We start from the raw sequence: 55449 nt of genomic DNA, 5'->3' as shown, positions 1-55449 counted from the left end.
TATGCCAGCGATTCATTCCACTGTTAATCACAGCAGCGTCTTTTATTTCCGGCACAAACCAGGCCGCAATATAATTAGAATCCAAATGTTCCTGGAGCCAGCTGAAACCACCACCTTTACCCGGAGAATACACTTCAGTACCTAGACTTCTTAATGCAGGCCATTCATAAGCATGATTAGAAAGCTCCCGAACAGTATTATAAATCTTTACTTTCAAGCCTTTATGGTGTGCCTCATCCACATAAGTTTTCATCTTCTTCCATTCGATAAACGGATAATTAATCCATGGATTTATGGGCGTGGCATGATGAATATTTACAACCGTTGCTCCGGTAGTTTTAATGGAATCTAAACTTCCATATTTATGATAAAAACGGTTATCCCACTGAAAATCAGTGTCCAGCAAATGAAACGGCGTAATGAGCAAATTGAAATTATAGTAAAGTACATCTCCCTTCTTCATGCTCCTTGCTCCTGTAAAACTATCTGCCAACATGGAACTTCCTTTTATATTAATCTGGATGCCGCCTTTATTGTCGTTTCCCCAGGATTTTGGTAACACCAATGGTTTCTGCAGATAGAAATTTGTATTCAGCGGACGGACATAGTTCTCATCTCTCAAATGGTAGTACAGGCCTGCATTTACATTTCCAATCCACACGGCATCTTGATTTTTGTTTGCCACGTCCCATTTCCATTTTACAGTGTCAGGCCTAACCCCACCCTTCTCACCTAACCCCATCAGGTACTTTGTTGCAGATTTATCAAAAGGAATATGAAAATCGACATTGCTAAATAGCACATCGTTTAATGCCTTAACCTTGATCACATAATGTATATAACCATCAAATTCTAAAGTACCTTCCAAATCCATTGCCAGGTTTTGCGAGGTATTATTTGCTTTCCATTTTACCGTTCCTGCCTCTTTACTGGTAATCTGGAAGCTACCCGTAATAAACTTCTCTTGTGTTTTAGGGGTATTGTAAAAATGAAAATGTATCGGTTCGTATAACAAATTATTGGGTTTATCGGTATAACCAGTCATTTCTGTATTGAAAAAAGTCTGGATCTGCTTTGGAAAACCATCGTTATTAATTTCAAACTTTCGCCCGAGCAGTGAGATTACATTTCCATCAACCTTTAGTGGTGTATATGGTGCCACAACGGCATTTGATTGTGCCAGTTTGGAGTTCAACCATGTTAACCGGGTTTGTTTATATGGCATTCCAACGCCGGCATCGGCCAAAACTTCATGGCCAACAGTTAATTTTACATTGATAACTTTTGATTTACCTCTGGATTTCACGGTAAATTTGCCCTTATAAATCCCCGCTGAAGTTGATTTGGGGATATCAACCGTAATCCACATGGGCTGCATTTTTCCTGCTGCAACATTTACCGTTTCTGTTAATGATTTGTTATCATAGCTCGTTCCGTTTGTATTTAAGCAGTTGATATATTTAGCAGAAATTATTTTCCCTGTTGATGTTTTTAAATCATCAAAAGAAACTTTAACATCTTTCAAATCCTTCAAGGCATAAACACCCAATTGAAATGCGTAATTTTCGCCCTTGCTAGCCGTTCCTGTGAAAGAATTTAATGCACCTTTTTGCACCCAGCGGTATGGCAGGTCGTTTTGCATTTTGATGGGGTACATCCTATCCTCCGGAAATACAATAAAAGCTTCGGATGGATATTTAGATTTTACAACAGTAGTTTCCTTAGCTGTTGCAATAACTTCCATCGGATAAAAAGAATTGAAAGCATCGATAGACTGAATCTCTACCACTGAAGCGTTAACCTTAACCTGCTTTGCAGTCGCTAACCAGGCCTGATCTGCTTGTTTAGGTTTGATATACACACCTTTTGGATAATTGCTCCTGCCTTCGTTTTTATAAGCCAGATAGTACAGGTAATACTTGCCTGGACCAGAGGTTTCGAAATAAACATCAGCACTTTCTCTTGTTAGTTTATCTGTACCAACAACCGAAATGGTTTTACCGCTGGCATCCTGAACAATGATTCCCTTTAATTCAGGATGTTCATCTCTTCTGCGCCAATCAATTTTTGCATGGGCAATTTTGCCGCTACCCGCAAACTGGAGCACAACCCGATGGTTCCCCAGCGAATCAGGATTCCAGGCATTGTTACCGTTAATATATTTTAAAATTTGGGCGTTTGATGCAAACGCAGAGCAAATGAAAAGAATCAGAAAAAGCTTAAATTTCATTACGGTTTATTTTAAGCTAATTTATAGATCCATACCCGAAAAACTACTATGTAATAAAAAAATGAGGTAAACGTCTAATAAAATCTTGGCATAAAAAAAAGTCCTGCTCTTTCGAACAGGACTTTTTAATCTTAAGGTGAATAAAATTATTCTCCTTTTGGTTCTTCAGTTGCAGGAGCTTCTTCGCCAGCAGGTGCTTCAGTTGCAGCTTTTTCAGCAGTCTCGGCTTTAGCTTCTTCTGCTTTAGGAGCAGCAGCTTTACTTCTACCACGACGAGTTGTTTTCTTCTCTTCTTTCGCTTCTACATCTTTACCGTAAACTTCGTTATAATCAACCAATTCAATTAAAGCCATTTCAGCATTATCACCGGCACGGTTATTTAATTTAATGATACGAGTGTAACCACCCGGACGGTTTGCCACTTTCTCAGCAATTTCGCGGAATAAAATAGTAACTACTTCTTTATCCTGTAAATAAGCAAAAACTGTACGACGGGAGTGCGTAGTATCATTTTTTGATTTCGTGATAATAGGCTCAACATAAGTACGTAATGCTTTAGCTTTAGCTAAAGTAGTTGAAATTCTTTTGTGCAAAATAAGTGATGAAGCCATGTTCGCTAACATCGCCTTTCTGTGGCTTGCGGTTCTACCTAAGTGGTTTACTTTTTTACCGTGTCTCATTGTTTTTTAATAAAGTGTATACCGTCTCTGTCTCAGAGGGAATTATACACAGTGAATAATTAATGTATTAAAGTAATAAGTTGTAAGTTTTACGTAAGACGTATCACTTATAACATATAACGTTTTTATTCTTCGTCTAATTTAAATTTAGACAGGTTCATACCAAATGATAAACCTTTTGATTTTACTAATTCCTGAATTTCTGTTAAAGATTTTTTACCGAAGTTTCTGAATTTTAACATATCAGCAACATCATAAGAAACCAAATCAGCTAAAGTACGGATATCAGCAGCTTTTAAGCAGTTTAATGCTCTAACTGAAAGGTCCATATCCACTAATTCAGTTTTAAGGATTTTACGCATATGTAAAATTTCCTCATCAACTTCTTTAGTTTCTTCTTTAGCCTGAGATTCTAATACCAAGTTCTCATCAGAGAATAACATAAAGTGTTGGATAAGAATCTTAGCCGCTTCTTTTAATGCTTCTTCAGGATGAATTGAACCATCAGTAGAAATATCTAATACCAATTTTTCATAATCCGTTTTTTGTTCAACACGGAAATTTTCAATTGTGTATTTTACATTTTTCATTGGCGTGTAGATCGAATCGATCGCGATAACACCTACAACAGCATCAGCAACTTTATTTTCTTCAGCAGGTACATAACCACGTCCTTTATTGATGGTTAATTCTACCTCCAGAGTCACAGATTTATCCATATTGCAAATCACATGCTCAGGGTTTAAAACTGTAAAGTTGTTAGAGAATTTAGTGATATCACCAGCTTTAAACTGATCCTGGCCATTAACGATGATGAAAACTTTTTCTGCATCACCTGAATCACCGGTTTTCTTAAAACGAACTTGTTTTAAATTTAAGATGATATCAGTTAAATCTTCTACAACACCTTTCATGGTAGAAAACTCATGAGAAACGCCTGAAAAACGAATAGTAGTAATAGCATAACCTTCTAATGAAGAAAGTAATATTCTTCTTAAGGCATTACCAATTGTTACACCGAAACCGGGCTCTAAAGGACGAAATTCAAATGTGCCATCGAAATCAGTTGATTTCTGCATGATCACTTTGTCTGGTTTCTGAAATGCTAAAATTGCCATTTATAATTTTTTAAATTCGTTATTGAATATATAGTAACAAGAAAAAAGTTAATTACCCTTTCGAGGTAATTAACTATCTTATTTATTACTTTGAGTATAACTCGATGATTAAGTTTTCCTTAATGTTTTCAGGAATCTCATCACGTTGTGGATAGGTTAAGAACTTACCGGTTAATTCACTGGCGTTCCACTCTAACCAGGCAAATTTATTAATTGTTCTGCCTGCAACTGAGTTACTAATTGATTCTAATGATTTCGATTTTTCACGAACAGCAACCACATCACCAGCTTTTAACTGATATGAAGGAATATTTACAACTTCACCATTCACGGTAACGTGTTTATGGCTAACTAACTGGCGTGCACCAGAACGGGTTGTTGAAATACCTAAACGGTAAACTGTGTTATCTAAACGTGCCTCTAATAATTGAAGTAAGTTATCACCGGTGATACCAGCACGAGAAGATGCTTTTTTAAACAAGTTACTGAATTGTTTTTCTAATACACCATAAGTGTATTTTACTTTTTGTTTCTCCATTAACTGGATCGCATATTCAGATTGTTTTCCTCTTCTTTTTGATGAGCCATGTTGCCCAGGAGGATAATTTTTTCTGTCTAACACCTTATCAGGACCGAAGATTGGTTCTCTGAATTTACGGGCGATTTTTGATTTTGGGCCTGTATATCTTGCCATTTTTTTTCTGTTTTAAAGTACCATTCGGCCTGTAACCGAAGATTCTTAGCTTTAAAATTAATTAAACTCTTCTCTTTTTAGGAGGACGACATCCGTTGTGTGGAAGTGGTGTAATATCTTTGATAGATGTTACTTCGATCCCTGCTACTTGCAAAGTTCTGATTGCAGATTCACGACCTGAACCCGGACCTTTTACAAACACTTCAACTTTACGTAAACCTAAATCAAACGCCACTTTACCGCAATCTGAAGCCGCTTGACCAGCTGCATACGGTGTGTTCTTTTTAGAACCTTTAAAGCCCATTTTACCAGCAGAAGACCAAGAAATAGTCTGTCCGTTGTTGTTTGTTAAGGTAACGATGATGTTGTTGAAGGTAGCATTGATATGCGCCTGACCAACAGGCTCAATTACAACGATACGTTTTTTTGTTACTTTTTTACTCTTAGCCATTTTTTTTATTAGATTTTAGATATGAGACTTGAGATATGAGACTTTCTCTTACCCCGACACTCAGTATCCTACTTTTTATCTTTTATTCCAGAATTGAGCAGATTTTAAAGATATGTTCTCACATCTAAAATCTCACATCTCGTCTCTATCTATTACTTAGTAGCTTTTTTCTTGTTAGCAACTGTTTTTCTCTTACCCTTACGAGTACGTGAATTATTTTTAGTACGCTGACCACGAGAAGGTAAACCTTTTCTGTGACGTAAACCGCGGTAACAACCAATATCCATTAAACGTTTAATGTTTAACTGAACCTCTGAACGTAAAGCACCTTCTACTTTAATTTCATCGTTAATCATTGTACGGATTGCTGATAACTCATCATCAGACCAGTCTTGTACTTTTTTGTTCAAGTCGATGCCTGCAGTAGTTAAAATACGTTGTGCAGTAGTTCTTCCTATTCCGTAGATATAAGTTAAACCAATCTCTCCTCTTTTGTTTCTTGGTAAATCAATACCTGAAATCCTTGCCATATTTGTTTATTATTTTTAAGTAATTCCGAACGGCGGGCCACCGTTGTACGGGTCATTACACTATTTTAAATTACCCTTGACGTTGCTTGTATTTAGGATTTTTCTTGTTGATAACGTAAAGTTTACCTTTACGGCGAATAATCTTGCAATCAGCGCTACGTTTTTTAATTGATGATCTAACTTTCATTTTATTTATATCTATAAGTGATGCGTCCCTTTGTTAAATCATAAGGAGACATCTCTAATTTTACTTTGTCGCCAGGAAGGATTTTGATGTAGTGCATCCTCATCTTACCTGAAATGTGCGCGATAATCTCGTGTCCGTTTTCAAGTTCTACCCGGAACATTGCATTAGACAATGCTTCTCTGATTACTCCGTCTTGTTCAATTGAGGCTTGTTTAGCCATATTTTGTTGATTGTTACTTAATTAGCTGCTTCTAAACAGGGTTGCAAAATTAAATAAAAAATTTTAATTATTTATTTTTTTTATTGTAAAACTTCTTCTATTATAGAAAAGGTTGATAAAACTTCTGCTTTGCCCCTTTTTATGGCCACTGTGTGTTCAAAATGTGCCGATGGTTTATTGTCTTTACTGGTTACCGTCCATCCATCGTTATGGAATTTAACACCGGCAACACCTGCATTAATCATAGGCTCGATTGCAATCACCATTCCTTCTTCAAGTTTTGGTCCTGCTCCGCGTTTCCCATAATTAGGTACTTCAGGCTTCTCGTGAAGTTTTACACCAACGCCATGCCCTACCAGTTCTCTTACTACTCCGAAACCATTGGCTTCTGCATATTGCTGAATGGCAAAGCCTATATCACCGATCCGCATACCTACAACAGCCTTTTCAATTCCTAATTCCAGGCAACGTTTAGTAACCGCTACCAGCTTCTGTTTTTCAGCATCAATTTCTCCAATAGAGAAAGTATAAGCCGAATCACCGAAATAGTTGTTTTTGATTACACCGCAATCAACTGAAATTAAATCACCCTCCTCAATCACATATTTACTTGGAAACCCATGAACAACTTGCTCGTTAGGTGAAATACACAAAGAATTAGGGAAACCATTATAGTTTAAAAAAGCTGGGATTGCACCATGATCGCTGATAAACTCATAAGCCAGCTTATCCAGTTCAATAGTAGTCATGCCTGCCTTTATTACCTTAGCCACTTCTGCTAAAGTTTTAGAAACAAGCATGGAACTTTCTCTTATTAACTCGATCTCCTCAAGAGACTTGTAATAAATTTTAGACATTTAATTCTAGTTTTGAATGATTGAATTTTGAATGAATGAATAGCTGCATGAGCATTCATTCATTCTATCATTCAAAATTCACTAATTAATATTTACAAAGCTGCGTTACTACTGGCCGCAGGAACACCTGTTCTGCCAGTAACTCTGCCCGTTTTCATCAAACCATCATAATGGCGCATCAATAAATAACTTTCAATCTGTTGTAAAGTATCTAAAACAACACCAACTAAAATTAATAAAGAAGTACCACCAAAGAAGTGAGCAAACTCTTGTTTAATACCAAACTTAACTGCCAATGAAGGTAAAATAGCAATAATTGCTAAGAATACCGCACCTGGGAAAGTGATTTTAGAAATCACATCATCAATAAAGGTTGATGTTGCAAAACCGGGTTTAACGCCTGGAATAAAACCACCATTTTTCTTCATATCGTCACTCATTTGAGTTGGATTAACTGTAATTGCAGTATAGAAGAATGTAAATGCGATAATTAAAAAAGCGAATGTTAAACTATAGGCTAACGAAGTTGTATTGCTGAACTGAACCAACCACGAACCTTGTAATGACGGAACGAATTGCATTAAAGCACCCGGGATGAACATCAATGCCTGAGCAAAAATAATTGGCATTACACCAGCTGCATTTACCTTTAATGGAATATATTGACGAACACCACCAAACTGACGGTTACCTACAATTTTTTTAGCGTATTGTACAGGGACTTTACGTACACCTTGAACAATTAGAATGGTAAACATGACTACAGCAAATAAAGCAACAATCTCCAATACCAATGCCACCGGACCTCCACCTTCACTGGCAGAACCCACGCGGGCACTAAATTCCTGACTGATCGCCTGTGGTAAGCGTGCAATAATACCAGTCATGATAATTAAAGATGTTCCGTTACCAATTCCTTTATCCGTAATTTTTTCACCTAACCACATTACAAATAATGTACCTGCCGTTAATACAAACGTAGATAATATTAGAAATATCGTGTTTGGTAATAAAATAGCTTCAGCCGGAACCTGCGTTTTAACGTAACCTACAGACTGAACGATTGTGATCGCTACCGTTAGGTAACGCGTGATCTGGTTCATTTTCTTTCTACCACTTTCGCCCTCTTTCTGCATTTTTTGGAAAGAAGGAACAGCAATACCTAATAATTGCACCACGATAGACGCAGAGATATAAGGCATTACCCCCAACGCTAAAATAGACACACGAGAGAAAGAACCTCCGGCAAACATATCTAGTATGCCTAAAAGTCCTGATTTTTCATTAGCATCTAAAGCAGTTGGATCCACACCTGGTAAAACCACGTGAGATACGAAACGGTATACCAAAAGAATTAAGAGCGTAAACAAGATACGCTCTTTTAATTCTTGAATTTTCCAGATATTACTTAAAGTAGTAAATAGCTTCTTCATTTAATAATTACAATTTTACGATAGAACCACCTGCAGCTTCAATAGCTTTTTGTGCGGTTGCAGAAAACGCATGTGCAGTAATCTCTAATTTTGCTTTCACTTCACCACGACCTAAAATTTTAACTAAGTCATTTTTTGAAGCTAAACCATGCGCTTGGAGAGCAGCGAAATCGATAGTTGTTAAGCTGTATTTTTCAGCTAAAGTTTGTAAAACATCTAAGTTTACACCAACGTACTCTGTACGGTTAATTGGTTTGAAACCAACTTTAGGCACACGACGTTGTAAAGGCATTTGACCACCTTCAAAACCGATTTTGGTTTTGTGACCTGAACGGGAACCCGCACCTTTGTGACCACGAGTTGAAGTACCACCACGACCAGAACCTGTACCACGACCAATTCTTTTGCTGTTTTTTGTAGAACCTTTTGCAGGTTTTAAATTACTTAAATTCATTTTTTTGAATTTGTGTTGCCCTTCGCTTTCACTAAACAGGTACAACGATAAATAATAATAATGATTGAATTTTGAATGAATGATTGTTTCACATTCAATCACTCAAAACTCATTCATTTAATAATTCTCTTAAATTGCTTCGATAGCTACCAAGTGGTTCACTTTACGAACCATACCAATGATTTGTGGTGTAGCTTCAACCTCAACACTTTGGTTCATTTTAGATAATCCCAAAGCCTGAACAGTTCTCTTTTGGCGCTCGCTTCTGTCGATAACGCTTTTTACTTGTGTTATTTTGATCTTAGCCATGATATTATCCGTTAAATACTTTGTTTAAATCTATACCACGGGTTTGAGCTACCGTATAAGCATCACGCATTTTTGTTAATGCATCAACAGTTGCTTTTACCACGTTGTGTGGGTTTGATGAACCTTTAGATTTTGCCAATACGTTATGCACGCCAGCACTCTCTAATACAGCACGCATCGCACCACCAGCAATTACTCCGGTACCTACTGCAGCTGGTTTAATTAAAACAAAACCACCTGAGAATTTACCAATTTGTTCGTGAGGAACAGTACCATTTAAGATTGGCACTTTTACTAAGTTCTTTTTAGCATCATCCACACCTTTAGCAATGGCTTCAGTTACCTCTTTCGCTTTACCTAAACCGAAACCAACAACACCGTTCTCATCTCCAACAACAACAATTGCTGAGAAGCTGAAAGTACGACCACCTTTGGTTACTTTGGCAACACGTTGTATACTAACCAAACGATCCTTTAATTCGATATCGGTGGTTTTTACTCTTTTTATATTGATAGTTGACATCTTACTTTTTCTTCAGATTAAAATACTAAACCAGCTTCGCGGGCACCCTCTGCCAACGATTTTACACGACCATGGTATAAATAGCCGTTTCTATCGAAAACAACTTGTTTAATACCTGCAGCGATTGCTTTTTCGGCAACTAGTTTACCTACAGCTACTGATTGGTCACTTTTGTTTCCAGTACCAGTAAAATCTTTCGATAATGATGATGCTGATGCAATTGTTTTACCGGTTACATCGTTAATTACCTGCGCATAAATCCCTTTATTGCTTCTATATACAGATAACCTTGGACGTTCTTCTGAACCGGTAAGTCTTTTTCTGATCCCTTTTTTAATACGATCTCTTCTTGATAATTTTTTACCTGCCATGATTACTATTTTTTAGACGCTGATTTACCTGCTTTTCTTCTTAACACTTCACCTACAAACTTGATACCTTTACCTTTATATGGCTCTGGTGCACGTAACGAACGGATTTTCGCTGCTACCTGACCGATCAATTGCTTGTCAATACTTTCTAAGATAATTTTAGGCGTCTGACCTTTTTCTGATGATGTAGTTACTTTAATCTCTTCTGGTAACTGGAATACATAATGGTGAGAATAACCTAAAACCAGATCCAGTGTATTACCTTGATTTGTAGCACGGTAACCAACACCTACTAATTCCTGAGTTAATTTATAACCATCCGTAACACCAATAACCATGTTATTAAGCAATGAGCGATATAAACCGTGTAATGCTTTGTGTTTCTTTTGTTCTGATGGACGTTGAACCGTTAAAATTCCATCTTCTTGACTAACAGTGATATCTGTATCAACTGCTTGCGTTAATTCACCTTTAGGACCTTTTACAGTTACTACGTTATCATTTGATACGGTAATTGTAACACCTGCAGGGATTGTAATTGGGGCTTTTCCTATTCTTGACATTGTGCTGTTCTCCTAATATTAATAAACGTGACACAATACCTCACCACCAATGTTTAATTTGGCTGCTTCTTTATCAGTCATTACACCTTTAGAAGTAGATAAGATTGCGATACCTAAACCGTTTAATACTCTTGGCATATTTTCAACACCAGCATAGTTTCTCAAACCTGGTTTACTTACTCGCACTAACGTACGAATAGCAGGAACTTTAGTAATCGGATTGTATTTCAAAGCGATTTTAATGGTGCCTTGAACGGTAGTATCTTCAAACTTGTAGTTCGCGATGTAACCTTTGTCAAAAAGAACTTTAGTAATTTCTTTTTTAAGGTTTGATGCAGGAATTTCTACAACACGGTGGTTGGCCTTAATGGCATTCCTTACTCTTGTTAAATAATCTGCTATTGGATCTGTATTCATTATTTATTGTTTTTGATAGTGGTTTCCTTCTGCTACCCAGCTGTGGGACCTGCTATCGGTTAAAATTCTTTCAAAGCGAAAAGCAAAAAGACTAAAGCCTAAAGCGGGTTTATTCGCTTTAGACTTTAAGCTTTCAGCTCTAAGCTATATTTACCAAGATGCTTTTTTAACACCTGGTATTTTACCGTCTAGTGCCATTTGGCGGAACGTTACCCTTGAAATACCAAAGGTACGCATATAACCACGTGGACGACCAGTTAATTTACAACGGTTGTGTAAACGTACCGGAGATGAGTTTTTAGGTAATTTATCTAAACCTTCGAAATCTCCCGCAGCTTTTAATGCTGCACGTTTTTCAGCGTATCTAGCTACCAATTTTTGGCGCTTAACTTCGCGTGCTTTTACACCTTCTTTTGCCATTATTCTGCTGTTTTTTGATTTTTAAATGGTAATCCGAATTGTTTTAATAACTCAAGTGCTTCAACATCAGATTTCGCCGAAGTTACGAAAGTTATATCCATCCCTAAAATTTTATTGATTTTATCTATATTAATCTCTGGGAAGATGATTTGCTCAGTAACACCTAAAGTATAGTTACCTTTTCCATCAAATCCTTTATCGTTAATACCTTTAAAATCACGAATACGTGGCAAAGCTACAGAGATCAGACGATCTAAGAACTCGTACATATTGTTATCACGTAATGTTACACGTACACCTACCGGCATACCTTTACGTAATTTAAAGTTCGAGATATCTTTCTTAGAGTTAGCCGGAACTGCTTGCTGACCAGTGATGGTTGACAATTCAACGATTGTCGTATCCATGATCTTTTTATCAGTTACAGAAAAACGACCTACACCCTGATTGATACAGATTTTTTCCAATTTAGGAACCTGCATTACAGTTTTGTACTGGAATTTCTCTTTTAATGCATTTACAACTTCTTCTTTGTATTTGCTTTTTAATCTAGGTGTAGCCATTATTTAATTTCCTCCCCTGAAATTTTAGCAACTCTAACTATTTTACCATCTGCGTTTAGTTTACGACCAACACGGGTAGCTTTACCTGATTTTGGATCAACCAACATCAGGTTAGAAATATGAAGAGCAGCCTCTTTTTTAATAATACCACCGTTTGGATTTGCAGCATTTGGTTTAGTATGTTTAGATACTAAGTTAACGCCTTCTACAATGGCTCTGTTTTTATCTATTTGTACTGATAGTACTTTTCCTTGTTGACCTTTTGAATCGCCAGCAATTACTTTAACTAAATCTCCAGTGCGGATTTTAAGTTTTGATGGTGTATTTACTTTGTTTCCCATTTTATAATACCTCCGGTGCTAATGATACAATTTTCATGAATTGTTTTTCACGTAGTTCTCTCGCAACCGGGCCAAAGATACGTGTACCTCTTGGCTCATCCTGTGCGTTCAATAATACAGCAGCATTATCGTCAAAACGGATATAAGAACCATCTTTACGACGGATTTCCTTTTTAGTTCTTACAACAACTGCTTTTGAAACTGTACCTTTTTTAATATTACCTGACGGTAATGCGCTTTTTACGGTAACAACTACTTTATCACCAATTGAAGCATAACGTTTGCCGGTTCCACCTAGCACGCGAATTACCAATACTTCTTTTGCGCCGCTGTTATCAGCAACGTTTAATCTTGATTCCTGTTGTACCATCTTATTTAGCTCTTTCTAAAATTTGTACCAATCTCCAGTTCTTGTTCTTACTCAAAGGACGAGTTTCCATGATCAATACCGTATCACCGATACCACATTCGTTTTTCTCGTCGTGAGCCATAAATTTGGTAGTTTTCTTCACGAACTTACCATAAATCGGGTGCTTTACTTTACGCTCAACGCTCACTACAACAGATTTGTCCATCTTGTTGCTTACTACTAATCCCGTTCTTGTTTTTCTTAATTGTCTTTCCATGTCGACTCTCAAATTATTTAGTTTCAGTAGCTGACTCAGTGTTTTTCACTTTAGTCAACTCAGTGTTTAAACGGGCTATGTCTTTCCTTACTTTCGCAATACGCGAAGGATTTTCGATAGCTGAAATAGTGTGTGCGAACTTTAATTTTGATAAGTTCTCTTTTTCTTCCGCAATCTTAGCTACTAATTCTTCTTTTGAAAGCCCTGTGATTTCTGAATTTTTCATTTTTCTTTTTCTTTTACGTTGAGTGTAGCGGTTATAATAAACAAGTATTTACAACATTCACCTCAACACTTTACTATGCTTCTACGTAATCTCTACGTACTACGAACTTGGTTTGGATTGGTAATTTCTGAGCGGCTAAACGCAATGCTTCTTTAGCTACTTCTAAAGGCACACCTTCAGCTTCGAAAATTACACGTCCAGGTCTTACAACTGCTACCCAATACTCAGGAGCACCTTTACCTTTACCCATACGTACCTCAGCAGGTTTTTTAGTTACCGGTTTGTCCGGGAATATTCTGATCCACACCTGACCTTCACGTTTCATGAAACGTGTTACGGCGATACGGGCAGCCTCTATCTGGCGACTTGTGATCCAAGTGGCTTCTAAAGATTTGATACCGAAAGATCCGAATGCTAATTCAGCTCCACGAGAAGCTAAACCCTTCATTCTGCCTTTTTGCATCTTCCTGAACTTCGTTCTTTTTGGCTGTAACATTTTATTTTGTTCTAATCGTTAAACGATGTTAATAAATCAATTATTTACGAGGACCTCTGTTAGCGCCTGCGCCACCACCTCTATTTGCTCCGGGACCGCCTTGACCTGGACCACGACCACCACCTTGGTTTCCACCACGTCTGTCGTTACCACCGCCACGGTTATCTCTTCCACCACCTCTGTTATCTCTTCCGCCGAAAGCTGGTTTCTCTGATGCGCCTTTTGGACCGTTGTTTGTCGAACCAATGTTCGGAGACAAATCACGTTTTCCATAAACTTCACCTTTACAGATCCAAACTTTAACACCTATTTTACCATAAGTAGTTAAAGCTTCAGCTAAAGCGTAATCGATATCAGCACGGAATGTATGCAAAGGCACTCTTCCTTCTTTGTACTGCTCAGTACGTGCCATCTCAGCACCACCTAAACGACCAGAAGTCATGATTTTAATCCCTTCAGCACCCATACGCATAGTTGATGCGATAGAAGATTTCATTGCTCTACGGAATGAGATCCTTGCTTCTAATTGTTTTGCAACACCTTCTGCAACTAATTGTGCATCAAGTTCTGGGCGTTTAATTTCGAAGATGTTAATTTGAATTTCCTTTTTAGTCAATTTCTTTAACTCTTCTTTGATTTTATCAACCTCAGCACCTGCTTTACCGATTACGATACCTGGACGGGCTGTGTGGATAGTTACGGTGATACGTTTTAACGTACGCTCGATCACTACTTTTGCAACGCCACCTTTAGCGATACGGGCAGAAAGGTATTTTCTTATTTTCTCATCTTCAACTAATTTATCGGAGTAGTTGTTGCCACCGAACCAGTTAGAATCCCATCCTTTGATGATACCTAACCTGTTACCTATTGGATTTGCTTTTTGTCCCATTTCCTAAAATTAGTTTTGAGTTGTTTCTGTATTTTTACTATCTACAATCAGCGTTACGTGGTTAGAACGTTTACGAATTCTATATCCACGGCCTTGAGGAGCTGGACGTAAGCGTTTTAACTGACGGCCACCATCAACCATAATTGTTTTAACAAAAAGTTGATTTTCTTCAGGACGGGCACCTTCATTTTTAGCTTCCCAGTTTTTAATGGCAGATAATAATAATTTCTCAACTCTTATTGCTGCTTCTTTATTGGTAAACTTTAAAATGCTTAATGCTTTCTCTACACGTTCACCTCTGATAAGATCTACAACCAAACGCATCTTACGTGGTGAGGTTGGACAATTGTTTAATTTTGCTATTGCTTCCATTGTCTAATTATTTTTTCTTTTCAGCGTGTCCTCTGAATGTTCTGGTTGGAGCAAATTCTCCCAACTTGTGACCAACCATGTTTTCTGTAACATACACCGGAATAAATTTATTTCCATTGTGTACTGCAAATGTATGATTAACGAAATCTGGTGAGATCATTGATCTGCGAGACCAAGTTTTGATTACAGACTTTTTGCCTGAATCATTCATAGAGTTTACTTTTTTCTCTACGTTATGGTCAATATACGGTCCTTTTTTTATCGAACGAGCCATTATTTCTTCCTTCTCTCTATGATGTAACGATTAGAATATTTTTTAAGTTCTCTGGTTTTAAAGCCTTTAGCTAAAACGCCATTTCTTGAACGTGGGTGACCACCTGATGATCTACCTTCACCACCACCCATTGGGTGATCGACAGGGTTCATCGCTACCGGTCTAGTTCTCGGACGACGGCCCAACCAACGTTTACGACCAGCTTTACCTAATACTTCGTTTGCGTGATCTGAGTTAGATACCGCACCGATAGTAGCCAGACAAGTAGTCAGGATTAAACGGGTTTCGCCTGAAGGCATTTTCAAAGTCGCATATTTACCATCGCGGGCAGCTAATTGTGCGTAAGCACCTGCACTACGAGCCAATTGTGCTCCTTTTCCAGGGTGAATCTCCACGTTGTGGATGATAGAACCTAATGGAATGTTCGATAATTTTAAAGTGTTACCTACTTCTGGTGCTGCTGCATCGCCCGATAATAATACCGAACCAACTTGCAATCCTTCAGGAGCAATGATATAACGCTTCTCGCCATCTGCATAATGTAATAATGCGATGCGGGCAGTACGGTTTGGATCGTATTCAACAGTAGCTACTGTTGCAGGAATATCAAATTTATCACGTTTGAAATCGATCAAACGGTATGATTTTTTGTGACCACCGCCCATGTAGCGCATAGTCATCTTTCCTGTGTTATTACGTCCACCAGACTTTTTTGATGATACAACCAATGATTTTTCGGGCGTGGTTGCTGTAATCTCCGTGAAACTGGCACCAACTCTGAAGCGGGTACCTGGAGTAACTGGTTTAAATTTTCTTAAGCCCATAGTTATAATGAATTATTAAATTAAAGGGTTGCGTAATAATCTATTGTTTCGCCGTCTTTCAACGTTACGATTGCTTTTTTGTATTTCGGGCTACGGCCAGATACAAAACCTGCTTTAGTGTAACGTGATTTAGCTTTTCCATCCACAACCATTGTGTTAACTGCAACGATAGTTACACCGTACAATTTTTCAATAGCTGCTTTAATCTGGATTTTGTTAGCCTTATGGTTAACGCTAAACGTGAAACGGTTAGATTTCTCAGTTAAAGCTGAAGCTTTTTCGGTTAATATTGGTTTTTTTAAAATTTCCATATTATTTGGCAAATGCCTCCTCCAAAGTTTTAACAGAATCAGCAGTTAACACAAGCACACCAGCATTTAATACATCATAGGTATTTAAGTCTGCTGCAGAGATTACTTTAGTTTTCTGAACGTTTCTGCTTGATAAATAGATATTATTATTTTGTGCAGGTAAAACCAATAAAGTTTTTTGAGTACCTACGTTTAACGCAGCCAATAAACTGGTGTAATTTTTAGTTTTAGCTGTTTCGAAGTTGAAATCTTCTAAAATTACCACGTTATTATCTTTTGCTTTATAAGCTAAAGCAGATTTACGTGCTAATGATTTTAATTTCTTGTTCAATTTGAAACTATAGTCACGTGGCTGAGGACCGAATACACGACCACCACCGTTGAATAAAGGAGATTTAATGCTACCAGCACGTGCACCACCTGTACCTTTTTGTTTGTATAGTTTACGGGTCGAACCTGCAATCTCATTACGCTGTTTAGATTTGTGCGTACCCTGACGTTGGTTAGCCAGATACTGTTTTACATCTAAATAAATCGCGTGGTCGTTAGGCTCGATACCAAATACCGATTCAGGAAGTTGCACCTTGGCACCTGTTTCTTTACCTGAAATGTTTAATACTTTAACTTCCATCTGATTACTTGTCTAAGATTACGTAAGAACCTTTAGCTCCTGGAATGGAACCACTAACTACTAATAAGTTTTGCTCAGCATAAACTTTCAAAACCTGTAAGTTCTGAACTTTTACCCTGTCTCCACCTGTTCTTCCAGCCATGCGCATTCCTTTGAATACACGTGAAGGGAATGATGATGCACCCAATGAACCTGGGGCACGTAAACGGTTATGCTGACCGTGAGTCTGCATACCAACACCGGCAAATCCGTGGCGTTTTACAACACCTTGAAAACCTTTACCTTTTGAGGTACCTACAACATCAACAAAATCGCCTTCTGCGAATGCATCAACAGTTACCACATCACCTAAGCTAAGTGAAGTTGTAAACGAGTTGAATTCTACCAGCTTGCGTTTCGGAGTTGTGTTTGCTTTCGCGAAATGGCCTTTTAACGGTTGAGTTGTGTTTTTCTCTTTTTTCTCATCATAACCCAATTGGATTGATGAATACCCGTCTTTTTCTTCGGTTTTCACTTGTGTAACTACACAAGGCCCAGCCTCGATTACCGTACAAGGAATGTTTCTTCCTTCGGCATCAAAGATACTGGTCATTCCTACTTTTTTTCCAATAATTCCTGACATTTTATCTTTTCTTTTTAACACCCATCGAAGCAGTAGGGCTTCGTTCAAGGTGGTTGTACATCCCCCGAAAGGGACGGCAAAGATAGGCAAGAAATATTAATTTTCAAATAGTTAGCTAAATATTTTTTCAAATAAATTGCTGATATGATGGGATTTAACTTTCACTGAGCAGCTACAGCATCAAACCAGGCCTTTAAACCCATAGTTGGGTAATCCTGTTTATATCATTTATTTTTGTTTTCCTGCTTAAAATACGTTGTCTTCAGCTACTTAGCACCATTCCGCTCTAAGAGCAAAGATCATATAGATGACATATTCATACATTCACAAAGCAATTGGCAGGAGCAATATCTTTTTTAGCCAAGAAATATTCGCACAAAGCAGAATATAAAAATATAAACTCATCTGTTGGAAATATAAGAATCAGGAAAAAGTTCATCCCTGTTCCGCTATTTCACAGGCCTCACCATGAGAGCCCAACTCCATATAAATAAGGCTTGGTAATGATGTAGATTTATCCCCTTTCATTCCTGCATCAGTCACGCTTATCATCTTCATAAAAATAATAATTTCCAGGCCCCAGGTTTTTATCCAAAGTGGCCAAAATTCTATTGATTGTATCATCATCATCATTTGGACCGGGATAATAAGCAGGAACTCCTTCTTCTCCGAACGGAAGATCAGTAATTTGAATCCGGTCATCGTCTTCCTCAAGTATAAGCTGACCTATGGCCCAATCTTTATGGGGTTTAAAGCCACAACTTTCAGCAAATGCTTCTGCACCATATAGCATATTATGAACCCGGTTGTATTCAATTTCTTCACCCTTTATATATGCGATCAGGTATTGAACTTCATCTAAAGGGATATTAAACTTAAAAGCGGAATCTTTAATGCCTAAACACTTAAAGTCAACAAGGTACATGCCTATTGTAAGATTTCCATTAATGGGGATTCGGCTTACAATCACATTTGCAATACCACTTTCCTCCCAGTTGGCAGAGATATAGCATTTCCCGAGCTGGAGCTGTCGGGCACGGGATTTTATAAAATTTTCAGGTTTCTGAAACAGCTGAACTATCTTTCCAGACTTTGCCATTTTGGTGATTTTATATACAATCTTAAGCGTTTAAACTTAATTTTAATATTTTTTTTCAACAAATAAGCTATTTGACTTAATGGGCCAGTCCTCCATTCAGACTAATGGTAATAATGGACAAGATAATTAGTCCAATCAATACATACAAATAGTCCTTTTCAATTAAAAAGCTGAAAATGGCGAAAACGATGCGGGCTACCGGAGTAAAAATCAACATCAATATACCAAATTGTACAATGGCATCACCATGAAAAGTAAGCAGGCCTTTGAAAATAGCTGAAATAGATGAAAAACCAGCCAGTTCCGGCTTAAATACTTTATAATCGGTTATCACACCATTTTGATGAATGAGAAAGATAATCCCACCAATGAGCACAATGGTCATCGATATGATTACACCTGCACGCAATAAGGTGCCCAGTATAACCTGAATATCCTTATCATTCATATTTTCTTTTGATGCTGCCATTATAATCCGCTTATTCCTTTGTAAATCATTTGTAATGCTAAAAATGTTACCACTACAGCAAATACAATTTTCAATTTATCTGTTTTGGCTTTTAATAAAACTTTTGAGCCAACGGTAGCCCCAGTTAATACGCCGATACAAACCGGCATGGCGATACCCGGATCAATTTGTCCGCGATGTAAATAAACAATAGCACTGGCAGCGGCGGTAACGCCCATCATAAAATTACTGGTCGTGGTAGAAACTTTAAAGGGTAAACGCATGATATTATCCATGGCGATTACCTTAAGGGCGCCACTTCCTATTCCCAGCAAACCTGAAAGTGTGCCGGCAAAGAGCATCATTAAAAAACCAGCTGGAACGTGTTTTACGGCATAAGGGTGATCAGTACCTTTATCAGGATATGAACCATTTAGTTTAAAAAATTTGGCCCACCGGTCAGTGTCATCTAAAGTAGTATGATCTACTTTTTTCTTTAAAGTCATAATAGCAGAAAAGATCAGGATGCAGCCAAATATGATAGCGATGTAATTGGCATTGAGGTAAACAGCTACAATGGCACCGCAAATAGCGCCCACAGTAGTTGCAATTTCCAGAAACATCCCAATCCGGATATTGGTGATTCCTTCTTTAACATAAGCTGCTGCTGAACCGGATGAAGTTGCTATAACCGAAACAATGGATGCGCCAATTGCATAATGAATATCAACACCCAGTGCCAGCGTAAGTAAGGGTATGATAATTACACCACCACCTAAACCAGTGAGTGAGCCCAGTAAACCGGCTAAAAAAGCCCCTAATAAAACGATAATGGTAAACAATAATACCGACATGCCGGCAAAGATAATGTACTGATTTTGTGGAAACGAAAGATTAACAGAATAAAATAAAATCTATATATAAAGGGGATAAAATAGATTTTCATAAAAAAATCATCTTTATGCTTATTTTTAGAAGCCGATCTATAAATTAGATTTGTAATACAATTTACTTTCTTGATTCAGGTTCACTGTACGAAAACACCCTAACACTTCGAAAGCAATTTGCCTAATCGTTTCAGGGATTGGGTTAATCGTTGTTTTATTACCATTAGCATCAGTAATTTTCCATCCTGATGTATCAAATAATAAAGGATCGTTATGGGCTGCTGATTTTATGATCTTGGCCCTTGTAAAGGCATTACCATCCGAATCAATCATCACTTTTTTGTTATTCCACCAGTTTTCGTAAGATACCTTCGCCAATTCGAACTTATGTAACCTGGCTAAATATGTCCAGCCCTTTTCAGTGTGGTGTTCTAATTTCAATAAGCCAATAAAATTAGTAAGGCTTTTTGAATCATACCTTTCTGAACTGCAAAGAAAATCAAGATGCGTTAGCTTAAGTTCATTTAATAATGATTTAGATTGATTTGAGTTGTGAAAAATTAAAGCAATCTTTTCAGCTATTAAATGTATAACTTTTTCATTCCCGCTATCGTAATCATTACAAAGAATATCAATATTTTTTAATTGTTGCTGCAATAACGAAACCATTTCTGGTTTATTTAAAATAGTCTTCATATAAAAAACTACTTCCCTAATCGCTTAATCAACTCTGCACTTAAATCCCGTCCATCATTTAAACGGTTTGCAAAAAAAGATTTCGCGGCTTCAAAATGCGCTTTATAACCTTTTAAATCGCCATAACCAATAATCGATGCCCATTCGTGTACGGCGGTATGAAACTCTAAATCATCGCCACGAATAGATTTATCATATAATGCCGTATGAATAGATTCTTCGAGCATTTCCTCATTTTTAAACAAATATTCAGCAATGCCCAACCTCAATTTAAATGGCGGTGTCTGGCAAATTAAATTATCATAAGGGTTTACACCCATTTTATACCAAGCGTAAACCATACTCAATAAACTCAGGTGCGAATTGGGTTTTTGTTTATGAGCGGCATCAGACAGGCTAAATTCTTTCATAATGTTATCATCCAGAAGCAAAAGGCTTCTGCTTTCGTGAAAAACAAAATCACGGGCAGCATAAATTTTAGATCGAAATTCCGTTTCATTTTCACAAATCATCAATTTATACAATTCTGACTCTGCCTGTGCATAATACTTTACCTGCTTTTGTGCATATGGATTTAAAATAGCTAAGCCTGCATAAATATGTGATTTGTAACTAAAAATGCGCAGTGTGGTTAAAATCTTCACATTATCAATTCCACCAGCATAAGCCGGATTATCCCAGGGGAAGAAACCTGCATTTTTCCAGGCTGAGCCCATGCTTTCAAACCCCATATGCGTAACGGCCTGCGTATCGGCGACGATCCGGTCGTGTTCGCGGTAATCATCCATCTCGATAATATTCGATTTTAAAGACTTATAAATCTCCAGTGCCCTTGCGTAAACCTCGTTGGTTGCACGGTGCCTAACCACAACCAAGGTTTGCCCCTCAGGACTAAAAGCCGGGCCATGCAAAGAGTGACAGGTTACGATTTGCGTATCTGTTGGTAAATGTTTTTCAAAAGCTGCAATTTCAGGATGCTTTACAGAGGTTTGCCCGGAAACAATGGCACCAAATTTAGTTGAACGTGCAAAAGTAGCCACCACTTCATCAATCTTCTCTGCCTCTACACAATAGATAATAAAATCAGATTTTCGGGCAACCTCATGCCCATCGGCTAAAATTTCAATGCCTTTAGGTTCAAGCTCACTTTTCAATTCTGAGTAGCGTAAGGGCATGTCTGCACCACACACTTTGTAACCTGCATTAAAAAACGAAATGGCGTATAATCTACCCATATCGCCTAAACCGATAATTCCTATTTGCATGTGGCAAATGTAATCTATCACGATTAATTTATAATAAAACGCCGATAAAATTGTTAATTTATAGATTATATCACATCATTTTTATAACTAAGCCAAAAGATAAGGTCATTTAGATGAGCTCATGATGGTATAAAAATGTAGTTTTACACTTTAACACCTATAATTTAACTATGCAAAAACTTAAACCAACCCTGTTATTTTTAGTAGCCATGCTATTGGTAAATATCGCATTCGGGCAGGCCAGACAAGACACTTCGAAAAATACTGATCCATCTCTAAACGGCCAGTATAATTTTATGCTGAAAAAATCTAAAAGTTTATATGGTTCAAAACTGATTAATCCATCCAGGTTATCTGCTTTATGGAAAAGCGTTAATGATACATTAAGAAAAGAGCGAAAACAACTTCAGGAAGCTAAAAAAGAAATAAAGGGACAAAGTGATAACATTGCCAGTTTGAAAGGCGAAGTTACGGGCAAAGAAAGTTCGCTTGCTCATGCAACGGCATCTGTAAATGAAATCAAATTTTTAGGGATCGCTTTTGATAAAGGTACATACAATACCATCGTTTGGGCAATCATTATCATACTGGGTGCCGGTTTGGCCATTGTGATCTTTCAATCCGGAAAATACCGGAAAGAAGCCACCTACAGAACTCAACTCTACCAGGAAGTTGCAGATGAATTTCAAACCCATAAGGTTAAAGCCAAAGATAAAGAAATGAAACTGGCCCGTGAATTACAGGATGAGCGTAATAAATGGGATGATACAAGAGGCAGATAATTTATATGGTTGAATTTCATCAATTAATAGGATTTAATTGATGAAATTCCCTATTAAAAATAATTTATTACTGGCTGCTAAACCATTTGGGTTACAGCCTAACTTCCCCTCGGGAACTTCAAGGTTTTGTTTTTTATAAAACTTAATCCAAAAATCATCCGGTTTTCCGGTTTTTGGATTAATAAAGGTCATTGGTTCCAGCGCAAATATTTGATTTTTTCTAAAACACCTTTCAATAAAATCAGAGCAATAGTAAGAACTGTCATTCAGAATATATGTCCAGTTATACGGCTTGCCTAACATCTTCTTGGCAGATGAAATGGCATCAGGAATGGCCTGATCAAAATTATTCTTTAACCTATAAACGACTATTTTATTGTCTGCCGTTTTTTCCGACTGATAAAATGCTTGCATATTTTCTCTTATGCTTCCTTTTTTTGAAGAGGCATGTAACACAAATATGGAATCAGCACTTTTTTCAATGATTCCGATATGATCGAAAGCGATAGCATCTCTTTTTTGCGTCACCCGGTTAATGGCACCTGATAGGTTAGCTTTTTCGGCACCCACAAATATTAAATCTCCATTTTTTAAATCACGCAGGGTAATGGTTTGTGCATTAACGTATGAGGAGAGCATTAATAGGCAGGTTATATATATTAATAAACGCTTCATGATTATGTTTCTGATGGAAAAGAAATGCCTTTAATATTCCGGTACAAATCTACCGCATATAAATCTGTCATACCTGATACAAAATCTAAAACGCTTTGCGTACGGGAGTAGATATCGGTTAAATCGGTATGGTATTGCTTAGGGATAAGCTTCACCAGTTTTTGGTAATAATGTGTGTTGTTATTGATTAATGCCGGCACAAATTCTTCTAGTAAGCCTGCCATAATTTTATAACCAGCCACTTCTTTTTGAATAACAGATGAAAAATTATAAATCCTTTCTACCGATACTTTCTCAATCGCTTTCCAGGCCGTTAAATAGGGTTCTGGCAGAAGATCTGTTAAGCTGTTATTCAGTTCACCTTTTAGCAATAATTCCTGCTCTTTAAAAAATATTTCTGCACAAATGTTGGTGAGCGTGTTGATCGCTTTAGCTCTTAGCAAGCCAATTTTTGCATCATCATCTTCATAATCATTTTTTAATCGGTTTTCAATGGTCTGAGAATTGGAAAAAGGCAGCAAATAATTCTTAACTTCCTCATATGATAATATCTTTAAGCGATGCGCATCTTCCAGATCAATGATGCTATAGCAGATATCATCGGCGGCCTCTACTAAATAAACCAAAGGGTGACGTTTATAAATCAGATATTCACTTTCTTCCTGAGCCAGATTTAACTCTGATGCAATCTTTCTGAAGGTTTCTTCTTCTGACTGAAAAAAACCGTATTTCTTCCGGTGTAAAAGTTTTTTCTGCCGGCCAGCTATTGATGCGCAGGGATATTTTGCAATCGAGGCCAATGTGGAATATGTTAAGGCATAGGCATCGTTTCCTTTTCCTTTCAAAGGGTGCGTCAAAATCCGAATGGCATTTGCATTCCCTTCAAAATAAATAAGGTCGTGCCATTGCGAATCGCTCATATCCTTTTGATAGATTTGTCCATCCCCATCGGTAAAATAACGTGAAATTGCCGCTTCTCCCGAATGTCCAAAAGCTGGATTACCCAGGTCGTGAGCCAATGCTGCAGCTGCTACAATATTGCCTACTTCATTTAGCAAGGGCACTTCTTTAAGTAAAGATGGCTGATGTTCTTCTAAATTATTTAAAAAAATATTGGCCATAGAGCGGGCCACACTTGCCACTTCCAAACTGTGCGTTAAGCGGTTATGAACAAATACACTCCCCGGCAAGGGGAAAACCTGTGTTTTATTTTGCAAGCGCCTGAATGGTGATGAAAATATTAACCTGTCATAATCCCGCTGAAAATCAGAACGAGCCTTATCCCGATCGCCAGTCCAGCTTTCCTGTCCGAATCTTTTATTTGATAATAGGTATTTCCACTCCATCAGATGCTTACTTTTAAATTTCGCCCGAAGTTAAACAAAAGAAAAAACTCGTGTTGAAATTTATTTATGCAATTATCTTATTTGCCTGTTCGTGAGATACAACATAAAGATCTGCCAGATTTAATACAAACCATTTGCTTGGCAGGATGTTCTTTATAAAAACATGATTATGAAAACGAGTATTTATAATAAGGACGAACATACCGAAGGTTACTTCGGAAATGGTAATACCGATAAAAAATCTGACCTTCAGAAAGCACATGAAAAAGGTAATGAAGGAAATGAAGTTACTGCCTTTGGGCGGGCGCCAATAGCCGAAGAAAATGCAAATGGTTTTAATGATGGGAATATAAATGCACGGGATGGGTTTGATAATTCAGGTACACAAGGCAAGGATTCATTAAGCGATGATACTTACAATAGCACTGAAGCGCAACATACAGTTGAAAGTGCTGCAAGCAAAACCGGTAGTTCATCTGAAGATTTTAAAGACAATAAAGATTCAATTATCAAAAACCGTGATGAGGATGATGTGCTCAATACGGGAATTTAAACTAATAATATATCATGGGATTACTAAAGTATGCCTTCGTTGGCGCAGCAAGTGTTTATGCACTTCATTATATCACTAAAAAAAGACTCAGTGATGGAAAATCATTAGTGGACGATTTAATAGAAAAAGCACCGGAATTAATTAAAGAGGTGAATCATCTCAGCCAGAATATTAAGCAGGATTACCGGCAAACCACCACACTTTATTAATAATTTTAATAGCCAATACTTAATCTGGAATTGGATATCTTATTAATAGTCAGATTTTAGCTTAAAGCATAATAAAAGGGATTTTCAATAGCTTTTAGCTTTTCCCTTTTATTATTTATAAATCTTTGCCACCCAATCCCTTTTCCTGATTACTGTTCCGGTGATCAGGATTGTCACTTTTACTTAAATTTAAATTTTTAAGATTTCCGTTTACATCCTGATCATTTTCTTCTAATTTCGACAAATGATTTTCATCCGGAGTATTCTTCCTTCTGAACGGCGAATCGCTAACGGCATGACCATAGGTAGCGTTGTCATTGTCCCACTCTATATTATTATGATCAAGATCCTGCTTATTTTTCTGATCATTATGTGCGTTCTGTGAGGTGCTCATCTTTTTAATTTTTAGTTCACTATTCATTTGACAACATAGCGCTGACTTAGAAAGTTTGGTAGATTTTATTTTATTTCTTTAAATGGTTATTTTGGGCGTACTATTTAATCTCCGTTTATTTATAGTCAGGCAAAGGAATATCATTTAAAACGAGCATAAGAAAATAAAAAGAATACGCTCAACAGGCAGAAGTTATGCCACCTTATTTTACACCTTCAGATTGATCTATTTCGCCTTCTGGATTGTCAACATCACCTTCATCTGAACCATTTTCATCACGGTGTTCAGGGGGATGTTCCATCCTGCTTTCTTCCAGATCTGAGAAATCACTTCCTTTCTGATTGGCAACTTCACCATGTGAGGAAGGTTTTTTTACTGTTTCTTCTTTCGGATCAGCAAAATCCTGCCCCTCAACCGGCAAGCTTTCTTCTTTTAATGGCTTTTTCATACTTATTAAACCTGTGTAATTACTTTTTGTTTGAAAATGACCGGGCACAAAAAAAGGCCGCAATTTAACATTACGACCTTTCTTAATTTTTAAATCAATTAAACTTTGATTTCAACTTCAACACCACTAGGTAATTCAAGTTTCATTAAAGCATCAACTGTTTTAGAGTTAGAGCTGTAAATATCTAATAAGCGTTTGTAAGCGCATAATTGAAATTGCTCTCTGGCTTTTTTGTTTACGTGTGGAGAACGTAAAACAGTAAAGATTTTTTTCTCTGTAGGAAGTGGAATCGGACCACTTACAACTGCACCCGTAGGTTTAACAGTTTTCACGATTTTCTCAGCAGATTTATCTACCAAGTTGTAATCGTAAGATTTTAATTTAATTCTGATTCTTTGGCTCATCTTATTTTTAATTGTGATTCCCTGTTAGAGCTATTAACAACAGGAACCGGATTTATCTTGAGAATTAATTAGTCTTCAGATTTTACTCTTCCTTTGGATTTAGCAATTACTTCATCCTGAACGTTTTTAGGCGCTGGCTCGTAATGATCAAATTCCATTGTAGAAGTTGCACGGCCTGAAGTGATGGTACGTAACTGCGTTACATATCCGAACATTTCTGAAAGTGGAACCAATGCTTTAATTACCTGAGATCCGTTACGGGTATCCATACCTTGTAACTGACCACGACGACGGTTCATATCACCGATTACATCACCCATGTTTTCTTCAGGGGTTAAGATTTCGATTTTCATGATTGGCTCCATCAAAGTAGGTTTACATTTAGGTAAAGCCTCACGATATGCCATACGGGCAGCAAGCTCGAATGATAAAGCATCTGAATCGACTGCGTGGAATGAACCATCAATCAAACGTACTTTCATATCAGGAAGTGGATATCCTGCTAATACACCATTTGACATCGCTGCAGCAAATCCTTTTTCTACTGAAGGAATAAATTCACGTGGAATTGAACCACCTGTAATTTCGTTTACGAATTGTAAACCACCTTTTTCGAAATCAGTATCAATTGGCGAAATGATCACCTGAATATCTGCGAACTTACCACGACCACCTGATTGCTTTTTATAAGTTTCACGGTGTTGAGTGGTACCAAAGATAGCTTCTTTGTAAGCTACTTGTGGTGCACCTTGATTAACCTCTACTTTAAACTCACGTTTTAAACGGTCGATTAGAATATCTAAGTGAAGCTCACCCATACCAGAGATTACAGTCTGACCAGTTTCCTGATCTGTTTGTACCCTGAATGTAGGATCTTCTTCCGCTAGTTTAGATAATCCCATACCTAATTTATCCACGTCAGCCTGAGTTTTAGGCTCAATAGCTAAACCGATAACCGGCTCAGGGAATACCATTGATTCAAGAACAATTGGGTGTTTCTCATCACAAAGTGTATCACCTGTTTTGATATCTTTAAAGCCCACTACCGCAGCAATATCACCCGCACCTACATTAGGAATTGGATTTTGCTTGTTAGCGTGCATCTGGAAGATACGGGAGATACGCTCTTTGTTATTTGAACGGGTATTGTAAACGTATGAACCTGCTTCTAAATTACCAGAATACACACGGATGAAACATAAACGACCTACGAATGGGTCAGTTGCAATTTTAAATGCCAATGCTGCAAACGGCTCGCTTTCTGATGGTTTTAATAAAACCTCAGCATCTGTATTTGGATTAGTACCAACCACACCTTCAGAATCTAAAGGAGAAGGCAATAATTCCATTACATAGTCAAGCATAGTTTGTACACCTTTATTTTTGAAAGATGAACCACAAACCATAGGAACAATTTTCGCATCTAATACAGCTGCACGTAAAGCGTCTAAAATTTCACGTTCAGTGATGGAGTTTGGATCATCGAAGAATTTCTCCATCAATGTCTCATCATAATCCGCTACAGACTCCAATAATTTCTCTCTCCATTCTGCCACCTCATCCAACATATCTTCCGGAATCGGCACTTCAGTGAAAGTCATACCTTTATCGTGCTCATTCCAAACAATACCACGGTTGTTAATTAAATCAACCACACCAGTAAAATTATCTTCAGCACCGATAGGTAACTGTAATGGAACTGCATTACTACCTAACATGTCTTTAACCTGCTTAACTACTTTTAAGAAGTCAGCACCTGAACGGTCCATTTTATTAACAAATCCGATACGGGCAACATTATAGTTGTTAGCTAAACGCCAGTTGGTTTCTGATTGAGGCTCAACACCATCAACTGCAGAGAATAAGAATACTAAACCATCTAATACACGTAGTGAACGGTTTACCTCAACGGTAAAATCCACGTGTCCTGGTGTATCAATAATATTGATATGATAGTTTTGGTTTCTATATTTCCAACCAACAGTAGTTGCGGCAGAAGTAATGGTGATACCACGCTCTTGCTCTTGTGCCATCCAGTCCATTGTTGCAGCACCTTCGTGCACTTCACCAATTTTATGACTTACACCAGCATAATAAAGAATACGCTCAGTTGTTGTAGTTTTACCTGCATCAATGTGAGCTGCAATTCCAATATTTCTTGTAAATTTTAAATCTCTTGCCATTGTATTTTTTTTGATTTATCTGATTTTAAATGATTACACCGATTATGTTAAAAACAAATCGGTGTAATTTATTTAATCAGTATAATCTTCTAATTAAATCTGTGTAATCTTACTAATTTGCTAATCACTACTAGAAACGGAAGTGAGAGAACGCTTTGTTGGCTTCAGCCATTTTATGCGTATCTTCTTTCTTCTTAACAGCAGCACCTTCACCTTTAGCAGCAGCAACGATTTCGCCAGCTAATTTCTCTTTCATCGTTTTTTCACCACGACGACGGGCATATAAAATTAACCATTTCATACCCAGAGCTGTTTTACGTTCTGGTCTAACCTCAGTTGGAACCTGGAAGTTAGCACCACCAACACGGCGAGATTTAACCTCTACAGCCGGCATGATGTTAGTTAAAGCACGTTTAAATATCTCTAAACCGTTTTCACCTGCTTTTTTCTCAGCAATTTCAACAGCGTCATAAAAAATAGAATAAGCGATAGATTTTTTTCCATCGTACATCATATTGTTTACAAAACGAGTTACCTGAACATCGTTAAATTTTGGATCAGGAAGAATAATTCTCTTTTTTGGTTTTGACTTTCTCATTTCTTATTTCCTCCCGATTATTTCTTTTTGCCTTTTGCAGGAGCTGCAGCAGCTTGACCTGGTTTAGGACGTTTAGTACCATATTTAGAACGACGTTGGTTACGACCAGCAACGCCTGATGTATCTAATGCACCACGGATAATGTGGTAACGTACACCTGGTAAATCTTTAACACGACCACCACGGATCAATACGATTGAGTGCTCCTGTAAGTTGTGACCTTCTCCAGGAATGTATGCATTCACCTCTTTACCGTTCGTTAAACGAACACGGGCTACTTTACGCATTGCTGAGTTTGGTTTTTTAGGGGTAGTGGTGTACACACGTGTACATACACCTCTTCGCTGTGGACAGCTGTCCAACGCTGGAGACTTACTCTTGAACTCCAGTGCTACTCTACCTTTTCTAACTAATTGTTGAATGGTTGGCATTGTGCTTTTTTATGTTTTTTATTGAAAATTTTACCGCTCCCCCGGCATCCTTACAGATAGCCCATAAAACGGACTGCAAAAGTAGAACAATTCTTTTTAAGAATCAAGGGGTTAGAAGAAAAAAATAACGATAACGCTTTTTCAAATATGCTAGTGGTTTGATAAAGTGTCATTCACCGGAATAGTTTGGGCATAAACAGATTATGATGTTAACCGTTTTAAACTAACAGTATTGTCTGCTTACTTTGTTTGTAACGATCAATATAAAGGATCAGTTAATTGCAATCTGTAATTGAAGCTTCAGTTTCCCTTAACTTATCAACCAATTCTTTAATAGCCGCCGGAGCCTTACCGTAATCGAAAGTAACTTTTTTTGATTTTCCATTTTCGATTATCCTTACCCATTCAGCTCCTCCATCTGCACAATCAGGACAACCTATTATATCCGGCAGTTCAAAAAACTCACTTTTAATTAAGTTTTTTATGGAAGAAAGCTCTTCATTGGATAGTGATTTCTGACAGCGTTTAACATCAGATTGATCACTGTTTTTTTTCTTCTCCAAGGAAACCTGATTAGATGTGATGGCCATAATTCTCACGCAATATCCCCAACACATTCCGAAAGAGCTTCCATATTCAATTTTATTTAAGGAAGCATGGGCACCCTTTTTACAAGAACCAACACCCAGTATCACGATTAATGTGGCCAGTAAAGTTAAAATTTTCTTCATCTTTAGTATTTTTTACCAATACGTTTAAATAAACACTTTCGCTACAATAACTGGATATGATGCAAACAGGTGAATGATAAATTTCAAATTCAATCAGGTATGCAAATGGGCTGAAATCCATCAAATGAGGAAACTATTGATATTTTAGCTACCGGGTTTTATATTTAAAATCAGAATTACAACAAAAAAAAGGGATATGCAATGTGCACATCCCTTCTATTTTTTTAGACTCCTGACTCTGTACTACAGACTCAAAACTAATTTTTAGTAACGATATTCGTCTGATTTAAAAGGACCTTCCACCGGAACACCAATATAATCAGCCTGGTGCTGATCCAAAACATCTAATTCTACACCGATTTTAGCTAAGTGTAAACGGGCAACTTTTTCATCCAGATACTTAGGCAAAACATAAACTTTGTTTTCATACTTATCTGTGTTTGTCCAAAGTTCTAATTGAGCCAGAGTTTGGTTAGTAAATGAATTACTCATTACGAAACTTGGATGACCTGTTGCACAACCTAAATTTACTAAACGACCTTCAGCCAATAGGATGATATCTTTACCTTCGATCGTATACTTATCTACCTGAGGTTTGATCTCTACTTTAGATGAACCATATTTCTCGTTTAACCAGGCAACATCAATTTCATTATCGAAGTGACCGATGTTACAAACAATCGCCTTATCTTTCATTGTTAAGAAATGTTCTCCGCGAACGATATCACGGTTACCAGTCGTGGTAACAATAATATCTGCTTCTTTAACAGCTGTAGCGAATTTTTTAACTTCATATCCTTCCATTGCCGCTTGTAATGCACAAATCGGATCAATTTCCGTTACGATTACACGCACACCTTGTGAGCTTAAAGATTCTGCAGAACCTTTACCCACATCGCCATAACCACAAACCACAGCTACTTTACCAGCCATCATGACGTCAGTTGCACGACGAATTGCATCAACCAATGATTCGCGACAACCGTATTTGTTATCAAATTTAGATTTCGTTACAGAATCATTCACGTTAATTGCCGGTAAATGCAATGTTCCGTTTTTCATTCTTTCGTATAAACGATGAACACCAGTTGTGGTTTCTTCTGATAAACCTTTAATTGCAGCAATAAGTTCAGGATATTTATCGAAAACCATGTTGGTTAAATCGCCACCATCATCCAGAATCATGTTTAATGGTTGTTGCTCCGGACCGAAGTGTAAAGTTTGCTCAATACACCAGTCGAATTCTTCTTCATTCAAACCTTTCCAGGCATAAACCTGAATACCTGCAGCAGCGATTGCAGCGGCAGCATGGTCCTGTGTAGAGAAAATATTGCAAGATGACCAGGTAACTTCAGCACCTAATGCCACCAATGTTTCGATTAAAACAGCCGTTTGGATGGTCATATGCAGACAACCTGCGATACGTGCACCTTTTAACGGTTGCGTAGGACCAAATTCTTCACGTAAACTCATTAAACCGGGCATTTCTGCTTCGGCTAATTCAATTTCTTTACGGCCCCATTCTGCCAGTGAAATGTCCTTAACTTTATAAGGAATGTATGTTGTCTCTACTGATGACATAATTATTTGTTTTTAAATGTGATGCAAAGTTACGGCATCGCTTTGTGAAAGCCAAATAATTAAAGACACTGGCTCGTTTATACAATGTAAAATAGTGTGATTATCATTTCTTTCTGTAAAGGAATTAGCCTTTATCTGGATCCTTTATTTTGGCCAGATTTTACTTCCACTTCCACTCACCCGCAATGGTGAGCGGTTCCTTTAGGTTCTGGGATTCTAAGAAAGCTTTTAATTCTTGATCTTCCTGAACACCCACCGGTATTTTCGGCGTATTTGCCAAAGCATAGGTAAGCATGGCGCTATAACGAACGGTATTTTTTAATTCCTGTTCATCTACCAGTTTAAACGAATCGCCATCGGAATGATAAAAGGGGCCTGAATTATTTGGCAATTTACCGCCAAAGCCACCTCCTGTTGGGATTCCTTCTAACATAAATGGCTGATGATCGCTATGTAAACCAGCACCCGCATTAAATAAGTTTTTAAAACCGGTGTCTATTTTTACGATATCAGTTCCCCAGGCCGTAAATAAGTCTTTCATTTCGGCACGGGATGTTGAGAATCCCTTCGGATCATTGGTCATGTCGTAGTTCAGCATAAACTTCACCTGGTTGAGCGTTTTATCTTTCTTGGCCTGATCAATGTATGCCTTTGAACCCAGTAAGCCTTGCTCCTCCCCCATAAACAATACAAATTCAACTGTACGTTTTGTCTTTAACTTTAGCTTTTTGAATGTCCGGGCCATATCCATAATGGCGAAGGAACCTATTCCATTATCAATCGCACCTGTTGCCAGATCCCAACTATCTAAGTGTCCGCCGACTACAATTTTATCTTCCGGCAATTCTGTTCCTTTAAACACAGCAACTACGTTTCTGGCTTTAATTAAACCAGAAAAATTAGTCATGGCAATATGGGCTGTCTGCATTTGATTTTTTAATTTTTCCCGGAGGGTCATCCCATCCTCCAGACCGATACAAACTGCTGGAATCGGGATCAGCTTGCCTGTAACAGATGCGGTACCTGTTAACAACACCCCATTTTTAACTGTATTGATGATAATTACACCAATGGCACCATATTTCGTGGCAATAGCAGTTTTTTCTGAGCGGTGTAATGATTTTGTTCCGGTAGCCGAACCAGGTAAAATACCCAAATAAATTAAAGCAATTTTACCTTTAAATTTTTCAGGACTGGCCTGATAATCTGCTTCCAATCCATTACCTGCGTCTACAATTTCACCTGTAACATCGGCACTCACCGGCGAATGCGCCAGGGTTACGGCTTTCATTTTAATCAAACTATTTTTATCGGCGCCAATTTCTACATTGATCGTTTTTCTTGCCCAGCTTTCGACCTCAAAAGGTTGAAATTTAACGTCACAACCATACGATTTTAGTAAATCATAAGCATATTGTTCTGCTTTAGCACCATTTTCCGAACCCGTTAACCTATGACCAATGTTCTCAGTTTCATATTTAAGCGTTTGATAAGCTTTTGAATTTTGCTGAACGTCAGTATTGATTTTTAAGAAGACATTTTCAAATTTATCCTGAGCATTAGCGAAGAAGGTCGTACAAATAATTACTGTTAAGAAAAGGTATTTCATGAATAATGTTGCTGATTATTCGATGAAAATACAAAAATTACGCTTAGGTATTAAGCTGTAACGTATATTTTGCTTAGCTGGTATCTAAAACGGCTACGGGTAATTTTCAAAAAAAACATATAATACCTTAGAAAAAATAGCCTTAGAACATTAACTTAAATGATCTTAGTTGCCTGAGGTGGTAAATTATATTATTGATGCATCACCTTTTTCGGAAAAACCAATGATGCCACTACACTGATCACCAGAATACTGACAATAATAATTAATGAGTGCTGAGTGGTAAATCCTAACTTCTCCAGGTAAACATGCCCAAGCATTTTCACGCCAATAAAGGCAAGTAACACGGCCAGGCCTGTTTTCAAATAATGGAACTTATGGATAATATTCACCAGTAAAAAGAACATGGAACGCAGCCCCATGATGGCGAATATGTTAGAGAAAAATACAATATAAGGGTCTTTTGTCACCGCAAAAATAGCCGGGATAGAGTCTACGGCAAAAAGTAGATCGGTAAACTCTACAATTAAAAGAACCAGGAAAAGTGGCGTAACCAGTGTTTTGTGGTTGATTTTTACAAAGAAATTTTTTCCTTCGTACTTCGGATGGATAGAGAAGATTTTTGAAGCCCATTTCACTACCGGATGGTTCTCAGGATCAATTTTCTCATCTTCATCCTTACTAAAAAACATTTTGACGCCGGTAAAAACCAGGAAAGCTCCGAAAATATAGAGAATCCAGGCAAACTTCGCGATCAATGCCGCACCTACAAATATAAAGATGAAACGCATGATAATCGCACCCAGGATTCCCCAGAACAACACACGATGATAATACTTTTCTTCCACAGCGAAGGCAGAAAAGATTAAAACAATAACAAAAATATTATCTACAGATAGGGCGTATTCGATTACATAGCCAGTTAAAAACTCTAAACCAAGGTTCTTTTTGTAAACAGATAGGCTTCCTTCAAAATCGTTTGGAATAAGGTTGATATGATGCTGGTGTTTGACAACAATTTCCTTGAGATGCGCAAAATCCTTAATCCCGTGAAGCTGATGGCCTTCTGTCCGTAAAATAAAATAGAAGCCTAGTGCAAGTGCTACCATGATTACGCTCATGATTCCTGCCTGTTTCAAACTCACCACATGTTCTTTACGGCTAAACAGACCTAAATCCAAAGCCAGAATGATCACAATAAACAGCAGGAAACCAATACTGAAAAGTAGCTCGTTACTCATTATTTTTTACGTTCTGTAGTATAAAGGACAAGTTGTTCTAAACCTGTTCTGGCTTCTCCTGCATCAAACTGACGCAGAATATCAAAAGCCTCTTCCTGGTATTGTAACATCTTCTCATTAGCATAATAGACACCTTTATGTCCATTAACAAAATCTATGATTTGTTGAATTTTAGCCGGATCATCCTGATGGTTTTTTACCAAATTGATGATGCGTTTACGTTCAGGTTTTTCAGCACGGTTTAAGGCGTAAATCAGCGGAAGTGTTACCTTTTTCTCCTTAATGTCAATTCCAAGAGGCTTCCCTACGTCATCCGTTCCAAAATCAAAAGTATCATCCTTAATCTGAAATGCAATTCCCACCTTTTCCCCAAATAATCGCATCTTCTCAATAATAGTATCATCAGCACCTGCAGATGCAGCACCTGCAGCGCAGCAGGAAGCGATTAAAGAAGCTGTTTTCTGACGGATCACGTCGAAATATAATTCCTCTGAAATATCCATTCTGCGCACTTTCTCAATCTGCAGCAATTCACCTTCACTCATCTGCTTCACTGCCTCTGATACAATTTGTAACAAACGGTGTTCATTATTGTTTACCGAAAGCAACAACCCTTTAGCCAGTAAAAAATCGCCAACCAATACCGCTATTTTATTTTTCCATAGTGCATTAATAGAGAAAAATCCACGCCGCTCATAGGCATTATCAACCACATCATCGTGTACGAGTGTTGCCGTATGCAACAATTCCACTAATGCAGCCCCACGGTGGGTAGATTCGGTAATGCCACCACATAATTTTGCAGCAAAAAACACGAACATGGGCCGCATTTGTTTGCCTTTTTGTTTCACAATATAGTGGGTAATTCTGTCAAGCAACGGTGCGTCGCTATGCATAGATTCTTTGAACGTCTTTTCAAACGCTTTGATATCTGCTGCTATAGGTTTTTTTATCTGTTCGATTCCCGGCATTAAGTCGAAAAATTTTGATTGCAAACTTAAGCTAATTTCCCATAAAAAAGGAATGTATTATGAAGCATCCTCATCTGTAGAAAAGCAACGGCAGTAATCACCTGCACCTTTCCTCCTGCTTTTGCCTATAGTCCTTCGCCCTCATGCTTCGGGCTGTGGGCTATTTGGCGCAATCAGGTTTAGCGTGAAAGTTGCTGCAGATCAAAGCTTCCCCTCAAAATGAAAAACCAGCTACTGAAAAATTACTTTACTCCGTCAAAAGTTTATTTGTAAAGCTATAATTTAGGCACAATGAAAAAACGTTATAAAGTATTAATCGGTTTTTCGGTATTTATCATTGTCGGGTACTTATTGGGGCCCAGGCCAAAAAAACCGCTGTACAATACTTCATTGCCCGATGTTCCGGATATTAAAAACCTTGAAGATTATGTGGAAGCTATGGAGCATTCAAACAATATTAAGCCCGGAAATGAGGCTGAAATTGTATGGGCTGATACTGCACATAAGCAAACCGAATATGCCGTGATTTACCTGCATGGCTTTTCTGCTTCAAAAATGGAAGGCAACCCCATACATCTCCATCTGGCGAAAAATTTAAGTGCCAATTTATATTTAGCACGTTTGGCCGACCATGGTATTGATACCCCTGCGCCGATGCAGTATTTTACCGCCGACAGGCTTTGGGAAACCAGTAAGCAGGCTTATGCCATCGGTCAGAAATTAGGTAAGAAAGTAATCTTAATCGGAACTTCAACAGGTGGAACAGTAGCCTTAAAACTTGCCGCTACTTATCCTGAAATCAATAGTATAATTCTGCTGTCTCCCAATGTAGCGATAAACGATAAAAACGCCTGGTTGTTAAACGATCCGTGGGGTTTACAAATTGCAAGGCGGGTTTTAGGTAGTGATGAACGCAAAGTGGATGGCAGAACAGATGAATTTAAAAAATACTGGTATACCCATTACAGAATAGAATCTTTAGTGCAGTTACAGGAATTTGTAGAAAGCACCATGAATAAATCCGTTTTTCAAAAAGTGAAGCAACCGGTTTTACTGTTATATTACTATAAAAATGAACTAGAACAAGACCCTGTGGTACGTGTAGATGCCATGCTTAGCATGTTCACAGAATTGGGTACATCAGAAGATTTGAAACGAAAAATTGCCATTCCAAATGCAGGAAATCATGTACTGGGTTCTTATTTAACTTCTCAAGATTTGCCAAGTGTAGCAGTTGCAATCAATAGTTTTATGGGAAGTGTTCTTAAAATCAACTTGCCAAGTTTTAACAGCCCTGTGCTCGAAAAGCCTTTGCCGGTTTAACTTTCCTCGTGCAACATTCCACCAGGACTTTATTAACAGGGAATCTAGTTAACGATATTTTTAATAATCATTTCTGCATGCACCCTGGAGTTCTCTATAAACAACTTGTGTGTATCCAAACCCCCGCAAACAACTCCCGCCAGGTACAAACCTTTCACATTGGTTTCCATCGTTTCTTCGTTGTAAACAGGACAAAGGGTTTCCGGTAGTTCTATGCCAAATTTCCGCAGCATTGAAAAATCAGGCTGATAGCCCGTCATGGCAATCACAAAATCGTTCGGAATGGTTTTAATGCCTTCAGGTGTTTTAATATCTACTTCACCTTCTCTTACTGCAACAAGTTCTGAATTAAAAAGTGCAGTTACCTCTCCTTCTTTTATCCGGTTTTGAATATCCGGACGAACCCAGTATTTTACATGCGGACCAAGATCTCCACTGCGGACAACCATGGTTACGTTTGCTCCTTTCCGGTAAGTTTCCAAAGCGGCATCTACACCCGAATTATTTGCACCAACAACCACAACATTTTGAAACGCATACAAATGCGGATCTTTATAATAATGAGTTACTTTGGGTAAATCTTCACCAGGAATATTCATTAACAAGGGAACATCATAAAAGCCTGTTGCGACAATCACATTACTGGCAGTGTAATTTGATTTAATGGTTTGAATTTCAAATCTCTCCTGATCATTTTTATGAACCTGATTGACCCTTTCAAATAAATGAATATTCAGATTAAACTTTTCAGCAACCCTGCGGTAATACTCAACAGCCTCATTACGGTTTGGTTTCGGGTTGATGGTAACAAAAGGCGCACCTCCTATTTCCAGTTTCTGTGAAGTGGAAAAGAAGGTCATGAAGACCGGGTAATTGAATAAACTATTCACTAACGCACCTTTCTCGATAATGAGATAACTTAAGCCAGCCTGTTTAGCCGCTATTGCGCAGGCCATGCCAATTGGTCCGGCACCGATGATGATGATATCGTAGTGATTTTCTTTTTGAAGCATTTTAAAAATGTTGACCACCTTAGACATTTAAGATCATCTAAGCTTAGCGTGTAAAATAAATGAACAGTGGTAAGATGCTCTTAGGTTGTTCAAACTAACTAACTTTCATGGCCTTGCTTGGACAGGCAAAATCAGTTCTTTTTAAGCCTGTGGTTTTGAGTGCACCATATCCGCCAGCGATGTCAATTACATTTTCAACACCTCTGGATTTTAAAATTGAAGCCGCAATCATGGAGCGATAACCACCAGCGCAATGAATATAATAAGTTGCTTTAGGATCAATTTCGCCCATCCAGTCGTTGATAAAATCCAGCGGACGGCTTAATGTAAATTCCAGGTGTTCTGCTTCATATTCGCCAGGTTTACGAACATCCAATGCTGTAATTTCATTTTCCTGCACAGCTTGTTCAAAAGCTTCTGCAGAAATAGATTCGATACGATCAATTTCTTTACCTGCATCCGTCCAGCGTTCAAAACCACCATCCAGATATCCAATGGTACTGTCATAACCTACCCGGGTTAAGCGCGTAATGCTTTCCTGTTCTTTACCTTCGTCAGTAATTAATAAAATAGGCAGTTGTAAATCAGTAATTAATGCCCCCACCCAAGGTGCAAATTGCCCGTTTAAACCGATGTTGATGGAGTTAGGAATAAAACCTTTGGCAAATAGCTGTGGATCACGCGTATCGAGCATAATTGCACCAGTCTGGTTAACGGTATCTTCAAATGCCTGCGGTGTTAAAGCATTCATTCCCTTTTCATAGACATCATCGATACTTTCCACGCCTCCTTTATTAATGGCTGCGTTTTTAGCAAAATATTGTGGCGGAGGCATGATTCCATCCGTTACTTCTTTTATAAACTGCTCTTTTGTTTGTGCTTTTAAAGCGTAATTAACCTGTTTCTGATGACCCAACGTATCAAAAGTTTCCTTACTCATGCTTTTACCACAAGCTGAACCCGCGCCGTGAGCCGGGTAAACAGTCACATCATCCGAAAGTGGTTTTATTTTCTCATTGAGTGAATCATAAAGCATACCAGCCAGATCCTCCATGGTTAAATTTCCTTTCTGAGCCAGATCAGGTCGACCTACATCACCAATAAAAAGTGTATCACCACTAAAAATACAGTGATCTTTACCATTTTCATCCGTTAATAAATAAGTAGTAGATTCTAAGGTATGGCCAGGGGTATGCAAAGCGGTTATGGTAACATCTCCGATTTGAAATTTTTCTCCATCATGGGCGATGTGCGATTTAAATCCTGTTTTAGCTGTAGGACCGTAAATAATTGTAGCGCCAGATTTTTCGGCAAGGTCTACATGTCCGGAAACAAAGTCTGCATGAAAATGCGTTTCAAAAATATATTTAATGGTTGCGCCGGCTTTTTCAGCTTTTTTCAGATATGTTCCAACTTCCCTTAATGGATCGATGATAGCCGCTTCCCCTTTGCTTTCTATATAGTAAGCAGCTTCGGCTAAACAACCCGTGTATATTTGTTCTATTTTCATTTTTCTGGAGTATCAAATTTGGGTATCAGGTATCAAGAAAACCCCTGAATCAAATATCTTGCCTCAAAAATAGGGCTAAATGTGAATAACTGAAATGATGATGATCATAATTGCAGAAGTTTTACGAATCAGCATTGACAACTTTTATAAACATCATGCATCAAAAAGTTGTCAATACTTAGAGTATCGCTCAGATGTTGACTTATATTAATCTTTAGTCAATTCACCACGAAGCGATTCTTCCATCAATCTACGGCTTTCCACAATGGTTAAACCTAACCCCATTACAAACATCAGTTTGGTAACCGTAGCTTCAAAAGTAAGGTCGTAACCACTTAGAACGCCCATTTTTTGAAGCTCCCGACTTGTTTCATAACGACCGAGGTGTACCGAGCCTTTTTTACACTGAGAAATATCAATAATGATTTTCCCACTCAGGATGGCCTGGCGCAAACTATCTAGAAACCATTGTGCTGTAGTGGTATTACCGGATCCGAAGGTTTCTAAAATAATGGCATCTACTTTCGAATCAGCAATGGCTGAAACGGCCTGTGGTGTAATGCCGGGATAGAGTTTTAAAACCCCGATATTTGAATTAAAATTGGTATGCAAGGTCAATTTACCTTCTGGTGCATTTAATACGTAGTTGGTATGGAACTGAAGATGTACACCTGCTTCTGCTAAAACCGGGTAGTTTGGGGAACGAAAGGCTTCAAATTTTTCACTGTTGTATTTAATAGAACGGTTTCCCCTGAACAGCTGCGCATCAAAATAAATGCAAACTTCTGGGAATAACGACTTGCCGTTTTCTTTGGTGGCAGCAATTTCCAGTGCAGTAATCAAATTCTCTTTTGCATCGGTTCTGATTTCGCCTATCGGTAACTGGGAACCTGTTAGTACCACTGCCTTACCCAGGTTTTCGAGCATAAAACTCAATGCAGACGCTGTAAATGCCATCGTATCTGATCCATGAAGAATCACGAAACCATCATAAAGATCATATTTTTGGTAAACAAGTTCTGCTAACGTCTTCCAGATTTCAGGATCCATATTGGATGAATCCAAAACAGGGTTAAAAGAATGTACGTCTAAATGATAATCCAAACGACTTAATTCGGGAACGTTTTCTTTGATCTGTTCGAAATCGAAAGGAATTAACATCCCATTGCTGGGATCATTTACCATACCAATGGTACCACCGGTATAAATAATCAGGATTTTCGTCATTACTTGGTTTGGTTGCTCTTCACAAAGAAACTAAAAGAATTTTAATTTAAAGGGCTTTTTAATGATAAAAATCAGGAAAAACAACTTAATCGTTTTACTTTATTGCCATTTTAACAATAAGTGTTTCAATAACGTTTATTATGATCATATAGCTTTTAAGGGAGTGCACTGAATAGAATTTATAAATGACAAATGCAAACAAAAAGGGCGTTTTTGCGGGGAGGAACAACGAAGCAATTTTTTATGCGAAAGAGACCTGCTAAAAGGGTGGCTCATCACTTTAAAAATTGTTCGCAGCAATGACAGCACCGCTATTTCTAGGAATTGAAAGTAACTTTCCAGAAACCATAAAAAGATGCTGAATCAAGTTCAGCAGGAGGCCAAATCTTAAACCCCAAAAATTTTCTTTGAATTTTCTGTGGTAATATTTGCAATTTCTTCCACAGAAACGCCATAAATATCAGCCAGTTTTTCAGCAATATAAATCAGATAACTGCTTTCATTCGGTTTACCTCGAAAAGGAACAGGCGCCAGATAAGGTGAGTCGGTTTCCAATACCAGATTTTCCATAGCAATTTCACTCAACACACCATCCAATCCTGCTTTTTTATAAGTGACCACACCACCTATTCCTAAATAAAAGTTCAGATCAATAGCTTGTTTTGCCTGTTCTACATTCCCAGTGAAGCAGTGAAATATGCCCCGCAACTTTTCATCGCGCTCACTTTCCAGCACTTCAAATACTTCGTCAAAAGCTTCTCGACAGTGAATCACAATGGGTAGACCTAAATCTTTCGCCCAAGCAATTTGCTTGCGGAAAGCATCCTGCTGAGATGACAAAGTGGTTTTATCCCAATATAAATCAATTCCGATCTCCCCAATGGCATAGATTTGTCTTCCGGATATACTTTTATAAATTTCATCCAATACAGACAGATAGTCCTCCTTTACATCACAAGGATGTAAGCCTGCCATTGCAAAACAATTTTCCGGATATTTACTCACCAGGTCATCGATCATTGCAATGGATTTAATATCAACATTGGGCAGAAATAACCTGTTCACATCATTTTCAAAACAGCGGTCCATCAACTGCGCTTGCTTTTCGGCATCTTGCTCGTAATATAAATGGGTATGGGTATCAGTAAAATTCATTTTAGTATTCAGTATCAAATCTGGTGGGTTTAATTTTTTTTCTCCGATTTTGTCTTTTTAGGTTTCTTCATTTCTACCGGCTCGACTTCAAACTTATGCCCATCGAATTCCATTTCTTTTTTCAGGAATTTTCCAGTCAAGCTAATCGGATTCTGAATTAATCCTTCCGGCGTACCTTCAAATAAGATTCTTCCGCCGCCTGCTCCACCTTCTTCCCCCAAATCAATCACCCAATCGGCCACTTTAACTACATCCAGATTATGCTCAATCACCAAAATGGTATTTCCTTTTTCCACCAGTTCCTGTAATACACCTAAAAGCACATTAATATCTTCAAAATGCAATCCGGTGGTAGGTTCATCTAAAATATAGAATGTTTTTCCGGTATCTTTTTTTGATAACTCGGTGGCCAGTTTAACCCTTTGTGCTTCCCCACCCGATAAAGTGACTGATGATTGTCCCAAAGTGATGTAGCCTAAACCTACATCTTTCAGGGTTTTTATTTTCCTGTAGATGATCGGAATATTTTCAAAGAAAACGCAGGCATCTTCAATACTCATATCCAGCACATCACTAATCGATTTTCCACGAAAACGAACCTCTAAAGTTTCACGGTTATATCGTTTACCGCCACACTCTTCACATGGCACCTGCACATCAGGTAAGAAATTCATCTCAATCACCTTTAGACCGGCTCCCTGACAGGTTTCACACCTTCCTCCTTTTACATTAAAAGAAAAGCGACCGGGTTTATAACCCCTGATTTTTGCTTCAGGCAATTGCACAAAAAGGTTCCTGATATCTGAGAAAACGCCCGTATAGGTAGAAGGATTGGAACGCGGTGTTCTGCCTATAGGTGCCTGATCTATTTCAATCACCTTATCAATTTCCTTTAACCCTGTGATTTTCTCGTATGGAAGTGGTGTCTTTTTCGCCCTGAAAAAATGATGATTCAGAATCGGGTATAAGGTTTCGGTGATTAAGCTCGATTTTCCTGAACCCGAAACTCCGGTTACGGCAATAAATTTGCCCAGCGGAAAATCAACAGAAACTTCTTTCAAATTATGTCCGGTAGCTTTGGTAATAGATAACTTATGTCCGTTGCCCTTTCTCCGAACCTTTGGCGTCTCAATTTTCTTATCACCATTTAAATACGCTGCAGTTAAGGTGTTAGAATTTAAAATTTGTGCCGCAGTGCCTTCTGCTACTACTGTTCCGCCATGAATACCTGCTCCAGGGCCCACATCAATTACCCAATCAGCTTCGAGAATCATATCTTTATCATGCTCTACCACCAAAACGGTGTTCCCCAGATCTCGAAGGTTTTTTAAGGCATTTATTAAACGCTCATTATCACGCTGGTGCAAACCAATACTGGGCTCATCCAAAATGTACATGACATTCATTAACTGAGAGCCAATTTGCGTAGCTAAACGAATCCGTTGTGCCTCGCCGCCAGAAAGGGTACGGGCTGTTCTATCTAGTGTTAAATAAGTTAAACCCACATCCGTTAAAAAACCAATCCGGGCTCTGATTTCTTTTAAAATTTCTTTTGCGATGATGTTCTGGCGATCGGTAAGACGCTCATCAACATGTTCAAACCACTGGAAGAGGTTATTAATATCCATGGAAGAAAGTTCAAAAATATTCTTACCATCAACTTTGAAGTGCAAACTTTCCTTTTTTAAGCGGGCGCCATGGCATTCCGGACAGGTTTTTAACTTGCGGAAAGCATCCATATCATCAGATGCAGACTCGCTTCGCTTTTCGTTCTGCTCTTCCAGCATTTTAATGATGCCATCGAAAGTAATGTTATAGTTTTGAACGTTCCATTTATTGTATTCCACTTCTACCTTAATCAGATCTGGCGATCCGTTTAAAATAATATTGATAACTTCATCACTCAATTTTTCTATCGGCGTAGATAAAGAGAAGCTGTATTTTTTGGCCAGTGATTTCAATACCTGAAACATCCAGATATCCCGATATTCGCCTAACGGCGCCAGGCCACCATTCAGAATGCTCAGCTTAGGATTTGGCATCACTGATTCCTTATCCACCACAAAAATATAACCTAAACCATCACAACGGTCGCAGGCTCCATAAGGTGAATTAAACGAGAAGCTATTCGGTTGCGGTTCATCATAAGAAATCCCCGTAGTTGGACACATCAGAAACTTACTAAAGTGGGCAACATGATTATCCTTATCAGTAATTTTAATCACACCTTTACCCATTTTCATGGCCGTTTGCACAGAATCCAACAAACGCTTTTTATCTTTATCATCAACAATCAGGCGATCAATCACCACTTCAATATCATGGATTTTATAACGATCAACCTGCATTTTGGCCGTAATGTCTTTGATTTCTCCATCTACACGAACCTTTACATAGCCTTGCTTACGGATTTGCTCAAAAAGCTCCCGGTAATGTCCCTTCCTGCCTTTTACTACCGGCGCCAGGATATTTACGGCCATACCGTCGAACTTATTAAAAATGTTCTGCAGAATCTGATCTTCACTCATCCGCTCCATCTTCTCCCCGGTATTGTATGAAAAAGCATCCGCCACACGGGCATATAGCAAACGCATGAAGTCATAAATTTCCGTAATGGTACCAACAGTTGAACGTGGGTTTTTACTGGTTGTTTTTTGTTCAATGGCAATCACCGGACTTAAACCCGAAACCTTATCCACATCCGGGCGCTCCATCCCACCCATAAACTGGCGGCTGTAAGCACTAAATGTTTCCATATAGCGGCGCTGGCCTTCAGCATAAATGGTATCGAAGGCCAGAGAAGATTTACCGCTGCCACTTAAACCAGTGATTACCACCAATTGGTTCCGTGGGAAACTAACATCTATATTTTTTAAATTATGTACCCTCGCACCGTATACTTCTACATCTTTTTGCTCGCCAAGGTCGATAGATTTATTGCTCATATTTTATTTAAAAGTTGAGGAAAAATTCAGCTTATAAAATAGCCAGATTTCAATCCGCAAAAATGCTAAAAATTTTATCAAAATGAAAGTGTAACTCAAACTGTATTAAGGATTAATTGTCATAATGCTTGCTTCTATTCCGAAGGAAACCAGATGATAAACCAAAACGCAGATAACCATAATGATCCTGAAAATAGATGTTATAATTATCTTCACCATAATAGCCAACTGCAGCCATTAGGAAGACGTTATTCATAAATGGAAGACTATAATTAAAATTAATTTCGGCATTTAACCGCTTTTGAAGATTCGCTAAATTCTTTGCAGGGATTTTATTCACGGCATAGGAAACCTCAGCATTTAAACGCCAGGTTTCTTTCTCGGTTTTAACTTTCGGTTTATTTCTCGCATGTCTTTCGATCAGTCCATATTTTCGCCAGGAGAAATTGTATAAGATTCTCGTAAATCCAAAGCCCAGATTCAAAGCAGGTTCATACCTGAAAAACTTATACCACTGTAAACCTACCCGATGATTAAAGGAATAATAACTTTCATCTGCATCTGTTTCCGTTAAATGTCCGAAACGATAAGATGCCGTTAAATAATTGGCATTAAAATTCCCCGTTAACGTATTTACTGAGCCATTGGTATTCAAAGCATCCTGATCCTGGCCATTAGAATGATGGGTAAAAGCAAGTTCTCCATATTGATAATTTTCCGGGCTGGCATTTAGCCTTGCATATAAGGCACCACCAAGGCGATAACTCGGCGTGCGTACGCCCGCAGAAAACTCATTTCTGACCCGAACCGTAAAATCTGGAATGATGGCGAAGGCTATGGGTGATTTATAACTTCCAACCAACATATAGGTAGTGGTCAACCTCCCATTAATGACATATTTTGATGGCGCTCCCAATTCTCCGGCCGGAGCAGTATAAGAGAAATCAGCATTTTCTTTGTAAAGATTGATATATTCTTTATTGGCAGACTCTTTTCTAATGATAAGGGAATCTTGCGCAAGGAGATGAAAACACAGAAAAGAAAAAACAAACGTTAATAAAGTTTTCATCATACCATATAAACGTTAGTGAATGATTGATGGTTTTGTAATTTTAATTCTCCTTAAAAGAATTTTTTTCAATGAGTTTTATATTTACTTTCCTTCTTACTATTAATTACAACTCGATCTTCTAACACTAGACTTACTGAAAAATCATGAGCTTAAAAAATATTTTTTTTATGTAGATTTGAAGTAAAGCATCAAAAAATGACACATGCCGAAAAACATATCATTAAAACATATTCACAAATTTTTGAACGTCTAAGTGCTATTAGTAAACTCGAGTTATTGGAGAATCTCGCAAAATCAATAAGAAAAGACACAAAAGGTAATGAAGAAGATTTCTTTAATTCATTTGGAGCGTTTGCTTCCAAAAAGTCTGCTGAAGAAATAATTGAAGAAATTAAGGACAGTAGAAAGTTTAAAGCTAAAGACTTGAATTTTTAAATATGCAATATTTACTTGATACAAACATTTGCATATTTTTCTTACGTGGCAAACTAAATCTTGACGAAATAATACGAGAAAAAGGAATAGAAAATTGTTTTATATCCGAAATTACCATCTTTGAATTGAGATTCGGAGCCGAAAATAGTGATAACCCAAAAAAATCTCATGAGGCTGTAGATAAATTTGTTAAAGGACTAAAGGTAATTCCAATTTTAGGTTCAATCAAAAAATATGCTGAAACTAAAGTCTATCTAAGGAAGTCTGGAACTCCAATGCATGATGAATTTGATTTAATAATAGGGGTAACAGCTATTACTAATAAGTTAACATTAGTAACTGACAATATCAAAGATTTCAAGTATATTAAAGATTTAAATATTGTAAATTGGTTCGTAAGAAATAATATAACTTAAATAATCCCATCATAAATGCTTCTGCTCAAAAAATTGAGTTAAATGTAATGCTTATCTATTACCATTCTACTGTTGTTCCATTCTCTGTTGGATGACCAGTGCAAACCAGCACCCTGCCCCTTTCTATCTCTTCATCCGTAAGTACTTCATTATAATCCATGCGAACATTTCCTTTGGTACAGGTAGCTACGCAAGTGCTGCATACACCTCCCCTGCAACTATAAGGGAGTTTGATTTTATGTTCAAGGGCAACATCTAAAATTCTTTTTGGCCAGGGAACTGCCAGATGATACGTTTCGCCATTGAAATTCAAGATGACCGAGTAGGTGCTTTTATCTACTACTTTTTCTGAACTATCGTCTTCATCCATTTCATCTTCTGGTAAAACGAATGTTTCTCTTTTGATCTGTTTTAAATCGAATCCCATCCCCAGCAAAGTAATTCTGCATAAATCCATATATATTATAGGCCCGCAGGTATAGCATAGCGCTTGTTTGCGATCGAAATGTAAATGTGTTTTAATTAATTGCTCGATGTAAAACTTATTTAAGCGGGCAGTCATCAGGTTTTTACTATTGCTAAAAATCCACACGATTTTTAATCTTTCTGGGTACCGTGCTTGCCATTCTAAAAGCTCATTATAAAATAAGGCATCTTCCTTTGATCGGTTACTATACACCAGTGTGATTAGTGAATTTCTCTCTCTTACCAATGCTGTTTTTAAAATGGAAAACAAAGGTGTAATACCCACACCAGCAGCAAAAAGAAAAAGATCCCGTTCTACATATTCATCAGGTAAATAGCTGAATAATCCTTGGGGCTCCTGTGCAAACAACACATCATTTACACCGGTTTTATGATGCAAAAATCTGGATATTTCTCCGTTTTCAACACGCTTAACCGTAATGGCCAGCGGTTCATCCACATCAGGTGAACTGTTGAATGAATATGATCTACGAACTTCTCTATTTTTTCCTTCAAATACCAATGAAACAAACTGACCGGCCAGATATTCAGGATATGACTGATCTACCTCTTCAAATTGAAATGTGAGGTTATCACCAGGTTGATTGATGATTTTATGGATGCGAAGCTTGAACATAGTGCAAAGAAAAGGATTTGAGTTGAAAAGTTGTTAGGCGTTAGAAGTAACAAGCTTCGACCAATGGGTGTTTGATTGTTTAAAATATTTTTTTAAGGGTTAGAAGTTTAGGGTGATAGTAAACACGCTGAAAAAATCCGTTTATGGCTCAAAATCATTTGTTCGTTATTAGAACGGCGATCGGAGAAATTGGGCGATAGACTTAGGAAGTTAGAAAATAATTCCGTGGAAGTTTGTACTTCCTAGGCAAAGAAACTTTATCTCATTAATAATTGGTTCATTACTAACCTAGAAGGCGCTTTAAACTTTAAAAAACAATTTGATGGTCAGTGATTTATTCAATATCACCACAAACACTCACACCGAAATCTGTGAAATCAAAAAATCTTTGTAATTATCTTCAAAAAAAACGCTCCGATTCAGAAATCGGAGCGCCTTACCAAATGCTTGTCTTTATCTTAATTATATTATTCGGCGTTGTAAGCCAATAGCACACGCTTTTTCTGATATCCGTAGCGTTTCGGATGTTCCACAATCTGTTTCATCGAGATCACCTGATAAACGTAGCGGCCGGTTTCCCGGTTTAGCCTCATTTTATAATAATTATCCTGATTTTGATTGCTGATTTGCCTGCGTAAACGTCCGTCACCAACATTATAGGCCGCAGCCACCAATGTCCAGCTCTCTAAACCTTTATACATTTCTTTAATGTATTTACAGGCTGCGATGGTTGATTTACGCAAATTATAGCGTTCATCTACATCAGCATTTACTTTTAAACCATATGAACGTGCAGTGCCTGGCATAAACTGCCATATCCCGGCTGCACCTTTTGGAGATACGCCAGCTGCCATTCCAGATTCAACCAAAGCCAAATATTTGAAATCATTAGGAATTCCGTAAGCAGCAAGAATCGGCTCTATCACTGGAAACCATTCTTTTGCCTTTTTATGCAAACGATTTGTCTGCGTGTTGCCGTAAGTGTGTGCGGCAAGGATTTTTTTCATTTTGCGTTCCACCTTTTTATCGCCTAAAGGCAGGGTTTCATCCGCGAAATTCAACTGAGCCATTAAAGATTGAGGCTTAACCTCCTTTTTTTCAACTTTCAGGCGTTGAGTTGTTGGTATTGTAGTGTGTAATTGTTCTTTTTTTAAAAGACTTTTTTGTGCTAAGGGCATTTGGTAAGCGAACACTTTTGCCAAGATAAATAGTGTAACCACTACCGCAATTGGTACGATGTGTTTCTTTAACATTTTCCTCCTTTTTTTGGTGAACTTATATAAAAACGTCGGCAAAGCTAAAAAATAATAAGCACATTATCAAACAGTTACACAATTAAGCTCAAAAAACAGGCGCTAAAGTGCTTTAAACGTGGATTTTAAATTTTGAATTTTGACCGATATTACCTATATTAGAGGCTATTTTTTTATCTGATTTTCTGCCTACTCAATATTGTAATACTCATCAATTTTTCATAAATTTGCAACCCGCATTTCAGGATGCGGTTAAAAGCGTATCATGATAAATAAAAACAACAGGAACAGTCGGGATGACAAGTCCAAACCGGGTAGCCGGAAAACTGATGGCAGAAGTAATTCAGCCGGATCTGACAGAAAAAGATCAGACGACAGAGACAACAAATTCAACAAATCATCCGATTCAAAAGACAACTTCAGACCTAGAAGTTCAGAGGGTAAAGATTTTAAATCAAAATCATTTAGCGACAGAAAAGATTCCAGACCAAGAACAGGCGGGCGAGATTTCAAATCAAAAGATGCAGAGCCACAAAGCTTTAAATTTGGCGATCGTGAATTTAAATCTAAAGACACCGGAGCAAAAGAAGAACGCAGTTACAAACCCAGGGAAGGTGGATCAAGAGATTACAAGCCGAGAACGGGTGATCGTGACTTTAAATCAAAAGATGGCGGATCAAGAGATTATAAACCAAGAACGGGTGACAGAGACTTTAAATCAAGAGATGGTGGAGCAAGAGATTATAAACCAAGAACAGGAGAACGCGACTTCAAGTCTAAGGATGGAGATTCGAGAGATTTTAAACCGAGAACTGGCGACAGGGATTTTAAATCAAGAGGTGGAGAACGCGACTTCAAACCCAGAGAAGGCGGATACAGAGATTATAAATCGAGAGGTGAAAGAACTGATGACTTTAAGCCAAGTGCCGGAAGTTCAAGAGATGTAAAACCTAGAGAACCAAGAGAAGGTGACACTCGTCCGTTTAGAAAACGTGAAGAAACACAACCAAGAGATACCGAATTTAACCGTCCGGAGCGAACTGTTATTGCGCCAGCACGTAAAACAAATGAAGATAAAGGCTTAATTCGCCTGAACAGATATATTTCCAATGCAGGGATTTGCTCGCGCCGTAAGGCTGATGAACTTATTGCTGCCGGCGTAGTTTCTGTAAACGGCGAAGCTGTTACGGAATTAGGTCATAAAGTAGATCCTTCGAAAGATCTTGTGCGCTATAATGGCGAGCTGCTTAAGCGTGAGAAAAAGGTTTATGTGTTACTGAATAAACCAAAAGACTATATTACCACGACAGATGATCCGCAGGAACGCCGTACCGTCATGCAGTTAGTGGACAAAGCAAGCCGTGAACGGATTTATCCGGTTGGCCGCCTGGATCGCAATACAACAGGATTATTGTTGATGACGAATGACGGTGAACTGGCTGATAAATTATCGCATCCAAAGAACGGAATCACTAAAATCTACAATGTTGAACTAGACAAAGCATTATCGCAGGGAGACCTGAATAAAATTGCTTTCGGCTTAGAACTCGAAGATGGATTGATTAAACCGGATAACATTTCTTATGTAGCGGGTGGAACGAAAAAAGAAATCGGCATCCAGATTCACAGTGGTAAAAACAGGATTGTTCGCCGTATTTTCGAACATCTAGGTTATAGCGTAGATAAGTTAGACCGTGTAGTTTATGGCAATTTAACGAAGAAAGATTTGCCTCGTGGCAGATGGCGTTATTTAGAAGATCATGAACTGATCCAGATTAAACACTTAATAAAATAATTTTAAAGGCAATCGTAAAGGTTGCCTTTTTTGTTTGTCATTAAATTAATTTAGAAATTGCCTCAACAAATTTTTCTCATATTTGTTGCTAAAGCAGGTCATCTTATGAAAAAATATATTGGATTATTCTTAATGTCGTTATTATCAACCATTGCAACTGCACAACAAACCCATTACAACTTGGTCATCGGCACCTATACCGCTCCTGGTAAAAGTGAAGGAATTTACACTTATGATTTTGATACCAATACAGGGAATACAGCGTTAAAAAATATCACAAAAGGCACGGCTAACCCGAGTTACCTGGCTATTTCTGCTGATCAAAAATATGCATATGCTGTAAATGAAACTGGTGAAACCAGCGCTGTTACGGCCTTTAAATATGATGCTATAACCGGAGCATTAACTTTCATCAATAAGGTAGATAGCCATGGGGCTGATCCATGTTTCATTACAGTTGATGAGCAAAATGTAATTATTGCAAATTATTCTGGCGGCAGTTTAGCTGTATTTCCGCGTAAAACTGATGGATCTTTAAGTGAAGCCGTTCAGGTGATTCAACATGCAGGTAAGAGTATTGATCCTAAGGGCAGGCAAAAAAGTGCACATGTGCATATGGTTAAGTTCACTCCAGACCACCGGTATTTAGTGGTAAATGATTTGGGCGAAGACCAGACTTACATTTACAGCTATAATAAAACCGGGAAGGACAAAACCCTTGTTGAGAAATCAATTATTAAAACCAATGCAGGTACAGGCCCAAGGCATATTGTTTTTAGTCCGGATGGAAAATTCGCCTACCTGGTTCATGAATTTAACGGGCGCATAACCGCATTTAGTTATTTGAATGGTCACTTAAACAAATTACAGGAGATCGGAACCACGGCAAAAGATTTTACAGGTGCTATTGATGCGGCTGATATCCATATTTCTTCAGATGGGAAGTTCCTTTATGAAACCAACAGAGGTGATGCCAATAGTATTTCTGCCTTTTCTATTCTTCCCAACGGCCAACTTAAATGGATTGAAACGTTAAGTACTTTAGGTAAAGGACCAAGAAATTTCACCATTGATCCGAGTGGAAAATTTTTATTGGTTGGCCATCAGTATACCAATAACGTTGTGATTTTTAATAGAGATGTTAAAACCGGTAAATTAACGGATAGCGGAAAAAGGATTGATGTTGGCGCACCGGTTTGTTTGGTGTTTGATAAATAAGTTCCTTCAAATAGATCCTGAATCAAGATCGGGAGGACGACCGTTCATAGTTGGTGCATTTAAGACTCCGTAAAACAATAACTGCATTAAACGCTTTCTATAAACAATCGCTACAGCCTGCTCATCCTGAACTTCATTCAAGGGCTTAATGCTTGATACCCCTGTTCCTCTGAATACAAAAAAGACCCGTTTTTCAACGGGTCTCTAATCAATATTTTAAGTTTAAACTAAGCAGGTTCTGCTACCTTAGCCACATTACGATAAGGGAATGAATTACAGATGTGACGACGGGCAAAACGACCAGGAGAATCGGCATTCACTAATTTAATGTAGATGGCTCTGGGCACATCAAAGTATTCATAAGCACTTCCATCAAAAAACTGAATATTCAAAACTGATTGTTTGTACTCAAAATCTAAAATATTAGAATTTGTTATCGTGTGGTTATATGTCTCAATGTTTTGCTCACGGGTTTCCGGTGCAATACTTACCAGGAAATGGTAAGCTTCTATAATTTCTTTACTTCTAGCTTCTGCCGCTAATTTCTCTTCCTCTACCTGGAATTTATCAGGGTGATACTCTTTCATTAGGGTGCGGTAAACCGACTTAAGCGCTGCAAGCTCGGCCGTTTTATCTACGTTCAAAAGCTTTCTGTAATCTACTATCTTTTTCATTTGGCGCAAAGGTACGATTTATAATGATTTGATTTTGAGAAAGTTTAATTTGATAATGATTTCTTTATAAGAACCTTACATCATAAATATGTTCAAAAGATTTTTATTCCTATATCGAATATATCGTCAGAAAAAGATTTCAAAAATTTATATCCATAAAAAAAGTCGCCAGGCAACCCAGCGACTCACTTTTTTGATCAATTAAACTTATTTACTATGCTGTATAACTTCCCTGTAAAACTCTACGTAAGATGGCAGAATCTTTTTCAAATCAAAATCCTGTGCCCTTTTAAAAGCATTTTCTTTGAACTGCTTTAAAGTATCGTCGTCTTTTAAAATGGCAATAGCATTAGCAGCCATTGCATCTACATCACCAACATCACTCATATAACCACAGAAACCATTTACATTTAATTCTGGTAAACCGCCGGCATTTGTAGTAATGGCTGGCACTTTACAAGCCATAGCTTCCAGTGCGGCTAATCCGAAACTTTCAGACTCTGAAGGCATTAAAAACAGGTCAGAAACAGACAGGATTTCTTCTACAGCATCCTGTTTGCCCAGAAATCGTACATTTTCTCCAATATTTAAATTTCGACAGAGTTGTTCATCATAAGCACGTTCTGGTCCGTCACCTACCATCAACAGTTTCGAAGGAATCACGGCCTGAACTTTTTCGAAAATTCTGATTACATCTGCGGTGCGTTTCACTTTTCTGAAATTCGAAGTATGAATCAGGATTCGCTCGTTATTTGGCGCAATTGCCTTTTTAAAGTGATCTTTAGCCTGCAAACTAAACCTGGTGAAATCAATAAAATTAGGAATAACCTTAATGTCTTTTTTGATCTCGAAATGGTTATAAGTGTCTTCCCTCAAGTCATCCGAAACAGTAGTCACCCCATCACTCTGGTTGATAGAAAAAGTAACCACTGGTTTGTAGGTCGGATCTTTACCTACAAGCGTAATATCTGTTCCGTGTAAAGTAGTCACCACCGGGATATGGATACCATAACTGGCCAGAATCTGTTTGGCCATAAAAGCAGCTGAAGCATGTGGAATGGCATAATGAACATGCAACACATCCAGCTGTTCAAAACGAACAACGTCAACCAGTTTACTGGCAAGTGCAGATTCATATGGTGCATAATCAAAAAGCGGGTAATCTCTTACGGAAACTTCGTGATAAAATAAATTTGCAGAGAAAAAATCCAACCTGGCTGGCTGGCTGTAGGTGATAAAATGAACCTGGTGCCCTTCATTTGCAAGTGCCTTTCCAAGCTCAGTTGCAACGACTCCACTACCGCCAAAGGTTGGGTAGCAAACAATTCCTATCTTCATTTATAAATGCGTTGTTGTTGCCACAAATGTAGCCGATTTTAATCTATAATATGTGTCGGGGTATTGCAATAAAAACTTTGGCCAGTCAGGCCGTAGATTCGTAGATTAAGTTTTCTAAAAAAAATTATAGCACAATCAGTATAAGCAGTTTAATGCGTCAATTTAATTATTTTAAATTTCTCATTTCTTCCTTAATCACCAGAAAAAGTTCATTTGGTCTTTGGGTGCCAATAAAATATTCCAGCCCATCGCGATCAGTTAATACTACGGCATCTTTACCAGAGGAGTAAAAACGGATGGTGCCTTTGGTATGCAGGTTATAAACCGGGTTATTAAAAAAATAACGGCTATAAGTAGCCTTACGCACATCAACAATACTGTTCAAATCAATCTTTACGCGTTTTGTTGTCCACAATCCATCCAGTATCATACTTCCGTTATCCACAATGATTTTATACTGAATTAAGAAAAGCAACAGCATGGAAACACCAATGATTCCAAAACCCACTACCAGAAAAAGATCTTGTGTATTATCGCGGTCACGCTCGTAAACATAAGCAGCAAAGCAGAAGGCGGCCATAATTAACCTGATGAAAATGCGAACATAATCCCGACCAATGTATTGTTTTTCGATATAGGCGTATTTGCTTTCCACTTAATAATTTTCGAGTTCGAATATAGCAACTTTTTTTGTTGCTGTAGTTAATTTATATCGATTATCCTGCCGCATACCTGCAACCCAGATAATATCTCCGTTTCCGTTTACCAGGATGGGCGTGTTATGCTT

68 protein-coding genes (2 of these 68 running past the window's edge) are annotated in these 55449 nt (G+C 37.9%); 8 read left to right on the top strand and 60 right to left on the bottom strand.

Translation table 11 applies throughout. From position 1 onward, the window contains the following. The 35 genes from CBW18_RS13870 to CBW18_RS13700 all read right to left on the bottom strand — a co-directional run. On the bottom strand, positions 1–2230 hold the 5' portion of the coding sequence (locus tag CBW18_RS13870; protein ID WP_088301921.1) for a glycoside hydrolase domain-containing protein. It extends 740 nt beyond the left edge of the window; only the first 2230 of its 2970 coding nucleotides appear in the window; the start codon lies at positions 2228–2230; its stop codon lies off the left edge, out of view. Positions 2231–2376: 146 nt separating this feature from the next. Then, entirely contained in the window at positions 2377–2910 is a 534-nt protein-coding gene (gene rplQ / locus CBW18_RS13865) for a 50S ribosomal protein L17 (RefSeq protein ID WP_088301920.1), read from the bottom strand. Positions 2911–3035: 125 nt separating this feature from the next. Next, positions 3036–4028, bottom strand: coding sequence for a DNA-directed RNA polymerase subunit alpha (locus CBW18_RS13860; RefSeq protein WP_056848536.1), 993 nt, complete (start codon positions 4026–4028; stop codon positions 3036–3038). 85 nt (positions 4029–4113) lie between these two features. Beyond that, entirely contained in the window at positions 4114–4722 is a 609-nt protein-coding gene (rpsD, locus tag CBW18_RS13855) for a 30S ribosomal protein S4 (protein WP_029282720.1), read from the bottom strand. Positions 4723–4783: 61 nt separating this feature from the next. Then, a complete protein-coding gene (rpsK, locus tag CBW18_RS13850) occupies positions 4784–5173 on the bottom strand; it encodes a 30S ribosomal protein S11 (RefSeq protein ID WP_010599885.1) in 390 nt (129 codons plus the stop codon). A 152-nt stretch (positions 5174–5325) separates the two neighbouring features. Continuing rightward, positions 5326–5703, bottom strand: a complete 378-nt coding sequence (gene rpsM, locus CBW18_RS13845; RefSeq protein ID WP_010599886.1) for a 30S ribosomal protein S13 — start codon at positions 5701–5703, stop codon at positions 5326–5328. Positions 5704–5773: 70 nt separating this feature from the next. After that, on the bottom strand, positions 5774–5890 hold the full coding sequence (rpmJ, locus tag CBW18_RS13840; RefSeq protein ID WP_010599887.1) for a 50S ribosomal protein L36: 117 nt from the start codon (positions 5888–5890) through the stop codon (positions 5774–5776). A 1-nt stretch (position 5891) separates the two neighbouring features. Further along, the gene (gene infA / locus CBW18_RS13835) at positions 5892–6110 is read right to left on the bottom strand and encodes a translation initiation factor IF-1 (RefSeq protein WP_010599888.1); all 219 of its coding nucleotides are present in this window, start codon (positions 6108–6110) and stop codon (positions 5892–5894) included. Between the two features lie 80 nt (positions 6111–6190). After that, positions 6191–6967, bottom strand: coding sequence for a type I methionyl aminopeptidase (gene map / locus CBW18_RS13830; RefSeq protein ID WP_088301919.1), 777 nt, complete (start codon positions 6965–6967; stop codon positions 6191–6193). Between the two features lie 92 nt (positions 6968–7059). Next, the gene (gene secY / locus CBW18_RS13825) at positions 7060–8400 is read right to left on the bottom strand and encodes a preprotein translocase subunit SecY (RefSeq protein WP_088301918.1); all 1341 of its coding nucleotides are present in this window, start codon (positions 8398–8400) and stop codon (positions 7060–7062) included. 7 nt (positions 8401–8407) lie between these two features. Beyond that, entirely contained in the window at positions 8408–8854 is a 447-nt protein-coding gene (gene rplO / locus CBW18_RS13820; RefSeq protein ID WP_088302013.1) for a 50S ribosomal protein L15, read from the bottom strand. A 129-nt stretch (positions 8855–8983) separates the two neighbouring features. Beyond that, positions 8984–9163 (bottom strand): 50S ribosomal protein L30, encoded by a 180-nt coding sequence (gene rpmD, locus CBW18_RS13815; protein ID WP_010599892.1) that lies wholly within the window; start codon positions 9161–9163, stop codon positions 8984–8986. A gap of 4 nt (positions 9164–9167) precedes the next feature. Beyond that, entirely contained in the window at positions 9168–9686 is a 519-nt protein-coding gene (gene rpsE / locus CBW18_RS13810; protein ID WP_010599893.1) for a 30S ribosomal protein S5, read from the bottom strand. Positions 9687–9703: 17 nt separating this feature from the next. Beyond that, positions 9704–10057, bottom strand: a complete 354-nt coding sequence (gene rplR / locus CBW18_RS13805; RefSeq protein ID WP_088301917.1) for a 50S ribosomal protein L18 — start codon at positions 10055–10057, stop codon at positions 9704–9706. Between the two features lie 5 nt (positions 10058–10062). Continuing rightward, positions 10063–10620, bottom strand: a complete 558-nt coding sequence (gene rplF / locus CBW18_RS13800; RefSeq protein ID WP_088301916.1) for a 50S ribosomal protein L6 — start codon at positions 10618–10620, stop codon at positions 10063–10065. Between the two features lie 18 nt (positions 10621–10638). Beyond that, complete coding sequence (rpsH, locus tag CBW18_RS13795) at positions 10639–11040, bottom strand: 30S ribosomal protein S8 (protein WP_231427289.1); 402 nt, start codon at positions 11038–11040, stop codon at positions 10639–10641. Between the two features lie 147 nt (positions 11041–11187). Then, entirely contained in the window at positions 11188–11457 is a 270-nt protein-coding gene (gene rpsN / locus CBW18_RS13790) for a 30S ribosomal protein S14 (protein WP_010599897.1), read from the bottom strand. Beyond that, positions 11457–12023: a 50S ribosomal protein L5 gene (rplE, locus tag CBW18_RS13785; protein ID WP_088301915.1), complete on the bottom strand. Its 567-nt coding sequence runs from the start codon at positions 12021–12023 to the stop codon at positions 11457–11459. Before rplE ends, rpsN begins: the two co-directional genes overlap by 1 nt. Then, positions 12020–12361 carry a 50S ribosomal protein L24 gene (gene rplX, locus CBW18_RS13780; RefSeq protein ID WP_029282701.1) on the bottom strand — a complete coding sequence of 114 codons (342 nt, stop codon included), beginning with the start codon at positions 12359–12361 and terminating at the stop codon, positions 12020–12022. Before rplX ends, rplE begins: the two co-directional genes overlap by 4 nt. Before the next feature lies 1 nt (position 12362). Beyond that, positions 12363–12731, bottom strand: a complete 369-nt coding sequence (rplN, locus tag CBW18_RS13775) for a 50S ribosomal protein L14 (RefSeq protein WP_010599900.1) — start codon at positions 12729–12731, stop codon at positions 12363–12365. Between the two features lies 1 nt (position 12732). Further along, a complete protein-coding gene (gene rpsQ, locus CBW18_RS13770; RefSeq protein ID WP_010599901.1) occupies positions 12733–12987 on the bottom strand; it encodes a 30S ribosomal protein S17 in 255 nt (84 codons plus the stop codon). Positions 12988–13000: 13 nt separating this feature from the next. Next, positions 13001–13213: a 50S ribosomal protein L29 gene (rpmC, locus tag CBW18_RS13765; protein WP_025145217.1), complete on the bottom strand. Its 213-nt coding sequence runs from the start codon at positions 13211–13213 to the stop codon at positions 13001–13003. 73 nt (positions 13214–13286) lie between these two features. Next, positions 13287–13709, bottom strand: coding sequence for a 50S ribosomal protein L16 (gene rplP / locus CBW18_RS13760; RefSeq protein ID WP_010599903.1), 423 nt, complete (start codon positions 13707–13709; stop codon positions 13287–13289). A gap of 40 nt (positions 13710–13749) precedes the next feature. After that, a complete protein-coding gene (rpsC, locus tag CBW18_RS13755) occupies positions 13750–14601 on the bottom strand; it encodes a 30S ribosomal protein S3 (protein ID WP_029282699.1) in 852 nt (283 codons plus the stop codon). A 9-nt stretch (positions 14602–14610) separates the two neighbouring features. Then, entirely contained in the window at positions 14611–14973 is a 363-nt protein-coding gene (rplV, locus tag CBW18_RS13750) for a 50S ribosomal protein L22 (protein ID WP_025145219.1), read from the bottom strand. Positions 14974–14980: 7 nt separating this feature from the next. After that, complete coding sequence (rpsS, locus tag CBW18_RS13745; RefSeq protein WP_010599906.1) at positions 14981–15247, bottom strand: 30S ribosomal protein S19; 267 nt, start codon at positions 15245–15247, stop codon at positions 14981–14983. After that, complete coding sequence (rplB, locus tag CBW18_RS13740) at positions 15247–16071, bottom strand: 50S ribosomal protein L2 (protein WP_088301914.1); 825 nt, start codon at positions 16069–16071, stop codon at positions 15247–15249. Before rplB ends, rpsS begins: the two co-directional genes overlap by 1 nt. Positions 16072–16091: 20 nt before the next feature. Then, complete coding sequence (gene rplW / locus CBW18_RS13735) at positions 16092–16382, bottom strand: 50S ribosomal protein L23 (protein WP_025145221.1); 291 nt, start codon at positions 16380–16382, stop codon at positions 16092–16094. A 1-nt stretch (position 16383) separates the two neighbouring features. Continuing rightward, positions 16384–17013 carry a 50S ribosomal protein L4 gene (gene rplD, locus CBW18_RS13730; RefSeq protein WP_088301913.1) on the bottom strand — a complete coding sequence of 210 codons (630 nt, stop codon included), beginning with the start codon at positions 17011–17013 and terminating at the stop codon, positions 16384–16386. Between the two features lie 4 nt (positions 17014–17017). After that, positions 17018–17635 carry a 50S ribosomal protein L3 gene (rplC, locus tag CBW18_RS13725; protein ID WP_088302012.1) on the bottom strand — a complete coding sequence of 206 codons (618 nt, stop codon included), beginning with the start codon at positions 17633–17635 and terminating at the stop codon, positions 17018–17020. Positions 17636–18170: 535 nt separating this feature from the next. Then, a complete protein-coding gene (locus tag CBW18_RS13720; RefSeq protein ID WP_088301912.1) occupies positions 18171–18734 on the bottom strand; it encodes a hypothetical protein in 564 nt (187 codons plus the stop codon). Between the two features lie 76 nt (positions 18735–18810). Continuing rightward, on the bottom strand, positions 18811–19203 hold the full coding sequence (locus CBW18_RS13715; RefSeq protein WP_253249037.1) for a DUF1634 domain-containing protein: 393 nt from the start codon (positions 19201–19203) through the stop codon (positions 18811–18813). Then, positions 19203–20036, bottom strand: coding sequence for a sulfite exporter TauE/SafE family protein (locus CBW18_RS13710; RefSeq protein ID WP_088301910.1), 834 nt, complete (start codon positions 20034–20036; stop codon positions 19203–19205). The genes CBW18_RS13715 and CBW18_RS13710 overlap by 1 nt, the downstream gene beginning before the upstream one ends. 129 nt (positions 20037–20165) lie before the next feature. After that, a complete protein-coding gene (locus CBW18_RS13705; RefSeq protein WP_088301909.1) occupies positions 20166–20765 on the bottom strand; it encodes a hypothetical protein in 600 nt (199 codons plus the stop codon). 8 nt (positions 20766–20773) lie between these two features. Further along, a complete protein-coding gene (locus CBW18_RS13700) occupies positions 20774–22030 on the bottom strand; it encodes a prephenate dehydrogenase (RefSeq protein ID WP_088301908.1) in 1257 nt (418 codons plus the stop codon). A gap of 170 nt (positions 22031–22200) precedes the next feature. Here CBW18_RS13700 and CBW18_RS13695 point away from each other — a divergent pair, with 170 nt between their 5' ends. Further along, positions 22201–22812: a hypothetical protein gene (locus tag CBW18_RS13695; RefSeq protein WP_088301907.1), complete on the top strand. Its 612-nt coding sequence runs from the start codon at positions 22201–22203 to the stop codon at positions 22810–22812. Positions 22813–22845: 33 nt separating this feature from the next. On the opposite strand, the gene CBW18_RS13690 is transcribed toward CBW18_RS13695, so the two are convergent. Together CBW18_RS13690 and CBW18_RS13685 are read right to left on the bottom strand one after the other, a co-directional pair. Then, positions 22846–23451, bottom strand: a complete 606-nt coding sequence (locus CBW18_RS13690) for a YiiX/YebB-like N1pC/P60 family cysteine hydrolase (RefSeq protein WP_253249036.1) — start codon at positions 23449–23451, stop codon at positions 22846–22848. Positions 23452–23489: 38 nt separating this feature from the next. After that, positions 23490–24833: a deoxyguanosinetriphosphate triphosphohydrolase gene (locus CBW18_RS13685; RefSeq protein ID WP_172406532.1), complete on the bottom strand. Its 1344-nt coding sequence runs from the start codon at positions 24831–24833 to the stop codon at positions 23490–23492. A 169-nt stretch (positions 24834–25002) separates the two neighbouring features. Between CBW18_RS13685 and CBW18_RS13680 the strand changes: the two genes are divergently transcribed. Both CBW18_RS13680 and CBW18_RS13675 read left to right on the top strand, forming a co-directional pair. Continuing rightward, entirely contained in the window at positions 25003–25386 is a 384-nt protein-coding gene (locus CBW18_RS13680) for a hypothetical protein (RefSeq protein ID WP_140418683.1), read from the top strand. A gap of 14 nt (positions 25387–25400) precedes the next feature. Next, positions 25401–25595, top strand: coding sequence for a hypothetical protein (locus CBW18_RS13675; RefSeq protein WP_088301903.1), 195 nt, complete (start codon positions 25401–25403; stop codon positions 25593–25595). A 115-nt stretch (positions 25596–25710) separates the two neighbouring features. On the opposite strand, the gene CBW18_RS13670 is transcribed toward CBW18_RS13675, so the two are convergent. From CBW18_RS13670 to CBW18_RS13620, 11 genes are all read right to left on the bottom strand, one after another. Then, entirely contained in the window at positions 25711–25989 is a 279-nt protein-coding gene (locus CBW18_RS13670) for a hypothetical protein (protein ID WP_140418682.1), read from the bottom strand. A gap of 202 nt (positions 25990–26191) precedes the next feature. Beyond that, positions 26192–26437, bottom strand: coding sequence for a hypothetical protein (locus tag CBW18_RS13665; RefSeq protein ID WP_088301901.1), 246 nt, complete (start codon positions 26435–26437; stop codon positions 26192–26194). Positions 26438–26535: 98 nt separating this feature from the next. Continuing rightward, positions 26536–26841: a 30S ribosomal protein S10 gene (rpsJ, locus tag CBW18_RS13660; RefSeq protein ID WP_008244591.1), complete on the bottom strand. Its 306-nt coding sequence runs from the start codon at positions 26839–26841 to the stop codon at positions 26536–26538. 68 nt (positions 26842–26909) lie between these two features. Further along, complete coding sequence (gene fusA / locus CBW18_RS13655) at positions 26910–29024, bottom strand: elongation factor G (RefSeq protein WP_088301900.1); 2115 nt, start codon at positions 29022–29024, stop codon at positions 26910–26912. 130 nt (positions 29025–29154) lie between these two features. Next, positions 29155–29622: a 30S ribosomal protein S7 gene (gene rpsG, locus CBW18_RS13650; protein ID WP_056097505.1), complete on the bottom strand. Its 468-nt coding sequence runs from the start codon at positions 29620–29622 to the stop codon at positions 29155–29157. 17 nt (positions 29623–29639) lie between these two features. Beyond that, positions 29640–30053 (bottom strand): 30S ribosomal protein S12, encoded by a 414-nt coding sequence (gene rpsL / locus CBW18_RS13645; protein WP_010599925.1) that lies wholly within the window; start codon positions 30051–30053, stop codon positions 29640–29642. A 275-nt stretch (positions 30054–30328) separates the two neighbouring features. After that, positions 30329–30784, bottom strand: coding sequence for a hypothetical protein (locus CBW18_RS13640; protein WP_088301899.1), 456 nt, complete (start codon positions 30782–30784; stop codon positions 30329–30331). A gap of 264 nt (positions 30785–31048) precedes the next feature. Continuing rightward, positions 31049–32365 (bottom strand): adenosylhomocysteinase, encoded by a 1317-nt coding sequence (gene ahcY, locus CBW18_RS13635; RefSeq protein WP_088301898.1) that lies wholly within the window; start codon positions 32363–32365, stop codon positions 31049–31051. Positions 32366–32525: 160 nt separating this feature from the next. Then, positions 32526–33974: a M28 family peptidase gene (locus CBW18_RS13630; RefSeq protein WP_088301897.1), complete on the bottom strand. Its 1449-nt coding sequence runs from the start codon at positions 33972–33974 to the stop codon at positions 32526–32528. Positions 33975–34165: 191 nt separating this feature from the next. After that, positions 34166–35215: a TerC/Alx family metal homeostasis membrane protein gene (locus CBW18_RS13625; protein WP_088301896.1), complete on the bottom strand. Its 1050-nt coding sequence runs from the start codon at positions 35213–35215 to the stop codon at positions 34166–34168. Beyond that, positions 35215–36186 (bottom strand): polyprenyl synthetase family protein, encoded by a 972-nt coding sequence (locus tag CBW18_RS13620; protein ID WP_088301895.1) that lies wholly within the window; start codon positions 36184–36186, stop codon positions 35215–35217. The genes CBW18_RS13625 and CBW18_RS13620 overlap by 1 nt, the downstream gene beginning before the upstream one ends. A 291-nt stretch (positions 36187–36477) precedes the next feature. On the opposite strand from CBW18_RS13620, the gene CBW18_RS13615 reads away from it, so the two are divergent. Further along, a complete protein-coding gene (locus CBW18_RS13615) occupies positions 36478–37509 on the top strand; it encodes a carboxylesterase (RefSeq protein WP_088301894.1) in 1032 nt (343 codons plus the stop codon). Positions 37510–37553: 44 nt separating this feature from the next. Here the strand turns inward: CBW18_RS13615 and CBW18_RS13610 are convergent, their stop codons facing one another. The 6 genes from CBW18_RS13610 to CBW18_RS13585 all read right to left on the bottom strand — a co-directional run bounded on the left by CBW18_RS13610 (position 37554) and on the right by CBW18_RS13585 (position 46431). Next, positions 37554–38522 (bottom strand): YpdA family putative bacillithiol disulfide reductase, encoded by a 969-nt coding sequence (locus tag CBW18_RS13610; protein WP_088302011.1) that lies wholly within the window; start codon positions 38520–38522, stop codon positions 37554–37556. Between the two features lie 94 nt (positions 38523–38616). Then, on the bottom strand, positions 38617–40032 hold the full coding sequence (locus CBW18_RS13605; RefSeq protein WP_088301893.1) for a rhodanese-like domain-containing protein: 1416 nt from the start codon (positions 40030–40032) through the stop codon (positions 38617–38619). Positions 40033–40239: 207 nt separating this feature from the next. Next, entirely contained in the window at positions 40240–41259 is a 1020-nt protein-coding gene (locus CBW18_RS13600) for an asparaginase (protein WP_088301892.1), read from the bottom strand. 387 nt (positions 41260–41646) lie between these two features. Next, complete coding sequence (locus CBW18_RS13595) at positions 41647–42414, bottom strand: TatD family hydrolase (RefSeq protein ID WP_088301891.1); 768 nt, start codon at positions 42412–42414, stop codon at positions 41647–41649. A gap of 29 nt (positions 42415–42443) precedes the next feature. Beyond that, positions 42444–45359, bottom strand: a complete 2916-nt coding sequence (gene uvrA / locus CBW18_RS13590) for an excinuclease ABC subunit UvrA (protein WP_088301890.1) — start codon at positions 45357–45359, stop codon at positions 42444–42446. Between the two features lie 112 nt (positions 45360–45471). Further along, positions 45472–46431, bottom strand: coding sequence for a hypothetical protein (locus CBW18_RS13585; RefSeq protein ID WP_088301889.1), 960 nt, complete (start codon positions 46429–46431; stop codon positions 45472–45474). A gap of 195 nt (positions 46432–46626) precedes the next feature. On the opposite strand from CBW18_RS13585, the gene CBW18_RS13580 reads away from it, so the two are divergent. Together CBW18_RS13580 and CBW18_RS13575 are read left to right on the top strand one after the other, a co-directional pair. Then, the gene (locus CBW18_RS13580; RefSeq protein ID WP_088301888.1) at positions 46627–46866 is read left to right on the top strand and encodes a hypothetical protein; all 240 of its coding nucleotides are present in this window, start codon (positions 46627–46629) and stop codon (positions 46864–46866) included. A 2-nt stretch (positions 46867–46868) separates the two neighbouring features. Next, positions 46869–47282 (top strand): PIN domain-containing protein, encoded by a 414-nt coding sequence (locus tag CBW18_RS13575; protein ID WP_088301887.1) that lies wholly within the window; start codon positions 46869–46871, stop codon positions 47280–47282. Positions 47283–47340: 58 nt separating this feature from the next. Here CBW18_RS13575 and CBW18_RS13570 read toward each other — a convergent pair whose 3' ends face one another. Together CBW18_RS13570 and CBW18_RS13565 are read right to left on the bottom strand one after the other, a co-directional pair. Next, entirely contained in the window at positions 47341–48384 is a 1044-nt protein-coding gene (locus tag CBW18_RS13570) for a ferredoxin--NADP reductase (protein ID WP_088301886.1), read from the bottom strand. A gap of 467 nt (positions 48385–48851) precedes the next feature. Further along, complete coding sequence (locus CBW18_RS13565; protein ID WP_088301885.1) at positions 48852–49637, bottom strand: lytic transglycosylase domain-containing protein; 786 nt, start codon at positions 49635–49637, stop codon at positions 48852–48854. 265 nt (positions 49638–49902) lie between these two features. Between CBW18_RS13565 and CBW18_RS13560 the strand changes: the two genes are divergently transcribed. Continuing rightward, a complete protein-coding gene (locus CBW18_RS13560; protein WP_088301884.1) occupies positions 49903–51432 on the top strand; it encodes a pseudouridine synthase in 1530 nt (509 codons plus the stop codon). 105 nt (positions 51433–51537) lie between these two features. After that, positions 51538–52650, top strand: coding sequence for a lactonase family protein (locus CBW18_RS13555; RefSeq protein WP_088301883.1), 1113 nt, complete (start codon positions 51538–51540; stop codon positions 52648–52650). Positions 52651–52877: 227 nt separating this feature from the next. Here the strand turns inward: CBW18_RS13555 and CBW18_RS13550 are convergent, their stop codons facing one another. The 4 genes from CBW18_RS13550 to tilS form a co-directional block, all read right to left on the bottom strand. Then, positions 52878–53324 carry a KTSC domain-containing protein gene (locus tag CBW18_RS13550; protein WP_088301882.1) on the bottom strand — a complete coding sequence of 149 codons (447 nt, stop codon included), beginning with the start codon at positions 53322–53324 and terminating at the stop codon, positions 52878–52880. A 207-nt stretch (positions 53325–53531) separates the two neighbouring features. After that, complete coding sequence (gene bshA / locus CBW18_RS13545) at positions 53532–54662, bottom strand: N-acetyl-alpha-D-glucosaminyl L-malate synthase BshA (RefSeq protein WP_088301881.1); 1131 nt, start codon at positions 54660–54662, stop codon at positions 53532–53534. 166 nt (positions 54663–54828) lie between these two features. After that, positions 54829–55317: a hypothetical protein gene (locus tag CBW18_RS13540; protein ID WP_010601266.1), complete on the bottom strand. Its 489-nt coding sequence runs from the start codon at positions 55315–55317 to the stop codon at positions 54829–54831. After that, positions 55318–55449, bottom strand: partial view of a tRNA lysidine(34) synthetase TilS gene (tilS, locus tag CBW18_RS13535; RefSeq protein WP_088301880.1) — the end only. It continues 1200 nt past the right edge of the window; only the last 132 of its 1332 coding nucleotides appear in the window; its start codon lies off the right edge, out of view — the gene reads right to left on this strand; its stop codon occupies positions 55318–55320.

Origin of the sequence: Pedobacter sp. AJM (genome assembly GCF_002197755.1) — a bacterium.
Lineage (GTDB): Bacteria > Bacteroidota > Bacteroidia > Sphingobacteriales > Sphingobacteriaceae > Pedobacter.
This window is presented reverse-complemented; position numbering and strand designations above follow the sequence as displayed.

What these genes read in the sequence shown, in the direction of transcription:
- rplC (WP_088302012.1), bottom strand. Translation starts at nt 17,635, where the DNA reads ATGTCAGGAATTATTGGAAAAAAAGTAGGAATGACCAGTATCTTTGAT.
- rplQ (WP_088301920.1), bottom strand. Translation starts at nt 2,910, where the DNA reads ATGAGACACGGTAAAAAAGTAAACCACTTAGGTAGAACCGCAAGCCAC.
- CBW18_RS13615 (WP_088301894.1), top strand. Translation starts at nt 36,478, where the DNA reads ATGAAAAAACGTTATAAAGTATTAATCGGTTTTTCGGTATTTATCATT.
- rpsJ (WP_008244591.1), bottom strand. Translation starts at nt 26,841, where the DNA reads ATGAGCCAAAGAATCAGAATTAAATTAAAATCTTACGATTACAACTTG.
- CBW18_RS13575 (WP_088301887.1), top strand. Translation starts at nt 46,869, where the DNA reads ATGCAATATTTACTTGATACAAACATTTGCATATTTTTCTTACGTGGC.
- rplF (WP_088301916.1), bottom strand. Translation starts at nt 10,620, where the DNA reads ATGTCAAGAATAGGAAAAGCCCCAATTACAATCCCTGCAGGTGTTACA.
- fusA (WP_088301900.1), bottom strand. Translation starts at nt 29,024, where the DNA reads ATGGCAAGAGATTTAAAATTTACAAGAAATATTGGAATTGCAGCTCAC.
- rplD (WP_088301913.1), bottom strand. Translation starts at nt 17,013, where the DNA reads ATGGAAGTTAAAGTATTAAACATTTCAGGTAAAGAAACAGGTGCCAAG.
- CBW18_RS13595 (WP_088301891.1), bottom strand. Translation starts at nt 42,414, where the DNA reads ATGAATTTTACTGATACCCATACCCATTTATATTACGAGCAAGATGCC.
- rpsQ (WP_010599901.1), bottom strand. Translation starts at nt 12,987, where the DNA reads ATGGAAAGACAATTAAGAAAAACAAGAACGGGATTAGTAGTAAGCAAC.
- rpsK (WP_010599885.1), bottom strand. Translation starts at nt 5,173, where the DNA reads ATGGCTAAGAGTAAAAAAGTAACAAAAAAACGTATCGTTGTAATTGAG.
- bshA (WP_088301881.1), bottom strand. Translation starts at nt 54,662, where the DNA reads ATGAAGATAGGAATTGTTTGCTACCCAACCTTTGGCGGTAGTGGAGTC.
- map (WP_088301919.1), bottom strand. Translation starts at nt 6,967, where the DNA reads ATGTCTAAAATTTATTACAAGTCTCTTGAGGAGATCGAGTTAATAAGA.
- ahcY (WP_088301898.1), bottom strand. Translation starts at nt 32,365, where the DNA reads ATGTCATCAGTAGAGACAACATACATTCCTTATAAAGTTAAGGACATT.
- CBW18_RS13620 (WP_088301895.1), bottom strand. Translation starts at nt 36,186, where the DNA reads ATGCCGGGAATCGAACAGATAAAAAAACCTATAGCAGCAGATATCAAA.
- CBW18_RS13570 (WP_088301886.1), bottom strand. Translation starts at nt 48,384, where the DNA reads ATGTTCAAGCTTCGCATCCATAAAATCATCAATCAACCTGGTGATAAC.
- rplP (WP_010599903.1), bottom strand. Translation starts at nt 13,709, where the DNA reads ATGTTACAGCCAAAAAGAACGAAGTTCAGGAAGATGCAAAAAGGCAGA.
- CBW18_RS13680 (WP_140418683.1), top strand. Translation starts at nt 25,003, where the DNA reads ATGAAAACGAGTATTTATAATAAGGACGAACATACCGAAGGTTACTTC.
- rpsD (WP_029282720.1), bottom strand. Translation starts at nt 4,722, where the DNA reads ATGGCAAGATATACAGGCCCAAAATCAAAAATCGCCCGTAAATTCAGA.
- rpsG (WP_056097505.1), bottom strand. Translation starts at nt 29,622, where the DNA reads ATGAGAAAGTCAAAACCAAAAAAGAGAATTATTCTTCCTGATCCAAAA.
- rplO (WP_088302013.1), bottom strand. Translation starts at nt 8,854, where the DNA reads ATGAATTTAAGTAATTTAAAACCTGCAAAAGGTTCTACAAAAAACAGC.
- CBW18_RS13695 (WP_088301907.1), top strand. Translation starts at nt 22,201, where the DNA reads ATGCAAAAACTTAAACCAACCCTGTTATTTTTAGTAGCCATGCTATTG.
- CBW18_RS13670 (WP_140418682.1), bottom strand. Translation starts at nt 25,989, where the DNA reads ATGAGCACCTCACAGAACGCACATAATGATCAGAAAAATAAGCAGGAT.
- CBW18_RS13565 (WP_088301885.1), bottom strand. Translation starts at nt 49,637, where the DNA reads ATGTTAAAGAAACACATCGTACCAATTGCGGTAGTGGTTACACTATTT.
- CBW18_RS13600 (WP_088301892.1), bottom strand. Translation starts at nt 41,259, where the DNA reads ATGACGAAAATCCTGATTATTTATACCGGTGGTACCATTGGTATGGTA.
- CBW18_RS13580 (WP_088301888.1), top strand. Translation starts at nt 46,627, where the DNA reads ATGACACATGCCGAAAAACATATCATTAAAACATATTCACAAATTTTT.
- CBW18_RS13585 (WP_088301889.1), bottom strand. Translation starts at nt 46,431, where the DNA reads ATGATGAAAACTTTATTAACGTTTGTTTTTTCTTTTCTGTGTTTTCAT.
- rplB (WP_088301914.1), bottom strand. Translation starts at nt 16,071, where the DNA reads ATGGGCTTAAGAAAATTTAAACCAGTTACTCCAGGTACCCGCTTCAGA.
- rpmD (WP_010599892.1), bottom strand. Translation starts at nt 9,163, where the DNA reads ATGGCTAAGATCAAAATAACACAAGTAAAAAGCGTTATCGACAGAAGC.
- CBW18_RS13705 (WP_088301909.1), bottom strand. Translation starts at nt 20,765, where the DNA reads ATGAAGACTATTTTAAATAAACCAGAAATGGTTTCGTTATTGCAGCAA.
- CBW18_RS13555 (WP_088301883.1), top strand. Translation starts at nt 51,538, where the DNA reads ATGAAAAAATATATTGGATTATTCTTAATGTCGTTATTATCAACCATT.
- CBW18_RS13685 (WP_172406532.1), bottom strand. Translation starts at nt 24,833, where the DNA reads ATGGAGTGGAAATACCTATTATCAAATAAAAGATTCGGACAGGAAAGC.
- rpsM (WP_010599886.1), bottom strand. Translation starts at nt 5,703, where the DNA reads ATGGCAAGGATTTCAGGTATTGATTTACCAAGAAACAAAAGAGGAGAG.
- CBW18_RS13675 (WP_088301903.1), top strand. Translation starts at nt 25,401, where the DNA reads ATGGGATTACTAAAGTATGCCTTCGTTGGCGCAGCAAGTGTTTATGCA.
- rpsC (WP_029282699.1), bottom strand. Translation starts at nt 14,601, where the DNA reads ATGGGACAAAAAGCAAATCCAATAGGTAACAGGTTAGGTATCATCAAA.
- rpsN (WP_010599897.1), bottom strand. Translation starts at nt 11,457, where the DNA reads ATGGCAAAAGAAGGTGTAAAAGCACGCGAAGTTAAGCGCCAAAAATTG.
- CBW18_RS13560 (WP_088301884.1), top strand. Translation starts at nt 49,903, where the DNA reads ATGATAAATAAAAACAACAGGAACAGTCGGGATGACAAGTCCAAACCG.
- CBW18_RS13605 (WP_088301893.1), bottom strand. Translation starts at nt 40,032, where the DNA reads ATGAAAATAGAACAAATATACACGGGTTGTTTAGCCGAAGCTGCTTAC.
- rpmC (WP_025145217.1), bottom strand. Translation starts at nt 13,213, where the DNA reads ATGAAAAATTCAGAAATCACAGGGCTTTCAAAAGAAGAATTAGTAGCT.
- rpsL (WP_010599925.1), bottom strand. Translation starts at nt 30,053, where the DNA reads ATGCCAACCATTCAACAATTAGTTAGAAAAGGTAGAGTAGCACTGGAG.
- CBW18_RS13690 (WP_253249036.1), bottom strand. Translation starts at nt 23,451, where the DNA reads ATGCTCTCCTCATACGTTAATGCACAAACCATTACCCTGCGTGATTTA.
- rplR (WP_088301917.1), bottom strand. Translation starts at nt 10,057, where the DNA reads ATGGCAGGTAAAAAATTATCAAGAAGAGATCGTATTAAAAAAGGGATC.
- CBW18_RS13710 (WP_088301910.1), bottom strand. Translation starts at nt 20,036, where the DNA reads ATGTCGGTATTATTGTTTACCATTATCGTTTTATTAGGGGCTTTTTTA.
- CBW18_RS13715 (WP_253249037.1), bottom strand. Translation starts at nt 19,203, where the DNA reads ATGGCAGCATCAAAAGAAAATATGAATGATAAGGATATTCAGGTTATA.
- CBW18_RS13700 (WP_088301908.1), bottom strand. Translation starts at nt 22,030, where the DNA reads ATGCAAATAGGAATTATCGGTTTAGGCGATATGGGTAGATTATACGCC.
- CBW18_RS13860 (WP_056848536.1), bottom strand. Translation starts at nt 4,028, where the DNA reads ATGGCAATTTTAGCATTTCAGAAACCAGACAAAGTGATCATGCAGAAA.
- rplV (WP_025145219.1), bottom strand. Translation starts at nt 14,973, where the DNA reads ATGGAAGCAATAGCAAAATTAAACAATTGTCCAACCTCACCACGTAAG.
- secY (WP_088301918.1), bottom strand. Translation starts at nt 8,400, where the DNA reads ATGAAGAAGCTATTTACTACTTTAAGTAATATCTGGAAAATTCAAGAA.
- CBW18_RS13640 (WP_088301899.1), bottom strand. Translation starts at nt 30,784, where the DNA reads ATGAAGAAAATTTTAACTTTACTGGCCACATTAATCGTGATACTGGGT.
- rpsS (WP_010599906.1), bottom strand. Translation starts at nt 15,247, where the DNA reads ATGGCTCGTTCGATAAAAAAAGGACCGTATATTGACCATAACGTAGAG.
- rplX (WP_029282701.1), bottom strand. Translation starts at nt 12,361, where the DNA reads ATGGGAAACAAAGTAAATACACCATCAAAACTTAAAATCCGCACTGGA.
- uvrA (WP_088301890.1), bottom strand. Translation starts at nt 45,359, where the DNA reads ATGAGCAATAAATCTATCGACCTTGGCGAGCAAAAAGATGTAGAAGTA.
- CBW18_RS13720 (WP_088301912.1), bottom strand. Translation starts at nt 18,734, where the DNA reads ATGGCAAAGTCTGGAAAGATAGTTCAGCTGTTTCAGAAACCTGAAAAT.
- rpsE (WP_010599893.1), bottom strand. Translation starts at nt 9,686, where the DNA reads ATGTCAACTATCAATATAAAAAGAGTAAAAACCACCGATATCGAATTA.
- rplN (WP_010599900.1), bottom strand. Translation starts at nt 12,731, where the DNA reads ATGGTACAACAGGAATCAAGATTAAACGTTGCTGATAACAGCGGCGCA.
- CBW18_RS13665 (WP_088301901.1), bottom strand. Translation starts at nt 26,437, where the DNA reads ATGAAAAAGCCATTAAAAGAAGAAAGCTTGCCGGTTGAGGGGCAGGAT.
- CBW18_RS13550 (WP_088301882.1), bottom strand. Translation starts at nt 53,324, where the DNA reads ATGAAAAAGATAGTAGATTACAGAAAGCTTTTGAACGTAGATAAAACG.
- rpmJ (WP_010599887.1), bottom strand. Translation starts at nt 5,890, where the DNA reads ATGAAAGTTAGATCATCAATTAAAAAACGTAGCGCTGATTGCAAGATT.
- CBW18_RS13625 (WP_088301896.1), bottom strand. Translation starts at nt 35,215, where the DNA reads ATGAGTAACGAGCTACTTTTCAGTATTGGTTTCCTGCTGTTTATTGTG.
- infA (WP_010599888.1), bottom strand. Translation starts at nt 6,110, where the DNA reads ATGGCTAAACAAGCCTCAATTGAACAAGACGGAGTAATCAGAGAAGCA.
- CBW18_RS13630 (WP_088301897.1), bottom strand. Translation starts at nt 33,974, where the DNA reads ATGAAATACCTTTTCTTAACAGTAATTATTTGTACGACCTTCTTCGCT.
- CBW18_RS13610 (WP_088302011.1), bottom strand. Translation starts at nt 38,522, where the DNA reads ATGCTTCAAAAAGAAAATCACTACGATATCATCATCATCGGTGCCGGA.
- rplW (WP_025145221.1), bottom strand. Translation starts at nt 16,382, where the DNA reads ATGGAAATTTTAAAAAAACCAATATTAACCGAAAAAGCTTCAGCTTTA.